We start from the raw sequence: 56865 nt of genomic DNA on the forward strand, positions 1-56865 counted from the left end.
CCCAGTCGATGAACTGCTTGGGTGCATCTGCGTCGTCGGAGTTCATCAGCAGTTCCTGCTGCGTCAACGCGTGCCGCATCTGCGTGATCGGCGCGTCACCGGCTCGCAGCGCACGGGTGGCCGCGTGCCGCTCGAGAACTCCGCGCAGATCCATCAGTTCGGCGATCTGGCGTCCGGACATCGCCGGCACGTGCGCGCCCCGCTTGGGCACCATCTCGACCAGCCCCTCGGACTGCAACATCAGCAACGCTTCACGAACCGGGGTACGGGATACTCCGATCTGCGTCGCGAGTTCCTGCTCGTTCAGAAAAGTGCCGGTGGCGGCCGGTGAGGACAACACCTGATCGCGCACGTACTGGTACGCCTTCTCCCTCCCCGACAGCGGCTGCATACGATATGTATACCTGTCTTCCTCCGACGAAACCAGGAGTCACACCGTGAGCTCGTCCATCCGCATCAGCCTCGCCCAGATCACCAGCGGCCAACAGCCCGCCGAGAATCTCGAACTCATCGCCACCCACACCCGCGCCGCAGCGCATGCGGGATCGGATCTCGTCGTGTTTCCGGAGGCGACGATGCGATGCTTCGGCGGACCCATCCGAAAGTTCGCGCAACCCCTGGACGGTGAATGGGCGAACGCGGTGCGCGCCATAGCGTCCGACGCTGGCATCACCGTCGTCGCCGGAATGTTCACCCCAGCCGCGGACGACAGGGTCACGAACACATTGCTCGTCACCGGACCCGGTATCGACGCGAGCTACGACAAGATCCACCTGTTCGATGCGTTCGGATTCGCCGAATCCGACACCGTCGCACCGGGTTCGGAGCCTCTCGTGGTGGACATCGCCGGCGTTCGGGTCGGCTTCGCCACCTGTTATGACATTCGATTCCCGGCACTGTTCCAGAAACTCGGTGATCTCGGCGCGGAAGTCGTCGTCGTCCCGGCGTCGTGGGGATCGGGCGACGGCAAAGTGGAGCAGTGGACCCTGCTCGCGCGGGCACGTGCCCTGGATTCGACCACGTTCATCGCGGCCTGCGACCAAGCCGAACCCGCTGCCGCCGAGGGCAATGCACCGTTGGGCGTGGGACACAGCATCGTCTGCTCCCCCACCGGCGAGATCCTCGGGCAACTCGACGCGACGCCCGGCATGCTGACGATCGACATCCACACCGAACTCGTCGACGCCGTGCGTGCAAACCTGCCGGTATTGAAAAATCGCGTCACCTTCGTGTGACCGATCCTGCTCGGTGCAGGTTCGGTCTTTCGTGAGACCTGGCGCGGGAACGCGGTTTCGAGTCACCTCCGCCGTGAAAACGTGGTGTGATGTCGCTTGTCGAATCGGAGAAGTGACGGGGCACTTCCATCGTTTCAGAAGGAGACGACGATGGTGCAGGTCAACCGACGGGATGCCTTACGACTCGGCTTGAGCGCAGCGATGCTGGGAGGGTTGACTTCCACGACGGCGTGCTCGAGCAACGAGGCCGAGAGCACCGTCGCCGGTACGAATGAATCGCCTGCACCCCGTCGCGTACTCGTTCTGGGTGCAGGCATGTCGGGTCTGACGGCCGCACTGGCCTTGCACCGGCGCGGTCACGAGGTGACGGTTCTCGAGGCTCAGGACCGAATCGGTGGTCGCCTCATCTCCGTCGAATACGAGAACGGCCAGTTCACCGAGGGCGGTGGAGGGCATTTCCGACTGAACATGCCGTTGGTCACCGGCTACGTGAGCACCCTGAAGCTCCCCATCGTCGCGATGAACGACGGCGCTCCCGAATATCTGATAGATGGCTTGCGCGGCAACAACACTCAGCTCGATCGTCGACCCTGGGATCTACTCGAGTCCGAACGTACCGTCGAACTGAGTTCCATGCTCACCAGCTACTTCGTGCCCCTCGGCGCAGATTTCACCACCGTCATCGACCCGGAGTGGCCCGATGCGGCCGCCGCCGACAAGTTCGACGGATTCACCGTTCGTGAATTGCTCGCCGACGCTGGTGCATCGGACGATTTCGCCAAACTCGTCGCAGCCCAGGCCGGCGGTTTCACACTGGAAGTCAGCGTTCTCGGTTTGCTTCCCGACTTCGCCTACCATTTCGGCGACCGCAACTTGTACCGCGTGCAGGGTGGAAACGAGCGGATACCGCGCGCCCTCGCCGAAAGGCTCCCCCAAGACCGCATCCACCTGGGCTCTCGGGTGGTGGTGATCGACCAGAGCGGTTCGGACGTCATGGTGACCACAGCGGACGGTCGCGAATGGACCGGGGACGAGGTCATTTCGACGATCCCCTTCACGGTCCTGAAGGATGTCGACATCCGACCGGCGTTGCCCGATCGAGCCCGTCAGGTGGTCGACGGCATGGTGTGGAGCGACATAGTCAAGGTGTATCTGCAGACCTCGAAACCGACGTGGCTCGATTCCGGTGTGCGAGGTTGGCCCGTGGCAGCTTCCGACCGGCCGTGGGAACGACTCATCGACATCACCGGCAACGAGCCGGGCGGGCGCGGGAACGCGTTCTTCTACCTTTCCGGTGCCAACGCAACTGCCTATCTCGCGCAGCCGAAAGAAACCCGGGCACGAGATCTCGTGAACACCTTCAACGCCGACATGTCCGGAATGATCGAGGACGTCGTGGAAATCGGCGAATTCTCCTGGCCCGATCAACCCTGGATCAAGGCCGCCTTCGGCGATACGCCTCTGGACGGCGGCTGGATGCTGGACGAGATGAAAAAGCCTGTGGACCGGCTGCACTGGGCCGGCGACTTCACCACGTTCAAGTCGGGCTGGGTCGAGGGTGCGATCGAGGCTGGCCTACGCGCCGCACGCCACATCGACCCCATGGCACCGGCCGAACACGAGGTCGTCTGAACGAGACACGAGCCCCCATCCGCGATGACATACCCACTCTTTCTCTCGAACAAGGACTTTCGACGATGAATCGACCACCACTTCCGGCGCGCCACGATGGATCCACGCCGAAGTACGCCGCCTGCGGCGAGAAGTCATGACCGGAAGCACGCTTCCCGATACCGGTCACAATTCCTGGAGGCGAGGCCGACCGACGTGGGCGGCGTTGGACGCAGAGCCGTTGATCTACGGCACCGTGATCATCATGACCGTCATGGTCGTCGGGGCGGACGATACGGACGTCGATTTCGGTGACGCGACAGGAATGGTCCTCGGGCCGATGGTCGCGACTGCCGTCGCGCACCTGTTCTCGTCGTGGTTGGGGTACGTGAACAGCCACCACCGCATGCCCGACGGTGCCGACAGACGTCATCTGCTCTGGCACTCAGCGCATTTCCTGCTGCTGACGGTGGTGCCGCTCATCATCATCGGGCTCGGACGTGTGAGCGGTCTGTGGTCGGCCTACGGCGCACTCGACACCATTTCCGATCTCGCATTCCTGTTCCTGCTCGTCCTCGGAGCCGCCAGCGGCTGGCATGCGAGCAAGAGAAGATGGCGTGGGGCAATCCTCGGAGGCCTGGTTGCCATCGTCGTCGGTTTGATCGTCACAGTTCTCAAGGTCGTACTCGAGCATTGACAACCGAAGAAGAGGATCCGATCATGGTTCTCCGCTCCGCCACTGCGCCCCGCCGCCGCTGGGCCACAATGGCTTTTGCAGTCGCATTCGTGCTGACGGCGTGTTCTTCACCTCAGGAAGGGTTCACCGAGATGGACCCAGGCTCGGGCACACTCGTGGCCTCGTCCGGCTTCGACGTCCGACGGGACGGCTTCTCCTTCCCCAACTGGGGACCGCCGACAGCGGAGCATGGCCTAGGGCTAACACCGGCCTCGATGCAATCACTGTTCGGGGATGCGGTGTGCACTCCGGGAACCGAGAGCGACCGATGCGTTCTCTCGCCGATGGGACGGGTGACCTCGGAGGTGTTCGAGAACGGAATGAACGGTGGTCACTGCTTCGGAATGGCCGCGGTCGCAGGGTTGGCCTACCGCAACTCGATCGACACCTCGTCCTTCGTCGCCCCGGGAGCAACACTGTTCGATGCACGTCCCTCCCCAGCGACCGATGCCGTGATCGCGCGCTACTTCAACACCCAGGAGGTCGAACCGACGGCCGACTCCGAGATGTCCGCACCTGTGGACGAGGTGATCGATCGACTCACGACCGCGTGGGCCGAAGGGCAGGACCATCTACTCGCGTTCTACACCGAGGACGGAACGTCCGGCCACGCCGTGACACCGATCGCGATACGCGATCTGGGCGACAGCACACGCGGAATTGTCATCTACGACAACAACTATCCCGGCGTCGAGAAGATGATCGTCACCGATACGGCCGCCGATACGTGGTACTACACCACCTCGGCAGACCCCGCCGACGACAGCTACCTGTTCTCCGGTACCCCGGACAATCAGCTGAAGTTGTTTCCGCTGGCCGAGATGACCGGCGTTCATCAGTGCCCCTCCTGCACGGAGGTCGGTGCGCAGGACCAGGACTACCTGGTGCTGGTCACCGACAACACCAACGATCCGGTCGATCTGACCGATGTCGAATGGAGCTTGTCGGTGTCCGACAGTGACCGGGTGCGACGGTCCGCGTTCATCAACAACGACAACACAGCGTTGCTGGAGGCCTCGATCGACACACCGATGCGGCTGACGCTCTCCGACGTCGCGGACAACGAGCGCGATGCCTCGATCGACATCTCCATCCTGTCCGACGGTTGGGTGGTTCGATCGACCTCCCTTCGCCTGCCTGCGGGCGCGTCGATCGTCGCCGAGATCAGCCCTACCGAGCGATCGATGACGCTCACGACCGACACCCCCACCACGAGTGATTACACCGCCGCCACCGAGGATGCTCGGGGATCGCGGTCTGCATTCGTCAGCACCATCGACCTACCCGTCGGCGGCGAGCTCGTGGTCGGCCCGACGGATACCGATACGTTGCGCCTCACCGACGGTGCAGGACAGGTGCTGCGGGAGGTAGCGATGACCTGACCACGAACTCGAAGTTGTGGAGTCCATGACGTCGAGTTCGCAGTTGTGCAGACGAAAACGGCCATTTCACCTACGTAACTGCGAACTCGGCGCAGACACAACAACGCCGCCGGCTCCCGAAGGGAGTCGGCGGCGTTGTCGTGCAGCGAGATCTAGCGGGAGCTGACGTCCTGGTAGTCGCGCTCGGTGTAGCCGGTGTAGATCTGGCGCGGGCGGCCGATCTTGCCGGTCGTGTCCTCGTTCTGCTCGCGCCAGTGCGCGATCCAGCCCGGGAGCCGGCCCATCGCGAACAGCACCGTGAACATGCGCGGCGGGAAGCCCATCGCGCGGTAGATCAAGCCGGTGTAGAAGTCCACGTTGGGGTACAGCTTGCGCTCGACGAAGTAGTCGTCGGTCAGCGCGGTCTCCTCGAGCTTGAGCGCAATTTCGAGCAGTTCGTCGCCGTTGCCGAGCTTGCCGAGGATCGTGTGCGCGGTCTCCTTGACCAGCGTCGCGCGCGGGTCGAAATTCTTGTACACACGGTGTCCGAAGCCCATGAGCTTGACGCCGTCTTCCTTGTTCTTGACGCGACGCAGGAAGTCCGTTGCGTCGCCGCCCTCGGCCTTGATCTTGTCCAGCATCTCGAGCACGGCCTGGTTGGCTCCGCCGTGCAGCGGGCCCCACAGCGCGTTGATGCCGCCGGAGATCGAGGTGAACAGGTTGGCCTGCGAGGATCCGACGAGACGCACCGTCGACGTCGAGCAGTTCTGCTCGTGGTCGGCATGCAGGATGAGCAGCATGTCCAGTGCCTTGACGATCTCGGGATCGACCTCGTACGGCTCGGCCGGGAAGCCGAACGTCAGGCGCAGGAAGTTCTCGACCAGGCTCTTGGAGTTGTCCGGGTACAGGAACGGCTGACCGACGGACTTCTTGTAGGCGTACGCCGCGATGGTCGGCAGCTTGGCCAGCAAGCGGATGGTCGAGAGCTCGACCTGCTCCGGGTCGTTCGGGTCGAGCGAATCCTGGTAGTACGCCGACAGCGCGTTGACGGCACTCGACAGCACCGGCATCGGGTGCGCGTTACGCGGGAAACCGTCGAAGAACCGCTTGAGGTCCTCGTGCAGCAGAGTGTGCCGACGGATCTTGTCGGTGAACTTCTCGAGCTGATCCTCGGACGGCAGCTCACCGTAGATCAGCAGGTAGCTGACCTCGATGAACGAAGACTTGCCCGCGAGCTGTTCGATCGGGTAACCGCGGTAGCGCAGGATGCCTGCGTCACCGTCGATGTAGGTGATGGCCGACTTGGTCGACGCGGTGTTGACGAACCCGCCGTCCAACGTCGTGTAGCCGGTGGTGGCCAGCAACTTCCCCAGCTCGATGCCGTTGTTGCCCTCGGAGGCCTCGGCAATCGACATGGAGTATTCGCCACCGGGATAGGTGAGGGTGGCTTTGGCATCATTCTCAGCGGGCACGAATGGTCCCTCTCGAACTCGTGTAACGGACACGTACTTGAAGCGGACAGTTCTAACGTCGATAGTGAAACTAGTCTCTCGACGCCTCGGACGCCCAGGGAGGGTCGGCACCGGGTCGAGAAACCGTGATCGCCGCTGCTTTCGCGGCGAACTCGAGCGCTTCTCGCCAATCTTCCTTGCTCATCTCTTTCACCGCGTTCGATGTGATAATGGTCTCCTTCTGCAGAAAGCTCAGCAGAGCTCCGTGCACGGTGTCACCAGCGCCGATCGTGTCCACGACGTCGACCGCGACACCAGGGACCGTGATTTCCTCGGATGCGGTGAAGACCGAGATGCCGTCGCCACCGCGGGTCATGACCACCGCGGTGACCCCTGCCGCGAGCCAGTCGTCGACGGTGGTCCCCTGCGTTCCGAGCCCCAACCAGAACGAGTCGTCCTCGGACACCTTGAGAATGTCGATGCTGGGCAGCCACGAACGGAAGCGGTCGCGAAACCCGTCGGCGGTGATGTCTCCGCTGGTGCTGTCGATGGCAGCGGGCCGGATGTTCGGATCGAGCATCGTGAGCTTGCCCGCCGCCCGGGCCCGGTGCAGCAGGCCCGCGTACATCGACGCGCCGGGCTCGTACAGCAGCGACAGTGTGCCGAACGAGAGCACGCTGATCTCGTCGGGCAGATCGCCGGGATCGGCGACGAGGCGGTCGGCTGTGCCGTCGGCGTAGAACGAGTACTCGGCACTGCCGTCCTCGGCGAGCGTGGTCATCGCCAACGTCGTCGGTTCGTCGCCGCGCTGCACCCACGTGGTGTCCACTCCCGCGTCGCGCAGGCTCGCCAGGATCTGCTCCCCGAACGGGTCGCGGGAGATCCGCGAGAGATACGCGACGGGCGAACCCAGTCGACCGATCGCGACGGCGACATTGAACGGCCCGCCGCCGAGTTTGGGCGAAAGCAGCGGGCCCTCGTGCACCGGAACCAGGTCGACCAACGCCTCGCCGCACACCAGAATGGTCACTTCTCGTACCTCATTCCCCAGGTGCCCGACCAGGATTGCCCCGGATCCAGCACGATCAGATCGATCTCGGAATTCAACGCATCGGGTGGGCAGGTCATCGGCTCGATCGCCAAGGCCCGCCCTCGATCGGGATAGGCCTGATCGTTGGCGGGATCGGCGGTGAACACCTGCACCCACCCGAAGCTGCTGTCGGTCCACAGCACCGTCGCGGTGCCGTCGGGACCACGAAGAACATGGCTCGCTCGGCCGTCGGCCTCGGGTAGCGACGCGCTGTACGGGGTGTCGAGCTGCACGCCCTGCAGCATCCGCGGCTGCCGGAAGTCGTACTCGGTATCGGCAGTCGGCACCGAATTGCCCACTGGCAGATTGCGCACCGAGTCGAGCGGCAGCCGCGTGCCGGCCGAGAGCTCGAGCGTGCACTCGTCGAGCGGCACGTCTCCCACCCTGACGAACGTGTGAAAACCCATCCCGTACGGCGCCGGTGAATCACCGGTGTTCTTCGCCGACGCGGTGACGGTGAGACCGTCCGCCGACAGCTCGTGCGCCACGGTCACCGTCACCGAGAACGGCCAGCCCTGATGTGTCCCGACGTCCACGCTCTGCTCGACGCGAGAGTCGCTGTGCTCGTTCAGGGTCCATTCCACCCGCCGGACGAAACCGTGACTGGCGTTGTTGCGCGCGGGCTCGGTGATCTCCATCCGATGCTCGACGCCTTCGAACGTGAACGTGCCGTCGGCCGTTCGATTGGGCCACGGGGCCAACACCAGTCCCGCCGACAGCGGCGGCTTCGAACCCGCCTCCCAGGTCTCGGTGAGCGGTGCGCCGTCGTATTCGAGCACCCGCAGACCCGCTCCGACGGCAGCGATGTCTGCCCGATACTTACCGCTCGTCAACGAGTAGGTCTGTGCGTCAGCCATGAGTGCCATTCTTTACCACCGCACCCACTCGGTACCGGATGAATGCCGGAAGAGCCAACGCGGCGATCGAGACACCGATGACGACCAGCACGCCGCCGCCCGCCGCGGCGGCCGCCGTCCCCACCGACGCCGCTGCGGCCCCGTGCAGGACGTCGCCGACGCGCGGACCTCCGGCAACCACGACGATGAAGACACCCTGTAGCCGGCCACGCATCTCGTCGGTGGCGACCTGCTGCAGCATCGTGCTGCGGAAGGCCGCCGAGATCATGTCGGCTCCGCCGCCGAGGGCCAGGAACGCCAACGCGAACCACAGGGCGACGGTGGTGGCCCCGTCGGTGGCCGCGCCGACGGCCAGACCGAAGCCGATCATCGCCACGCCCCACACGACGATGCAGATCAGCACCGCCAGGCCCTGCCTGCGCACTCGTGGCAGCCAGCCGGAGAACACTCCACCCACCACCGCGCCCGCGGACATCGCTGCGAACAGCATGCCCAGCACCGGACCGCCCGACGCCGGATCGCCGAAGCTCTCGTGTGCGATCTGCGGAAAGAGCGCACGGGGCATACCGAACACCATCGCGATGATGTCGACGACGAACGAGGCCAGCAGCACCTTCTGCGTCGCGAGGTAGGCGAAACCGTCGAACACCGAGCGCAATCCGGCGCGCTGACCCGACTTCGCCGGTGGAATTCCCGGCAGCCGGATCACTGCCCACAGTGTGGCGAACAGTGCGATGGTGTCGATCAGGTAGAGGGTCTCGAGCCCGATGTAGTAGATGAGGATGCCTGCGCTGAGCGGTCCGGCGATAGCGCCGAAGTTCATCACCGTCATGTTCAGTGAATTCGCGGCGGGCAGCTGCTCGGCGGGCAGGATTCGCGGGAGGATCGCGCTGCGCGTCGGTTGATTCACCGCGAAGAAGGCCTGCTGAACGGCCAACAGCACCAAGATGATCCACACGTTGTTCAGGTCGAGGAACGCCTGCAACCAGAACAGGGCGGAGGTACCGATCAGACCGCAGGTGGTGATCATCAACAGCGTGCGGCGGTCCATCACATCGGCCAGCGCCCCGCCCCACAGACCGAACACGATCAGCGGCACCAGCGCGAAGACACCGGTGAGACCCACGTACGCCGAACTCAGCGTGATCTGGAAAACCTGTTGTGGCACAGCGACGATGGACAGCTGCGCCCCGATGACGGTGACGATGTTCGCCAACCACAGCCGCTTGTAGGCGGGGGTCTTCAGCGGAGTCGTATCGGCAAGAATGCCGCGCAATCCGCTCACGGCTGCAGACGCTCGATCACACCGCTTGCCACCGTCAGGCGAATTCGGTTGTGCATGCGGCTCGTTCGGCCCTGCCAGAATTCGACCGTCTCAGGTTCGACGCGAAAACCGCCCCAGTTCGGCGGAACCGGCACCTCGATGCCGTCGAACGTCGCGGTGACCTCGGCCAGTCGCGCAGCCAGATCCTCCCGCGAGCCGATGGGCCGCGACTGCTCGGACGCCCATGCCCCCAGCTGGGAGCCGCGGGGCCGGGTGCGCCAATAGGTTTGCGTCGTCTCGGCGTCGACCCTGACCACCGGGCCTCGAACGGTGACCTGGCGGGCAATTCCGATCCACGGGAACGTGATCGACGCATACGGCGTCACGGTGAGCGCACGGCCCTTGTCGGAGTCGTAGTTGGTGTAGAACACCACCCCGTCCGCGTCGAAGTCCTTGCACAACACGGTGCGGGTGGCGGGTCTACCCGCCTCGTCGACCGTCCCCAACACGATGGCGTTGGGCTCGGGCAGATTCGCCGCTATCGCGTCGGACAACCACTGCTGCGCCAGCGCACACCACCCGTCCGCCAGAGCATCGACGTCGAGGTCCTCGGGCTCTCCGTAGTCCACCCGCATGTTCGCCAGGCGCTGTTCTTCTGCAGACACAAGCCCAGACGCTACTCCCGCGTAGATCCCGGCTATGGTTCTGACGAAGTACGCCCGGATGCGGCGCAGAGCCGGGTGCAGTTGCGACGAGGGAGTCCACAGGCCATGGCTGTTCAACGAGTTCCCGAGGATTTCGTCTCCGGCCTCGAAGGTGTCGTCGCGTTCACCTCCGACATCGCCGAGCCCGACAAGGACGGTGGCGCACTGCGGTATCGCGGCGTCGACATCGAGGAACTCGTCGCGCAGAACGTGACCTTCGGTGATGTCTGGGCACTGCTCGTCGACGGCGAGTTCGGTCGAGGACTTCCACCGGCCGAACCGTTCCCCCTGCCGATCCACACCGGCGACGTCCGCGTCGACGTCCAAGCCGGCCTGGCGATGCTCGCGCCCATCTGGGGCTACCAGCCGCTGCTCGACATCGACGACTCCACCGCCCGCGACAACCTCGCCCGCGCCTCGGTGATGGCTCTGTCCTACGTCGCTCAGTCCGCTCGCGGCATCTACCAGCCTGCTGTACCGCAGAGCCGCATCGATCAGGCCGCCACCGTGACCGAACGCTTCATGGTCCGCTGGAAGGGCGAACCGGATCCCGCCCACGTCGCCGCCATCGACGCGTACTGGGTCTCGGCCGCCGAACACGGCATGAACGCCTCGACGTTCACCGCACGTGTCATCGCCTCCACGGGAGCCGACGTCGCCGCCTGCCTCTCGGGTGCCATCGGTGCAATGTCCGGTCCCCTGCACGGCGGCGCGCCCGCTCGCGTCCTGCCGATGATCGAGGAGGTCGAGAGAACCGGTGACGCACGCGCTCTCATCACCGGCATCCTGGACCGCAAAGAGAAGCTCATGGGCTTCGGACACCGCGTCTACCGCGCCGAGGACCCCCGCGCCCGCGTGCTGCGCGCCACCGCCAAGAGGCTGAACGCACCCCGCTACGAAGTCGCCGCCGCGCTCGAGCAGGCGGCACTGACCGAACTGCGCGAGCGCCGCCCCGACCGCGCCATCGAAACCAACGTCGAGTTCTGGGCCGCGGTGATCCTCGACTTCGCCGAGGTGCCGGCGCACATGATGCCCGCCATGTTCACCTGTGGCCGTACCGCGGGCTGGTGCGCGCACATCCTGGAGCAGAAGCGCCTGGGCAAGCTCGTCCGACCGGCTGCCCTCTACACCGGCCCCGAACCCCGCAGGCCCGAGTCCGTCGACGGCTGGGACCTGATCCGGTAGTCGACGGTGCCATGACACCCGACTAGCCTGTGGATGCCATATTCCATCGACGCTAGGACGCGCTACTCCATGGCCGATTTGCCGATCATTCCCGCCGATCTCCTGCCCGCCGACGGACGCTTCGGTTGCGGCCCGTCCAAGGTTCGCCCCGAGCAGCTGCAGTCCCTGGTCGACGTCGGCGCTTCCGTGTTCGGCACCAGCCACCGTCAGAAGCCCGTCAAGGACGTCGTCGGACGCGTGCGCAGTGGCCTGAAGGATCTGTTCTCGCTGCCCGAGGGCTACGAGGTCGTCCTCGGCAACGGTGGCACCACCGCGTTCTGGGACGCTGCTGCCTTCGGCCTCATTCGCGAGAAGTCGCTGCACCTGACCAACGGCGAGTTCAGCTCGAAGTTCGCGTCGGTGGCCAAGAACAACCCGTTCATCGGTGATCCCATCGTCGTCAAGGCCGAGCCGGGCAGCGCGCCCGAGCCCACCTCCGACCCGTCCGTCGACCTCATCGGTTGGGCGCACAACGAGACCTCGACGGGCGTGGCCATCCCGGTCAGCCGTCCGGCCGGCTCCGAGAACGCCCTCATCGCGATCGACGCCACCTCCGGTGCCGGCGGTCTGCCGGTGAACGTCGCCGACTCGGACGTCTACTACTTCGCGCCGCAGAAGTGCTTCGCCGCCGACGGTGGCCTGTGGGTGGCGCTGATGAGCCCGGCCGCACTCGAGCGCGTCAGCGAGATCGCTGCCACGGATCGATGGGTCCCGGACTTCCTGTCGCTGCCGATCGCCGTCGACAACAGCAGCAAGAACCAGACGTACAACACCCCGGCCGTGGCGACACTGCTGATGTTCGCGGACCAGATCGAGTGGCTCAACGCGCAGGGTGGCCTCGATTGGGCCACCAAGCGCACCGCCGATTCGTCCTCACGTCTGTACGACTGGGCCGAGAAGAGCGAATTCGCGACGCCGTTCGTGACGAACCCGGATCACCGCAGCCAGGTCGTCGGCACCATCGACTTCGACGAGAACGTCGACGCAGCCCAGGTTGCGAAGATCCTGCGCGCAAACGGCGTCGTCGACACCGAGCCGTACCGCAAGCTCGGCCGCAACCAGCTGCGCGTCGGCATGTTCCCGGCCATCGAGCCGGACGACATCACCGCACTGACCAAGAGCATCGACTGGGTCGTGTCGACTCTGAGCTGATCAGCAGGGCAGGAGTGGAGCCTGCGGAACGACCATTCCCAGCAAGCTCACAGCTACGGCGCTCCCTTCGCGGCCTACACTTGCTATCAAGTAAGCAAGCGTAACGACCTCGGAGGGAGCGCTCGTATGTACCGGCTCCTGACATTCGCGCTGCGCATTCGCGTGACCCTGCTGTACATCGCTCTCGCGGTGGCGGGCACCGTCGCACTGGGCCGGATCGGCCCGCACGATCGCTGGCACGTGCTGCACGCGGCGAGCACCAATCTGCACAATCTGGGCGACGGCCACCTCGCCACCCTCGTCACGAGCGTCTTTCTCACCGAAGGACGGGTGAACTGGTTGTGGTTGGCCGCGGTTGCACTGCTGTTCGCCGTCGCCGAATGGATCTCCGGTTGGCGACGCTTCCTCGTCACCTTCAGCGCGGGACACATCGGTGCGACGGTACTGGTGGCCGTCGGCCTGCTCATCGGCATTCACATTGACTGGCTCGCGGACTCACTGGCGATGGCCGTCGACGTCGGTGTCAGTTACGCAGCAGCAGCGGTAGCGGGGTCGATGATCAGGTACCTGCCGATGCCGTGGTGTGCGGGCTGGGCCGCACTGTGGATCGGCGTCGTCACGATCAGTGGGGTATCGGACCCGACCTTCACTTCCGTCGGGCACGCGATTGCCCTGAGCATCGGCTTCGGCCTGGGCGCACTGTACCGCCGCGTCGATGCATCGACGTTGTCCCACAGGACAATTGACGCAACATCGACCGAATGGGTGCAACCGAGCCCACAGCTGTCTACCCTCTGATAGGGAAACGATGGTCGGCAGAAGCGATGCGTGTCGGACACCCGCCGAATACGGCAGGTGAACTAGGCTCGAATTCGACGGTATCGCGAGCCGGCGCGATGAGGAGGTCAAGGTGCGAGACTTACGTGTGGTGGGTCTCGAGGCCGACGGAAAGTTCGTCGTGTGCGCAGATCCCAAGACCGGCGACAGATTCCGGCTTCCAGCCGACGACAAGCTCCGCGCGGCCTCACGCGGCGACATCGCTCGACTAGGACAGATTGAGATCGAAATGGACAGCTTGCTTCGGCCCAAGGAAATTCAGGCCCGTATCCGCAGCGGAGCGACCATCGAACAGGTTGCCGCCGACTCCGGAATGGCCATCAGTCGCGTCGAGGTGTTCGCTCACCCGGTGTTGCTCGAACGCTCGCAGGCCGCGTCGATGGCTCAGGCCGGTCATCCGCTGCGCCACGACGGCCCGGCCGTGCAGACCCTGCTCGAGATCGTCACCCTCGCTTTCCGCGCTCGCGGCCACAATCTCGACGACGCGGCGTGGGACGCCTGGCGCGACGAGGACAACAAGTGGGTCGCGCAGCTCAAGTGGCAGGCGGGCCGCACCACCAACAAGGCTCACTGGCAGTTCCTTCCCGACGGCCACGGCGGCACCATCAGCCCGCTCGACGACACTGCTCACGAGCTGATCGATCCGGACTTCGGACGCCAACTGCGCGGTCTGGCACCGGTGCGCGCACTGACGTCCGCCGAGGACTCCGACGACGAGACCTCGCAGCAGAGCTTCGACGAGTACTACGGCACCACCGCCGACAGCGAGATCGACGCCGAGACCATCGAGGTCGAGGTCGAGGTGGACGATGCGCCCTCTCCCGAGCCCGAACAGCCGCGCGAGACCGTGACCAGGGAGCCCAGGCCCGCACCCAAGCCTGCAGCCGGTCACACCAGCGGCAAGGACAAGCGCGGCAAGCCGGCCATGCCGTCGTGGGAGGACGTCCTGCTCGGCGTTCGCAGCAGCGGTCACAACTGAGTTCTGCTGTGACCGATGTGCCGCGCGGTGACGAACCGCCGACGCTCACACCGTAGGCTTCCCAGGAAGTAACGGAGAGAGAGGTGCCGGTAGTGGGGGCCAAAGCATCAACCATCTGGTACGTGGACGCACCGGATCCCATTTCTGTACTCCGAGAGGCCACCACCTCGGATTGGAACGCTGCGACCGCACTCGTCGGACGTCTGTACCCCCACCTGACGGCAGTGCCCCTCGGACAGGGCCCGATATCGACCTCGGCAGGCGTGGACGACGATCACGTCTTCATCGGTTGCTACCCCGGCGTCACCGTGGTTTGCGGATCCAATCTCGCGGTGCTCACACCGTCGACACTTACCGAATCATTCACTCGCCCGCTGGCGTCCGAGCACACCTACCTCGTCGCCTCGGATCCCCAACACGCCTGGGGTGCGTTCGCGTACTGGGAACGCGGTGAATTCCGCCGATCCTTCAGTGCCACTCCGGTGTACATCTACGAGGACGCAGGCCTGCCATTGGTGTGGGAGCGATCGTTCTGGGCCGGTGAGCATCCGCTGATCTATCCGCCCGGAGTGATGCCGGATCCGCAGTCGCTGCCGTTCCACCCTCAGGAATTCGCCGAGGCAGCCAACGCCGAGTGGCTCGGGTTCCGCTACACCGGCGCACCACACGCGGACGAATTCGATCCGAACACCCTGCCGGTCTGCGGCTTCACGATGTACGTCCCGGGGCAGGAACCACCGCCACCGAACCAGCAGAACCGAAGCTCCAACGGCCGCGGCGCACAGGAACCGATGCCCGACGCCCCCGACGAGCAGGCACCGCGACCGAAGAAGCGTTGGTTCTCGCGCAAATAGTGGCCCGGGTGGGCACCGTTGCACGCAATCACCGCTGATCGACGGGATTCCGCCGATTGTCGCCGGTAGTGCGCAACTGTGCCCGCTGTCGGAGACCGACTGAGCAGACGACTGCTAGAACGCCAGCGCCGCCAGTGCCACGAAGCTCAGCATCGAACCGATACCGGCTCCGTACACGGCCCAGCGCCACACCGGTATCGCGAGCCATCGCATGACCGTCGGTGCCGCACCCGCGACGACGATGATGTTCAGACCGATCGCGAGGAGCGGATGAATTCTGGCCAGTTCCAGACCGAAGGTCGTCAGTGCCACCCCGACGAGCGCCGCCGAGATCACGGCAATCGGGATTCCGGTCCAGCGGACGTCCGGGTCGTGGTCGGTCACGTCAGGCGCACACGTTCGTAGAACCCCATCGCCGCGGCCGTCGCAACATTGAGTGAGTCGGTGCCGGGAGCCATCGGAATGCGCGCGCGAATGTCCGTGGCGCGCATGGCATGTTCGGTCAGACCCGGCCCCTCCGCGCCGAGCAACAACGCCACCTTCTCCCCCGTCATCGCCGCCGCCAGCGACACCGCAGTCGGATTGGGTGTGAGCGAAATCAGCTGAAAGCCATGCGCGCGAACGCGATCGAGGCCGCGCGGCCACTCGGGCACCTTGGCGAACGGCACCCGCAGCACATGCCCCATCGATACCCGCACCGACCGTCGATAGAGCGGATCCGCGCACGCGGCCCCGAACAACACGGCATCCACGCCGAGGCCCGCCGCGTTACGGAACATCGACCCGAGATTCTCGTGATCGTTGACGCCCTCGAGAATCGCCACCGTCTTCGCGTCGGCCAACACCTCGTCGAGATCGAGGGCAGGCGGCCTGTTCGCCGCCGCCAACACACCACGATTGAGATGGAATCCGACGACCTCGGCCATCACCTCCGCGGACGTCCGATAGAACGGGACGTCGGAATCCGCCAGATCGTCGCGCAACGCGTCGAGCCGTCGATCCACGCCCAGCAGGCTGATCATCGGGAAGCGCGAGGTCAGCAGTCGCTGCGCAACCAACACACCCTCCGCGATCACCAATCCTTTGCCCTCGGGCAGGTCGGGCCGCCGATCCGACGAGTTGAGATCGCGAAAATCGTCCAGCCGGGGGTCGGAGGGGTCGTCGACATCGATTACATGAACCACCCGCTCATCTTGTCACCCGGCATTTCTGACGGTCCGTCGGCGAAGGCCTCCCTCTGTATGGCAGTTTTTTCGGGTCGTTCCGCGGGCTCCACTCCTGTATGGAAAAGTAAAGAACGATGACTACCGACGAATCGATCACCATCCGCACCGCCACCGACGACGACTGGGATGCCGTCGCGCTGCTCGACGCACACGCATTCGGCGAGCACCAGAACGCCGAGGACCTGGCCGAGACGCAGATCCTGACCCAGTCCGAGCACGTGTACCTGGCGTGGGACGGCGAGACCCCGGTGGGTGTGGCCATGCACTTCCCGATGTCGGTCACCGTTCCCGGTGGTGCGCAGGTCGAGGCGTCCGGAGTCTCCTGGGTGTCGGTCGCGCCGACGCATCGTCGACGCGGCATCCTGCGATCGATGTTCACCCAGCAGCACCGCGCTCTGAACGACGCCGGGGCACCACTGTCGCTGCTCACCGCCAGCGAGGCGACGATCTACGGACGCTTCGGCTACGGGCCGATAACCGAGGAGATCAGCGTCTCGATCGACCGTCGATTCGCGCAGTTCCGCAAGGATGCTCCTCCGGCGACCGGTGTGCGGCTGATCGAATCGGCCGAGGCCACCGAACTGCTCCCCGACATCTACCACCGCTGGCAGCAGCAGACCGCAGGCGCGCAGCCCAAGCCGCCGATCCGCTGGGAGCGGTTCTTCGCCGACCGAGAGAACCGACGCGGCGGACTGACGGCTCTGTTCTTCATCGTCCATCCCGACGGTTACGTCGCCTACCGACGCGGACGCAACCCCAGCCGGGTGGTGGTACAGGAATTCATCGCGGTGACCGATGCCGCCTACGCCGCGCTGTGGCAGATCCTCGTCGGGGTCGACCTGGTCGACACCATCGAGGTGCAACAGTCACGAGACGAAGCCCTGCCGTTCCTGCTGACCAACAACCGACTGCCGAAGGTCACCGGACACCACGACGCACTGTGGGGCCGCATCATGCACGTCGAGTCAGCGCTCGAGGCACGCACCTACGCTCTCGACACCTCGTTGATCATCGCTGTGCGAGATCCCTTCCTCGATGCGGGCGGTACCTATTCGCTCACCGTGACCGACGGCCGAGCCACCTGCACCCGGGTGGAATCCGAACCGGACATCGAACTCGACATCGATGTGCTCGCGAGCATCTACTTCGGCACCCATCGCGCCCGCTTGTTCGCCGCGGCCAACCGCCTCACCGCACGCAACGACGCGTCACTGCACGCATTGGACCTGACGTTCGGAACCGCGCGCCCGGCCGTCATGGGTTGGGGTTTCTAGACCTACCTGTTCGGCGCATCGAGTGCGGTGGCCGAGCCGCCGTGCATCCAGAGCGCCGCGCCCAGGGTCACCGAAAGCAGCACCGTCACGTAGGCGATGAACTCGACACTGCCGCCACCGCTGGTGGCGTGATAGATCAGCGGTGCCGTACCTCCGAAGAGGGAGTTCGCCACGGCGTAACCGAAGCCGACGCCCAGCGCACGAATGTGCGCTGGGAACACTTCGGCCTTGGCGATGCCGTTCACCGACAGGTAGCACGTGAGGACGACAAACGCGCACACCAGGATGACGAAGACCGCCGGCGGGGACGTCACCCGGGTGGTGGCCAGCACCAGCGCTCCGGTCGCCGGTATCCCCAGTGCTCCGAATGCGACGAGCAGCGGCTTTCTTCCGATGCGGTCGCTCAGTGCACCGCCGACCGGCTGCAGCACCATCAACACCACGAAAGCAGCGAACACGAGACCGGTCGCAACGAGCTCTCCTCTGGCACCGTCCGCTGCGAAGAACGTCTCGCGAACGACTGAGGGGACCGTGACGGTGTAGGTGTAGAACGCGGCACTCCCGCCTGCGGTCAACAAGAACACCCAGACGAGCGGACGCCAGTGATCGCGACACAGCGCCTTCATCGTGGCGTCACGGTCCGCTCGTGGTGCTCCCGCTTCACGGGGCGCACGATCGAGTCCGCGAGCCCACCACAACGAGGCGACGCCTGCCGCGCCTCCCGCGGCGAAGGCGAGGCGAAAGCCCCATTCGGAGATTGCCGCGCGGTCCGTGCTCGCGAGGAGAACAAGCAGACATGCCTGCGCGAGCACGAGGCCGCCGACGATGGTCGCGGCCTGGAACGAGGCGAAGAATCCGCGATGCCCTCGCGTGCCCGATTCGGAGAGCAGCACCGTCGCCGCGGCATATTCGCCGCCGGTTGCGATGCCCTGGACGATGCTCACGACGGCGAGGATCACCGCGGCCCAGGCCCCGATCGCGTGGACGGTGGGAGTCAGTGCCAGAGCGACCGATCCGGCCGACATGAGCGTGACCGCAGCGACGAGCGCGAACTGTCGGCCTCGCACGTCCGCGAGCCTGCCGAACAGCCACGAACCGAGCGGGCGCACGACGAAGGTCAATGCGAAGAGTCCGTAGACGTACACGAGTGAATTGGTCGAAGCCGGATCGAAGAACTCGGTCCGAAAGTACGGCGCGAACGTCGCATAGAGGTACAGGTTGAACCACTGCACCAGGTTCGGTACCGAACCCGCCAGAATGACGCGTACCTGCGTACGACGGTCGGGGCTCACCGGCTCGGTGCGATTCACGTGCTGAAAATACCCGAACTCCCGGCATACCGGGCGCTGTCGAGAGCACATGACTTTTGTCATGGCCGGACCGTGACGGTGTCACTGCAGATGATGATGCGCTGCACTGTTTTCGGTGATCCCGGCCCAGCAGACTCGTAGTCATGAAGCAACCAGACGAAGGAAACCTGTTCACCGATCTGATGGAGCTCGGGCCGGCTCCGACGATGGCACGTGAGATCGTCGTCATCGTCATCAGCATCGCGATTGTCGCGGTGCTGTTCGCAATCGTCGGTACGTCGCTCCCGGCGTTCGTCGCTCTCGGCGTCATCGTCGCCTTCATGGGCGTGCGGTTCGTCATCGGACTCCGCCACTGGGAGAAGCAATCATGACCATCATCGAAGTCAGTGGCATGACTCGCCGCTACGGTTCGGGCAAGAACGCTTTCGAGGCCGTGAAGGCGCTCGATCTGAAGGTCGCAGAGGGCGAACTGTTCGGCCTACTGGGTACCAACGGTGCCGGCAAGACGTCCACTCTCGAAGTGATTCAGGGACTTTCACGGCCGAGCGAGGGCACTGTGCGGATTCTGGGAATGGATCCGGTGTCCGACCGCCGCAAGGTCCGACCGTCGCTGGGCATCATGCTGCAGAAGGGCGGCCTGCCCCAGGATCTGACCACCGCGGAGAGCCTGCGCATGTGGGCGGGCACGTGCAGCAATCCGCTGCCGACGGACGAGGTGCTGGGGCGCGTCGACCTGGCCGACCGCGCCGATACCCGGGTCAAGTTTCTCTCCGGCGGAGAGCAGCGCAGGCTGGATCTGGCGTGCGCCATCATCAGCCGCCCACGAGTGCTGTTCCTGGACGAACCGACCACCGGACTCGATCCCGAAAGTCGCCGCAACACATGGCATCTGATCCAGGAGCTGAAGAACTCCGGCGTGACGATCATGCTGACGACGCACTACCTGGACGAGGCCGAGTCGCTGTGCGACCGGCTGGCGATCATGCACCGCGGCGCAGTCGTTCGCAGCGGAACGGTCGACGAGGTGGTCGCCGACCATCCGGCGAAGATCGAACTGAAGGCCCCGGGCACGGCGTTGCCGTCACTGCCGGGTACCGACATGGACGTCTCGGGAGACACCGTCTCGATCCGGACGTCCTCGGTACAGGACACGCTCACCGACTTGTTGGTGTGGGCCCGCACCAACGGGGTGACCCTGCACGGACTCGACGCCCGGGCGGCATCGCTCGAGACCGTATTCCTCTCCATCGCAGACGAATTCGACAATCCCGAATCGACACACACGAAAGTGATGAGCGCATGAGCACGATGACCGCACTGTCACGAGCAGAGTTCACACTGCTCGGACGCAACCGAGTACTGCTGTTCAACGCGATCGTCATGCCGTTGATCTTCCCCATCGCCCTGCTGATCGTGGGTAGCCGCAGCGACGACGGATTGACCGACGCAGGCGTCGGAGCCGCACTGGAGATCTTCGCTCTGTTCCTGCTGGTGTTCATGGTCTACTACAACATGCTCTCGGTCTACGCCACGCGCCGAGACGAGTTGGTACTCAAACGACTTCGCACCGGAGAGAGTTCGGATGTGCAGATCCTGCTCGGACCGGCCATCCCCTCGCTGATACTCACCGTGGTCCTCGGACTGATCGTCGGAGCAGTGGTGCTGGCCTTCGGCGGACCCGTTCCCACCAACGCGCTACTGGTCGTGGCCGCCCTGTTCGGCGGTGCTGCGCTGTTCGCCGCCCTGGCCCTGATCACGTCGGCGTTCACCCGCAATGCAGAGGCGGCGCAGATCACCAGCTTGCCGGTGATCCTGGTCGCCATGGCCGGCTCCTCACTGCTTCGTGACGCCCTCCCGGACTCGTTCGGCAGGGTGATAGAGCTGACCCCGATGGCCGCAGTCTCGGACCTGTTGAACCTCGGCTGGTTCGGCACCACAAGCCCGGGCGACGCGTCGGCCGGGTTCGCCGCCACCTTCACCGAAGCCGGAATGCCGCTGCTGGTGATGCTCGCCTGGATCGTCGGCAGTCTCCTGATCGCCCGCACGCACTTCCGTTGGGAACCGCGGTCCTAGATCGCGTCATTCGTCGACCGTCTGCAAGGCTGGGGATCATGAAGCTGCACCAGTACCTCAATCCACTGCACGGCTGGAACGACAGCAGTGCAGTGGACAAGGTGCGCGTCTACACCCGCCAGTCGTTCCTGCTGATCTCCGTCGGTGTCGCCGTCGGTGCGATGCTGACATCTCTGCAGTACGACGACTATCGGTCGATGGCGGCAGCAGCCGTGTGTGCGGCCGCCACTTTCGTGGTTGTGCAGCGCACCCCCGCACTCGGCGGCGAGTCGACGGCCGACCCACGAATCCCGTTGGCAATCGCGGCGGTCGCCGCCGTGGTGCTGGTAGCCGGAGGGACCACGAGCAACGCAATCTGGGCCGCCGTACTCGTCACCACAGCGGTCGCGACCCTGATTCCGTTGCGTTGGTCCCTCGCGGCGGCTGTGGCCGCTGCTCTGCTCGCGGCGGCTCTGGGAACACCGGCGGTGGACACCGTGATCCTCGGCATCTTCATCGCCTTCATGGCCTTCACGGTGCAACTGTCGGCATGGCTGCTGCGCATCGTCACCGAACTCGATGCCACTCGCGACGCTGCTGCCGCGCTCTCGGTTGCCGAGGAACGTCTGCGCTTCTCTCGAGATCTGCACGACGTTGTCGGACGTGCGCTCTCCGCAATAGCGGTCAAGAGCGAACTCGCCGCAACGCTGGCTCGCCGGGGTGACGATCGAGCGGCGGGCCAGATGGACGAGGTTCGCATCCTGGCCCAGGAATCCATGGCCGACGCTCGAAAGCTGGTTCGCGGCTACCGATCGGTCGATGTGGCGTCGGAACTCGACGGGGCTCGATCCCTGCTGTCGGCCGCAGGTATTTCCACCGAACTGGTCGGTGAGACCTCGGTTCTGTCCGAGCGCGCGGCCGAGGCGGCCGCCTGGGTGGTCCGTGAGGGCGTGACGAACATTCTGCGCCACTCGTCCGCCACTTATTGTCGAATCGAGCTGACCGACAACAGCATTCGCCTGATCAACGATCGTCCCGGTGCATCGTCCGAGCGCGACGACGGCACCGGCCTGAGCGGGTTGCGCGAACGATTGGTCGCCGTCGGAGGAGCGCTGAACACGGAGAAGACGAGCGAGGAATTCACCCTCACTGCGACGTTACCGACATCGCCCCAGAAGCCGAGGACCACACCATGATTCGAGTACTACTGGCCGACGACGAGAATCTGATCCGAACCGCTCTGGCGACCATGCTCGATCTGGAGGACGACATCGAAATCGTCGGGCAGGCCGACTCCGGCGAGAAGGCGTTGACCGTCGCAGCCTCTCTCGCCCCCGATGTGGCCGTGCTCGACCTGCAGATGGGCGGGATCGACGGCATCGAGACGGCCCAGAAGATCGCCGAGACGCTGCCCGCCTGTGCGTCGATCATCGTCACCAGCCACGGTCGGCCGGGCTACCTGAAGAAGGCGCTCGAAGCGGGCGTACGCGGGTTCCTCCCCAAGACCACGTCGGCTGCCACGCTGGCCGAGGTGGTGCGCACCGTCCACGGCGGCGGTCGCTACGTCGACCCCACGCTGGCCGCGGAAGCCATCGGAGCCGGAGACTCTCCGCTCACACCACGCGAGGCCGATGTGCTCGAGTTCGCCGCGGACGGCGCGTCGATCGCGGAGATCGCACGGCGGGCTCATCTTTCGCCCGGCACCACCCGCAACTACCTGTCCGCTGCCGCTGCGAAACTGGGGGCAGCGAACCGGCACGAGGCCTGCGCTCTCGCTCGACGCCACGGCTGGATCTGAATCACCGTCACACTTTCGTGCTCACGGCGACAGTATCGAGGGTGGGGAGCCAATGACCGTCCGCGGGCCGTACCACGGTGATCCGCAAATTGTTGTGCCGCAGTAGATACACCGCCGCGAAGAGGCCGGTCGCCAGAGAGATGGCCCCGCCGAAGAGCAACGGTGCCCGCGGATCCAAGGCGTCGGCGAGCCAACCGAGAACCGGACTGCCCAGCGGAGTGCCGCCGAGGAAGCACAGCATGTAGATGCCCATCACGCGTCCGCGCATGTCGGACGGCACCGACATCTGCAGAATGTTCATCGCCGACGTCGTGAACGTCAAAGTCAGGGCGCCGGTGGGTATCAGCAGAAGCGCGACGAGCAAGTAGTTGGGCATCAACCCGACGATCAACTCGAAAGCTCCGAATGCGATGACGGCACCGATGAAAAGACGCAGCCGCGGTGCGCTCGCCCGCCGTGCAGCCAGAGTCGCTCCGGCCAACGTGCCGACCGCCAGCGTCGTCGAGAGCAGTCCGTAGGCGTCCGCTCCGCTACCGAACGTGTTGCGCGCCAACACCGACAGACTCAGCGGGAAGTTGAGGCCGAACGTCGAGACCATGAAGACCGTGGCCAGCAGTACTCGTAGGTCACCGCGCCCCCAGACGTAGCGAAATCCCTCCCGCACCTGCCCTTTGGCGCGTGGGGCAGGTTCGACGCGGAAGAGTTGACCGACGTTCATCGCCACGAGGGCACCGAACACCGCCGCGAACGACACGGCATTGATGAGGAACACCCAGCCGGTGCCGACGAGGGTGATGAGCACTCCGGACACGGCAGGCCCGACGATGCGCGCCATGTTGAACGTCATCGAGTTCAACGCGATCGCATTGGCGAGGGTCTCTTTGCCGACCATCTCGATGGTGAAGGATTGCCGCACCGGAGCGTCGATGGCGGACGAGCAGCCGAGGATGAACGCGATGACGTACACGTGCCACAGCTCGACCATCCCCCCGACGTCGAGCACACCGAGCACCAGACCGCAGACCGCGGCGAACACCTGGGTGATCATCAGGAGCTTGCGCTTGTCGTATCGGTCTGCCAGGACCCCACCCCAGACCGAGAGGAACAGTGTCGGCCCGAACTGCAGGGCCATGACGATGCCGACGGCGAAGCCGTTGCCGCCGGACAGCGTCAGAACGAGCCAGTCCTGGGCCACCCGCTGCATCCACGTGCCGACCAGCGAGACGATCTGCCCCGACGCCCACAATCGGTAGTTGTGAGTCTTCAGGGCGGCGAACATCGTCGAGCCGGAGGAACGGGAAACAGGGGCCACCGTTCAGATAATAAACCTAGGTAACTACTCGGAGTCGCTCACGAGGGCCCCGATGATCGTCACCGCGTCACGGAGTGTGTCGAGCTGCTCGGGTCCGAGGCCTGCGAGTTGCGCGGTCATCCACGCTTCGCGGGCGCTGGCCTCGTCGGCGATCAGCTCTCGCCCGGCCGGTGACAGCGAGACGATCACCTGCCGCCCGTCGGTGGGATGTGGGGTGCGCGCCACCAGACCGAGTTCGGCCAACGACGCGATCACCCGCGTCATCGACGGCGGCTGCACCTTCTCTCGCGCGGCCAATGCACCCGGCGTCATGTCACCCTCCCGACTCAGCGTGGCCAGAGCCGACAGCTGAGTGAGCGAGACTTGCGAGTCCACTCGCCTACCCCGAAGGTGGCGAGTCAGCCTCACCACCGCAAGCGACAGGTCGCTTGCCAATTCCCGATTGTCCTTCACAACATTTCCCGACGTCACAGCGCAGAGAATACGCCCTGGTACCGACCTCGCATCATGTAACCGCCTCGGTGATGGGTCCGACGGCGAAATATGCGACGAACAGCAACGCCACGATCCACAACAGGGGATGCACCGACTTCGCCCGACCGGAGCCGACCGCGAGTATCACCCAGGTGATGAAACCGACGCCGATCCCGTTGGCGATGGAGTAGGTGAAGGGCATCACCACGATGGTCAGGAAGGCGGGCAACGCGTAATCGAAGCGCCGGAAGTCGATGTCGAGGACCTGTCCGATCATCAGCGCACCCACAACGACCAGTGCCGGAGCGGCCGCTTCGATCGGAACGACGGCCGTGAGAGGGGTGAAGAACATGGCCAACAGAAAGAGCAATCCGGTGACGACGTTGGCCAGTCCGGTACGCGCGCCCTCGGCGATCCCGGAAGCCGATTCGACGAACACGGTGTTCGACGACGCCGACGCACCGCCACCGACGATGGCTCCGGCCCCCTCGACGACCAGGGCCTTGCCGATGTTCGGCAATTTCCCGTCCTTGTCCAGTTTCGCTTCCTTGCCCAAACCGGTCATCGTGCCCATCGCGTCGAAGAAGTTCGCGAGCACCAGCGTGAACACCAGCAGGCTGGCGGCGAGCACGCCGATGCGCGTGAACGCTCCGAACAGATCGACGTTGCCCACCAACGACAGATCGGGAGACTGAATCAACTCGGTGGGCAGCTGCGGAACCGACAGGTTCCAGCCCTTGGGGTCGACGCCGTTCGACGGACCCACGTCGGTGACGGCCTCGACGATCGCCGCCAGCACCGTCGTCACCACGATGCCGATCAGCAGACCGCCGCGCACCTTGCGCACCACCAGCACACCCATCAGCAACAACCCGAACACGAAGATCACCGTCGGCCACGACGCGATGGACCCGTCGATGCCGAGCCCGACGGGAACCGTCGTGCCCGCGGCGTCGGGGATGCGGCGCACGAAGCCGGAGTCGACCAGTCCGATGAAGGCGATGAACGCGCCGATGCCTGCGGCGATCGCTGCCTTGAGCTCGGCCGGGATCGCATTGAACACCGCGGTGCGGAATCCGGTGACGGCCAGGAGCACGATGATGATGCCGTCGATCACGACCAGCCCCATCGCCTCGGGCCACGTCACCTGCGGTGCGATCGTCACGGCGAGCAGTGTGTTGATACCCAGGCCTGCTGCGATGCCGAAGGGATAGTTGGCGATGATGCCGAACGCGATGCTCATGAATCCGGCCACCAGCGCTGTCACGGCGGCGACCTGGGCGACCGGCAGGATGTTGCCGAGCACGTCGGTCTTGGCGGCCGCGTCGTCGGCGGAGAAGCTGCCCAGGATCAGCGGATTGAGGACCACGATGTAGGCCATGGCCACGAAGGTGACCACTCCTCCTCGGACCTCGGATCCGACCGTCGAGCCTCGTTCGGTGATCTTGAAGTAGTTGTCGAGTAGCCGCGACGACAGTTGCATGAGCGAACGATAAAGCACACCGAAGCACTTGGGTAACCGCAACGGCGCAGCCGAGACACGCGGCAGTGGCGTAACTTGAATTTCGTGGCCGACCTCCCCCAGATTCCGCGCAGCCTCACCGATCCGGTACCTGTGTTGGCGATCGGCATCCTCGGCTGGATACTCGCGTTGGTGGTGTTCACCGCCATCGGAGGTGGGGGCGGCGACGCACTGGCCACGTGTTGGTGCGGCATCGCAGTCGGTGCCGTAGGGTTCGGAATCTTCCTGATGCAGAGAGCGGCGTCACGTCGCGGGAGCAAAACCGCCCAACGCGGCCTCGATTGAGATCAGAATCACGTTAGCCCGGTCACCACAGGCCTCTGACGTGGGCAAACTAACCCCTCGACCGGTTGAGTAACACAAAGTTAACGTGGACCATGGGTTATGTCAGAAAAAAACAACCTCTTGATCCACGAAAGCCAGGCCATGAAGCTCGTCTCTCAGTACCGCACTCGCCGCAACCACGTCCGCTCGCTCCGCGCCCTCTACGCACGCGCCAACGCTGTCTCCAGCCCGGCCATGCGCGACGAGCTGCTCGTCATCGCACAGCGCTCGGATTTCTCGCGCTGATCAGCCTGACGGCATAGATCCAACCCAGCCCCCACAGGGCACCGAACACCCAGCCTGCCAGCACGTCCGTGGTCCAGTGCGCACCCAAGTAGATCCGAGAGAATCCGATCAGCAGGGACGCGAGCACGGGAAACACGAGCAGTACCGGCCGATGCAGCCACGGAGTGGACGATCGCAGCATCACCGCGATCGCCACCGTGGCAAGCACCATCGACATCATCGCGTGGCCCGACGGAAACGAATGGCTCGCAATGTCGACCAGCCGCTCCGGAAGCGGTGGACGCTCCCGCGCGAACGCGAACTTCAGCGCATTCATCAGACCCCATCCGGTCAGCATCGCGCCTGCGATCACGACGGCATCCGATCTGCGTCCGACGCGAAGCAATGCAACGACGCCCACCGCGGACAGCAGAAACATCGACACCGTGTTGCCGAGCGTGGTGATGATCCAGAACATCGTCGTGACCCACCCGACCCGATGCCCGACCATCCAGTCCAGGATCACACCGTCAAACCCCACGAGGTCGCTCCCAACTCTCCGTGCAATGGACCGTTCCGTCGGCGGTCACCCACCACGGGAGTGTCCGCTCGCCGCTCACGTCACCGGACAGCCGCACCACGAGTTCGCGATGCACCACCACCCCGCCGGACGGCAGCGGCAATCCCATGACCGCACAGGCCGATACGGCTCCGGGTTCACGATCCCAGGAGCTGACCCGTCCCACTCCCAGCACTTCTCCGCTGATCGCCTCCGACGCCGACCTGATGTCGAGAACGTCGGCCAGTGCCGCAGCGGTAGCCATGTCCGAGAGCACGGCGACCTCCGGTGGTACCACGCTCGCCAGCCACGGGGCGTCGATCACCAGCGCATCCGACGCGTCCACGACTGCGCCGCCGAGCGTGCGGACACGATCCGGGGGATCGATGTCCGAGACCTCGATGCGCCGCTCCACCACAGCGGTGGCGATGAGCGTGTGGGTTCGCGCGATCACCGCAGGGGTCGGACTCCGCTGTGGATCCGACAGCGCTGCCAGCAGCACGCGAGCAGTATCGGCGCTGTCGCAGATCGACGCGCTGAGCACCGCCTTCAGTTCGTCGGCACGCGGATGATCCAGCGGATCGAGCAACCCGGCGAACGTCTCGTCCGACGGTGCCCGAAACGCAATCGGACGCGAACCATGCACTCGCGCATGGCGTCCGATCCACCACGCGGTGTAGCCGTCCCGATCGGCCAGTGCCGCACGGGTGCTCGGGTCGTCCAACAGTACGGTCAGAGCCTCGGACCAGCCGTCCGATCGAACGAGGTCGAGATCGCGAACCGCCAAGAGTGTTTCCGGCTCCTCGGACAGCCCCGACCACCATGCCGACTCGTCGTCGAGATCGTGATCCGGCCCGGTCGGCAGTTCGTCACGCACCACCGAGAACCCCCACCCGACGCCCACTGCTCGCAGCGCCCGCTCACCGAACCTGGCCACCACCGCAGGCGCGAGCACACCGAACGGCGAATCCCGTATCAGCAGATCCGCCAACGGCGCTCCGGGAAGCAACAATTCGTCGGCGCTGCGCAATTCACCCTCGTCGTCTTCGAGGGGCAGACCGCCGAGCCAACCGGGTAGTTCGCTCGCCTCTGCCGCCAGCGCGAGCACGGCCGAGACCAGACCGTCGACCTCCTCGCTCTCGTCCCAGTCGAGATCGTCCAGCGCAGCCTCGAGCGCCGGGTCGGTGAGCAGCTCGGTCGCAGTCGACTCGCGGGCACCCAGACGCGACAGCAGCGGACTCACCGCTTCCGGGTGCACCAACCTGACCCAGGTGACCGCAGCCGAGGCGTCGGAGCCGATCACCGTCGTCCGCGGACCGGTCACCGTGCGACCGTCCGCGAGCGGAACAGGCAGCGCTGCAAGCTCTTCCGCAGCCACACCGTCGACCACGAGTGGGGTCAACGCGTCGAACAGTCGCCGCCACCAACTCGGCTCGCGATCGGACCCACCGACCATCTCCGCCAGCCTCGCCAACCCGATCCGGTGCACACCCACTGCCGCGAGCGCCGACGCATGCCGTGCACCCGACAGTGATGCGTCGACCAGATCGGGTACGACACCTGTCAGTACCTCGGTGAGTTCCTCGGTGGCGTCGGCGACGACGTTCGCCCGCTCGGGCACCAGATCGCGTCCGTCGACACCGGGAAGCCATGGTGCGCAGGACAATCGACGAAACACGAGTTCACGCAGCGCACCGTCGACCTCGCTGCGAGCGAATCCGACCTCGGGCACGAACGACACCCTGGATGCGGCAGGCAGCGAGGCCACGAAGTCCACGTACCCGTGCGCTACCGCGTCGAACGAGACACCCGGCAACACGCGTCGCCGATCGGGTTGCATCGGTACATCGGCAATGACCAACGCGGGCAACGAGATCAGCTCGTCCGAGCGCGTCGGAGCGCGCAACACATCGGGCGGAGAGGGAACGGGCAGACCGTCGACGACCGGAGCGAGCCAGCGGGCGGCCGGGGTGGTGAACTGCCGCCAGGTTCGCGCGCCGATCGTGACCTCGGAGGAGTGGTCGTCCAATTCGATTCTGCTGCAGTCGATCACGACGCCGTCGATCTCGATGGAGTTCAACGCCTCCAGTTCGAGCAGCAGGTCGACGGACTCGTCCACAAATCCTGACGCAAAAGAATCCGCCGCCACATCGGCTCGCAATGTCAACACGATCTCGGTGTCGAAGCCGTCGGCCGGCGAATCTGCGACAGGCCATGCGAGCCGCAGCACCGGCACTCCGGTGTCAGGCAAGGGCATGCCTCGCCCGGCCAGCGCCTCGAGCGTGCGCCGTGCACTGAACGCCACGCCGCCGCCACGGGAACGCAGCTCGATCTCGTCGGACACCGAACGCACTGCGGTGAACCCGACCCCGAACTGCCCGACGCCCGGGTCCGTCGAGCCCTTGGCCGAGGCCCGCAGCGCCGTGAGGGCGTGCACGCCCGAGACATCGAGCGCTGCACCGGTATTGGCGACATGCAGAGCACCGAACTCATCGGTCCACACGGCCAGCCGACCCGGGACGCCGGCGCGCTGCGCGGCGTCCGCCGCGTTCTGCGCCAGCTCGGTCAACAGACGATCGCGGTAACCCCCGCGCACCAGATCGAACTCGGACGCCGAATCCTCCCGAAGCCTGGTGGGAGAAGAGCCCCACGCCGCGAGAATCGACTCCCGCAGCGACTCGGTGTCGAACGGATCGATCAGCTCGGAGATGCCGAAGCTTCTTCCTGCGCAGCACGATCGGTGGTAGTCAACGCATCGTCGGCGACGGGTTCGGCCTCGTCGACCGCAACGACCTCGTCAGCCGGCTCTTCGGAGGCAGCCTCTCGTGGAGGCACCGACGCTTCCGGGGCAGCCTCGTCCGTGTCGGCCTTCTCGATGCCGTCGGTCGTCTCGGCAACAGCAGCAGGCTCGACCGGGGCGACCGGCGAGGCGATGACGTCGAGTGCCGCGTCGTCGTACGGCTCGAATTGCGGCGATCCGGCTCCGGTGGGAAGTTCGGTGTCCGAATGCGCTCCGCAGCCGTACTCGGCGTGCACCACGTGTCCGTCGGCCGCGAATTCGTTGCCGCACACCCCGAATGCGGCGGACATGGACCCGGCGATGGGGAGGTAGAAGCCACACAGCCCGCAGGTCGACGGCGCAGCCTTGGCCATCTCGGTATCGGGCCCGAAGTCGCCGTCGTGCCAACGCTGGGCGGCGTCGAGGCGTCCTTCGAGGCTGATGACCTTGCTTCGGCCGAGGCCGATCTCGCCCGCCACCTCGTCGATGGCGGGGTCGCCGGATTCGACGTACCCGGGTACGAGCCGGGGATCGTCCTGGCGCGGAGACAGCAGATCGCCGGGTCCCAGGTCGCCGGGACGGATGCGCTCGTCCCAGGGCACCCAGGTCGGTGCCACGAGAGCGTCGGGGCCCGGGAGCAGAACCAGCTCACTGACCGTGGCGTGATCCGCGTCCTCCGGGGCGGCGACCACGACGGCCCACTGCCATCCGCGGTACCCCTCGAGATCGCTGGCGAACCGGTGCGTGGCCGCACTGGCGTCTTCGGCGGTGACTCCGAGGTACTCGCCGATACCGCCCTCTCCCAGGTCGAGCAGAGCCTGCCGCGCGAGGTCCACGGCATCGGCCAAGACGGGGCGGATGGAATCGAGCTCTGGAGAAGATACGAAACTCACACATTCAGTTTGCCGCATCGACTCGGTGACGCCCAGTTCGGGCTGCCATCATGGGTGCAATGACCGTCCGTGCTCGCACCTACGCTGCCCTCGTGGCCTCGCTGCTGGCCGTGTCCGCCTGTTCGTCGACGACGCAGCCGACCCCGGTGACGTCCGACTCGGTTCCGACACTGACCACCGAGATCCTGCGCGAATACGACCGCGGTGACGACGCCTTCACTCAGGGCTTCGAGATCGACGGCGACGTGCTCTACGAGGGCACCGGATTGGAAGGCTCGTCGTTCGTCAGGCGGACGTCGCTCGAGACCATGACCGAACTCGATCGCGTGGATCTGCCGTCCGACCTGTTCGGCGAAGGCATCACCGTCGACGGCGACACGCTGTGGCAGATCACCTGGCAGGACGGTGTCGCGATCGCCCGAGACCGGGACACTCTGACAGAACGACGCCGAGTGAACTACGAGGGCGAAGGCTGGGGGCTGTGCACGCAGACGCCGGACAACCGCCTCGTCATGAGCGACGGCTCGTCTACCCTCACCTTCCGCGACCCCACGTCGTTCGAGGCCGAGGGCACCGTGAACGTCACACTCGACGGCAATCCGGTGGAGCGCCTCAACGAACTCGAATGCGCCGACGACGGATCGGTGTACGCCAACGTGTGGCAGACGTTCGACATCATGCGCATCGACCCCGAGACCGGCGCGGTGACGGCCGTCATCGACGGCACCCCACTGTGGGATTCGATGTCGGCCTCCCAACGAGGGGGTGCCGACGTGTTCAACGGCATCGCACAGATCCCCGGCACCGACCGGTTTCTCGTGACCGGCAAATACTGGCCCACGATCTTCGAGGTGCAATTCACCGATACCGCGCCGGTAGGACAGAATTGACACCGTGAACGATCCACGTCTCCCCCACACCCCACCGGGTGCGGACGACCCCGAAAAGGTTCACCCCGCAGGCTCCGCTCCTGACTCGAACGGTCACTCCGCAGGCTCCGCTCCTGCCCCGCTCGAGCACCCCGGTCTGGCCAACTACCCGGCCGCAACTCCTGTGACCGCCCATGTTCCCAGCCGCCGCGAGCCGTTGCCGCCGTTGCACCCGCCGCGTACCGAACAGATCACCGCGGCACGCGGCAAGGCCGGCGCACGCAAGCCGCCGCCGATGCCCAAGAAGCTGACCGTCACCCGCGTCGCCGCCATGCGTGGACGCGAGCTGACCGGCAAGGGAATCGCATCGTTCCAGCGAGCCGCGAAGGCCGACGGTGCCGACAAATCCGGTCTGACGGCACTCACCTACGCGACCATGGCGAACTTCGCATCGGATGCCGCCTTGGCGATCGCCCTGGCCAACACACTCTTCTTCTCTGCCGCCACCGGTGAGGACAAGACCAAGGTCGCGCTGTATCTCGTCATCACCATCGCGCCGTTCGCGTTGATCGCCCCGCTCATCGGTCCGCTGCTGGACCGATTGCAGCAGGGCCGACGCATCGCACTCGCCATGTCCTTCGGGTTGCGCACCGTGTTGGCGGTGGTGCTGGTGTTCAACTTCGACAGCTGGGTGTTGTATCCGGCCGCGCTCGGCATGCTCGTCCTGAGCAAGTCGTTCGCGGTGCTCAAGAGCGCGGTGACGCCGCGGGTACTGCCGCCGGAGATCGACCTGGTCCGCGTCAACTCACGTCTGACGGTGTTCGGTCTGCTCGGCGGCACCATCGCGGCCGGGGCGGTCGCCGGCGGCATCGCGTTCGTCGCGGGTTCGCCGGGCGCCCTGTGGTTCGTCGCCGCGATCACCGTGCTCGGTGCCTACCTGAGCATGCGCATTCCGTCCTGGGTGGAGATCACCGAGGGTGAAGTGCCCGCAACCTTGAGTTACCACGCCGACCAGCACGGTGATCGCGATTACGCCGGAAGCGGGGCTCCCACCGAGAACATCCGCCGCACGCCCCCGTCGCCCCCGGCGTCGGGCACCACCAAGAACCGCAGACAACCCTTGGGCCGGGCGGTCATCGTCGGGCTCTGGGGCAACGGCACCATCCGGATTCTCACCGGCTTCCTGACGCTCTACATCGCGTTCGTCGCCAAATCCCGTACCGAACACGAGCCGCTTCAGCAGGCCGCGATGCTCGGACTCGTCGGAGCCGCCGCCGGTCTCGGCAACTTCTCCGGCAACGCGCTCGGAGCCAGGATCAAGCTCGGCCGGCCGTCCCTGGTGGTTCTTCGCTGCACCCTCGCAGTCACGGTCGTGGCCGTCGTCGCCGCGGTCACCGACAGCCTGCTCACCGCAGCGGTGGCAGCGCTCGTCGCGTCGAGCGCCAGTGCACTCGCCAAGGTCTCCCTCGACGCGTCCCTGCAGGCCGATCTGCCGCCGGAATCGATCGCGTCGGGATTCGGCCGATCGGAAACCGTCATGCAGCTGTGCTGGGTCCTGGGCGGCACGCTCGGCGTGCTGCTCCCCACCGAGTACTGGCTCGGTTTCACCGTGGTCTCGGTTTTGCTTACGATCGGGCTCGTGCAGACATTCCTCACCTACCGCGGCAGATCACTTCTGCCCGGCTTCGGCGGCAACCGCCCCGACCACGTCGAACAAGAAGTGTCCGACGGTTCCTTCGGCGAAAACGTGACCAAGTGAATCTCGCTCCCCGCACCAAGAAGATCGCGGCCCTGGTCGCCGCAGGTCTACTCGTCGTCGCCGTTGCCTTCGTCGCGGTACTCGCGCTGCTGATCGGGAACGCGCCGGAGAAGGAACCGACCGTCTCCGCCTACGCCAACGGCCGAGCCGTCGACGTGGAGCCGTACCTGTACTGCGCCGTCAGCGACCCACTGTGCACCAACGTCGGAGAAACCACCGAAATCCAGGTCGGCAAGGCTCCGACGGTGCAGCTCTCGCTTCCCGAGGCCGTCTACTCGGCTCCGTGGGTGCTCGCCCTGGTCTACGGCGACGACAGCGGAAACGTCGTGGAGGACAGCGCGTTCAACGAACCGGGAACCAGGCTCAGCGTCACGGTGCCCACCACGGACGACAGCGGCCGAACCCTGCTCGGGATCGAAGTGCGTCTGCCCACCGGCATCATCGACACCGACACCAATCAGGAGGGCTTCGTCAGCCACGCCATCTGGTCGATCGGCACGCTGCCGTAGGTCGTTCCCGAGATCAGCTGTCGAGCTCGCGGGCGACGGCCCGGACCACCTCGGAGATGCGTTGCGCGATCTTGCGGTCCGGGTACTTGCCCTTCCGGAGCTCGGGCTGCACCGTCGCTTCGAGCAGAGTGATCATGTCCTCGACCATCCCGTGCAGCTCGTCGGGAGTGTGCTTGCGCTCGACGGGTTCGCGGCGGGTGCTGCCGGTGTTCTGACGCACCGACGGTGCCGGCTCGAGCACCTTCAGGCTCAACGCCTGCGGTCCGCGACGGCCTGCGGCCATCCCGAACTCGACTCGCTGACCGGCTTTGAGGCCCTCGACGCCCTCGGGCAGCGCCGAGGAACGCACGTAGACGTCCTCGCCTTCCTCCTGCGAGAGGAATCCGAATCCCTTGTCGACGTCGTACCACTTCACCTTGCCGGTCGGCACTGAGCTCACCCGTTCATCTGTTTGCTGTGACAGTTGCGTTGTCCGTGGGACCGATGTTCGGCCCGCACAAGTTTCGCGCCCCACGAGGACGTAGGACGCGAATACACCAGTCTAGCGCGGTGAGCCCGGATAGAGCATTCGAGTTGTTCACCGCACGGCGCTCTTCACAGCGTCGCGATTCGCACTACCGTGGTCGATGTGGACACAACGACCCGTAAGAGCAGCACCGCTCTGCTGCGCATCGCGCTGGCCCTGTTCGCGATCGGCCTCGTCGCCATCGTCGCGATCCTGATGTTTCCGATCTTCTCCGACGCGAAGCCCCCACTCGGGCTCTATCTGACGGCCATGTTCTCCGCGCCGACCGGCTTCGTGCTGGCGCTGGGCTACGCGCTGGCATCCGGACGAAGGGCGCGCTGACCATGCGGTTGATACTGAACGTCATCTGGCTGGTCTTCGGCGGCCTGTGGCTGGCACTGGGCTACTTCCTCGCCGGACTGCTGCTGTGCATCCTGATCGTGACCATTCCGTTCGGCATCGCGTCGTTCCGCATCGGCGTCTACGCGCTGTGGCCGTTCGGATCGACGATCGTCGACAAGCCGGGGTCCGGATCCGGTGCGCTCGTCGGAAACGTGCTGTGGCTGATTCTGGCCGGTTGGTGGCTGGCCCTGACTCACGTGGTCACCGCCGTCGCGATGGCGATCACCATCATCGGCATCCCGTTGGCGATCGCGAACCTGAAGATGATCCCCGTATCCCTGATGCCCCTCGGCAAGGACATCGTTGCCGTTCGGTGACCTCCGGAACCGGTTGCCGTCGATGTGACTTCCATCACATCACGCTCCGGTAACGGACAGGCAACGGACAGGGGTTCAATGCCCGGCACGTCCACTAGCTGGGCCGACTCGAGCGACCCGAAAGAGGTACAAAATGTGCTCTCGGCGACGCTCCGAAATCGACAGTTACCAAATAGTGACGTAAGGCGGGAATTTCAGTACGGTCAGCAGCGGCCGGAAAGTTCGGCCGAATTCCGGCCCGCAGCGCCAAACCTCGTCCCGCGGGAACCGGAACACCCTCGACGATCACCCAGGGGACGAGGACGGGGGACCCACGTCCCTCCACGGACAACCGGGAAGTTGTAGCGACTCACGAAGTCGCGCCGACTTCCCTTGGGGTGAAGCCCAATTGCCCACTCGCAGGAGTGTGTGAGACGGCCGGGCTACCTCTCAGCCCGAACCCGACAGCTGACCTCGCAGGCGCGTGTGGAGAGGATTTCAACTCGTATGAGCGGACGTCATCGCAAGCCGAGCACCACTGGCAAGACCGTCGCAAAGGTCGCAGTCACCGGAGCCATCATGGGCACCGCAAGCATCGCCTTCACCGGCACCGCGAACGCGGCACCGGATTCCGACTGGGACCGCCTCGCACAGTGTGAAGCCGGCGGCAACTGGGGCATCAACACCGGCAACGGCTACCAGGGTGGGTTGCAGTTCTCCCCCAGCACCTGGAACGCGCACGGCGGCCAGCAGTACGCGGCCACGGCCAACCAGGCCAGCCGTGAAGAGCAGATCGCAGTCGCAGAGAAGGTCCTCGACTCGCAGGGCTGGGGCGCATGGCCGTCCTGCTCCTCGAGCCTCGGCCTGAACAGCGCGCCCACCGAGCGCAGTGTTCCGGTCACCCCCAAGGCACCGGAAGCTCCCGCGTTGCCCGATCTGACGTCCATCCCGGCAGTCGACAACTCGGCCGAGGTCGTCGAGGGCATCGTCACCGCCGTCCAGAACCTCACCAACGATCCGCAGATCGCCTCGTTCGTGCAGAACGCGGCTCAGGGCATCCAGCTCGATCCTCAGATCGTCAACTTCTACCAGGCCAACAAGGCATTCCTGCCCCAGTAAGCGCCCGGAGACGGTTCAGCTCGTACGAAAGAAGCCCCCGACGGATTGTCGGGGGCTTCTTTCGTGCTCGAGGGCCGCGGCTAGCGATTGACCACGGTCACCGGATGGGCGTACGGAAGGTCTTCGACGGGCAGCGGGAACTCGGTGTCCTCGCCGAAGGGTGACAAGCCACCCGAGCGAGCGGACGAGAGTTCGGTCACCGCGTGGTCACCGCGAGCGGTTTCCGGCCAGCCTGGATCGACATAGGGCTTCTTCGACTTGTTCACCATGCGCCTATTTTGACACCTGCCCTGCGGCAAGCACCAGCCCAGGTCTCTAATCTGATAGACGATGACCGACACGACTGCGCACCGACACACCGATACGCCCCCGGATCTGCCTCGATGGATCGCAGCTCGCAGCGACGCCGAGCTGATCAGGGCCATGTCGCTGCGTCCGGATCTGACCGCGCCGCCGCCCGCATCCCTTGCCGTACTGGCCGGACGGGCCGAGCAGCGCCGATCGATCCTGCACACCGCGGACACCCTCGACACCCTCGCTCTGACGGTCCTCGAGATCCTCGCCATCGAAGAGGCGTACGAGCGGCCCGTCACCCGCGCCGCGCTGCTGGCCGTGGTCGCCAAACGCGCACCGGCCAAGAGCGTGGACAAGGCACTGTCCCAGCTGCGCGAACGCCTGCTGGTGTGGGGCGATGCAGCAGGCTTCCGCATCAGCGCCGCAGCGGCGGACGCGGTGCCGTGGCGCATCGGTCGCGCACTCGACCCGGTGGACAACCTCACCGAGGCCCACATCACCGCGGCCCTGGCCGAACTCGGTGACGGCGAACGCGGCCTCCTCGATACCCTCGCCAGATCGTCCCCCACCGGCCGCACCCGCGACGCCGCACCGGGCACGCCGCCGGACCGACCCGTCCAGAAGCTGCTCGCCGCAGGTCTGCTGATCTGGTTGGACGAACAAACCGTCGAGCTGCCCGTCCAAGTGGGCCAGATCCTGCGCGGCGAACCGATGTCGGACCCGCGCTCGCTCGCCGAACCCAAACTCGACACCAGCTCGTATTCGCTCGCCGACGTCGACGCCGCTGCCGCAGGAGAGGCACTGGAGCTGGGTCGGCACTGCGTCGCGGTGATCGAGGCACTGTCCGCTTCGCCTGCACCCGCCCTCAAGGCGGGCGGACTGGGAGTGCGCGAGCTCCGCAAGATCACCAAGGCCACCGGCCTCGACGACGATCGAGTGAGCGTTCTCGTCGAGTTGCTGGCCGCCGCCCACCTCATCTCGAGCGGAACACCGGACCCGGTTCCTGCGTCCGACAACGGCGACGACTACTGGGCCCCGACACCGGCGGTCGAGGCCTGGCTCACCGCCGCCCCGGCAGCGCGCTGGCACACCCTGGCCTCGGCCTGGCTCGAAGTTCCGCGGGCACCCTGGGTCATCGGAATGCGTGACCCCAACGACAAACCCATCGCCGCCCTGTCCGAGGAAGTCCGCTCTCCGGCCGCACCGCGGGATCGACGCATGATCCTGGAATTGCTCGCAGAACTCGGCAGTGGACACGCAGCGCAGCCCGCCGACCTCGCGCGCACCCTGGCCTGGCGTCGACCCCGGTGGTCCGGGCGCTTCGGCGTCACACCCGTCGGACATGTTCTCGCCGAAGCGACCGCTCTCGGCATCGTCGCTCGCGGGGCGATCTCGACCCCGGGCCGCTCCCTGCTGCACGACGGCAATGCCGAGGCAGACATGCGTGCTGCCCTGCCCGAGCCCATCGACTACGTCCTGGTGCAAGCCGACCTCACGTTGGTGGCGCCCGGCCCGCTCGAGCCGGACCTGCAGGATCGAATCGAACTGGTCGCCGACGTGGAATCCGCGGGCGCAGCCACGATGTACCGGATCAGCGACACCAGCCTGCGCCGCGCTCTCGATGTGGGACTGACCGCCTCCGAGCTGCACGCGTTGTTCGCCACCCACTCGAGAACGCCGGTGCCGCAGGCTCTGACCTACCTGATCGACGACGTGGCTCGTCGGCACGGCCGCCTGCGCGCAGGCGTCGCCGCGTCGTTCGTCAGGTGCGAGGACCCGGCACTGCTGGCCGAGGTGATGGCATCCCCGGCAGCCGAATCGTTGGCCCTGCGAGCGCTGGCTCCGACCGTCGCGATCTCACAGGCCCCGCTCGCCGAAGTACTGACGGTCCTGAGCGGAGCAGGATTCGCGCCTGCGGGCGAGGACTCGTCCGGCACCATCGTCGATCTGCGTGCCCGCGGGTCGAGGGTGTCGGCGCGGCGGCCACGCCAGGCGTTCCGCACTCCGGCCGTCCCCACCGAGGAACAGCTGGGTTCGTTGGTGCGCGGGATGCGCGCTGCCGACAGAGCGGCAGGCAACGGCGGCGCCGTGGTGCGCGCCGACGGGTCTCGGGCCAGCAGCACCGCGACGATGACGCTCCTGCAGACCGCGGCGAAGGTCAAACGGAGCGTGAGCATCGGCTACGTCGACGCCCAGGGCGTGGCGACCCATCGCATCGTCGATCCGATCAGCATCGGCGGTGGCCAACTCGACGCGTTCGACCCCGCCACCGGTGGGGTTCGGCGCTTCACCCTGCACCGGATCACCTCGGTCGCATTGGTCGAGTAGACCGGGCTCACGTGCACGCACGCCCCTACCTGTGGACAATGGAGAAGTTGCGCTCTTTCGGGCGCAGCAGATGTCTCTAGGAGGAACCGTGACCGACGGCCCGCTGATCGTTCAGTCCGACAAAACGCTGTTGCTCGAGGTCGATCACGAACTCGCGGGTGCAGCGCGGGCGGCCATCGCACCGTTCGCGGAGCTCGAACGTGCCCCCGAGCACGTGCACACCTATCGCATCACCCCGCTGGCACTGTGGAACGCCCGTGCCGCCGGCCACGACGCCGAACAGGTGGTCGACGCGCTGGTGAATTTCTCGCGTTACGCAGTGCCGCAGCCGCTGCTGGTCGACATCGTCGACACGATGGCACGCTACGGCCGGTTGCAGTTGGTCAAGAGCCCGGTGCACGGCCTGGTGCTGATCAGCCTGGACCGCGCGGTGCTCACAGAGGTGATGCGCCACAAGAAGATTGCGCCCATGCTCGGCGCGATGGTCGACGAGGACACGGTGATCGTGCATCCGAGCGAACGCGGCCACGTGAAGCAGATGTTGCTCAAGATCGGCTGGCCCGCCGAGGACCTCGCCGGCTACGTCGACGGCGAAGCTCACCCCATCGAGCTCGACACCGAGGGCGGCAACTGGACGCTGCGCGACTACCAGGAGATGGCAGCAGATTCCTTCTGGGCCGGCGGCTCGGGAGTCGTCGTACTGCCCTGCGGCGCAGGCAAGACGATGGTCGGCGCGGCCGCTATGGCCAGAGCCAAGGCCACCACGCTGATTCTGGTCACCAACACCGTCGCCGGTCGGCAGTGGAAGCGCGAACTCATTGCACGCACCTCGCTCACCGAGGAGGAGATCGGCGAGTATTCGGGCGAGCGCAAGGAGATTCGCCCTGTGACAATCGCCACGTACCAGGTGATCACGCGTCGTACCAAGGGTGAATACAAGCACCTCGAACTCTTCGATTCCCGCGACTGGGGATTGGTGATCTACGACGAGGTGCATCTGCTCCCCGCGCCGGTGTTCCGCATGACAGCCGATCTGCAGTCGCGTCGACGCCTCGGCCTCACCGCGACGCTCGTCCGCGAGGACGGCCGCGAGGGCGACGTCTTCTCGCTGATCGGGCCCAAGCGCTACGACGCACCATGGAAGGACATCGAGGCACAGGGCTGGATCGCGCCGGCCGAGTGCATCGAGGTTCGCGTCACCCTCACCGATGCCGAGCGCATGTCGTACGCCGTGGCCGAGCCCGAGGAGCGCTACAAGCTGTGCTCGACGGCGCACACGAAGATCGCCGTCGTGAAATCGATCCTCGCCAAACACCAAGATGCTCCGACGCTGGTCATCGGCGCCTACCTCGACCAGTTGAACGAGCTCGGTGAAGCGCTGAACGCTCCGGTCATTCAGGGCTCGACCAAGAACAAGGAACGTGAAGTGCTGTTCGACGCGTTCCGCAAGGGCGAGATCCAGACGCTCGTGGTGAGCAAGGTGGCGAACTTCTCGATCGACCTTCCGGAAGCCTCTGTGGCAGTCCAGGTTTCGGGAACGTTCGGCTCCAGGCAGGAAGAGGCTCAGCGCCTGGGCCGACTGCTCCGGCCGAAGCACGACGGTGGTCAGGCGCACTTCTACTCGGTGGTCTCCCGCGACACCCTCGACGCCGAGTACGCAGCCCACCGTCAGCGCTTCCTCGCCGAACAGGGTTACGCGTACCGCATCACCGACGCGGACGATCTGCTCGGTCCGGCGATCTGAGACTTCGGGTCGGCTCGGTGCCGTGCTAGGAATACCTGTGTGCGCAAGTTCGAGTTCCCTGTAGACGTAGCCCACGCGAAGTCGGTCAACGAGACGTTCACCGAGCTTCGCCGGTTGCGGGCATCCGCAGCGCTCACCGCCGTGTTCCTCATCGCACTGGGAGCGTGGTTCATCTGGATCGCCGCCCCGTGGTCGTACATCCTCGGCGCGGTGTTCCTGATCGCGGCGGCCACCTCGCTCTGGGTGATGCTGTGGGCACCCCGAAAGATGGGTTCCATCGAATCACAATATGCCGCAGGCGATCTGGTGCCGGCGGTGGTGGCCGAGAAGTTGCCGGGTGGAGCGACGCTACTGGCCCTGGTCGACATCGCGAAGCCCGGGGTGGACGAGCCGCATTATGTGCTGATCACCCGCGTCGTGCGGGCCCTGCCCGGACACGCCGTCGAGCGGGGCGCACAGGTTCCCGCGGTGTCGGTTCTCGCGGACCGTGGCCGAAACACCGGCGGGCGAGCGTGGCAGTTGGCCTCGGTGATGCCCATCGCCTGGGGAACCACCGATCCGGCGGTCATCGCACGCGCCGCCCGGGAGATCACCGAGGGCGAGTGGGCGTTGTTGCACGCCAACATCGGCCTGTCGGAGAAGGTCCGCACGGCCAAGAACCAGCAGTTGCTCATCGACCCGGCGGATCTTCCCGACGACCTGCGCTAGAGCCTGCAGCGACCCACTAGGCCAGTGCAGCGATCACTTCCCGCTCGAAGAGTTCGATACCGGAGCGTTCGTAGGCCGCTTCGGGGAAATAGAAGATGCCGTACGTCATCCCTTGTTCCTGCAGTGCCGTCAGGTTCTCCACGATCTGCTCAGGAGTTCCCACTGCGGGCATGCCGCGGTACGCGGCGAGTGCGCTGTGGGCCTTCTCCGCACCCACGTACTCGGTCAGACGAGCCTCGAGGGCGCGCAGCTTGTCTTCCACCTCGGCCTCGGTCGCCGCGACGACGACGTTGTAGTTCGCCGAGCGGACGATGGCATCGAAGTCGGTACCCACTGCTGCGCAATGCTCGCGCAGCAGAGCGGATTTGGCGGCGAAACCGGCGGGGGTTCCGTCGAAGTTGGTGTAGTTCGCGTACTTCGCGGCGATCTTCAGAGTCACCTTCTCCCCGCCGCCCGCGATCCACAGCGGGATGCCTCCCTCCTGCAACGGCAGGGGCCGCACCACGGCACCGTCGATCTCGTAGTACTTTCCGTCGAGGAACACTTCTCCGGCCGTCCATGCCTGTTTGAAGATCTGCACGCCCTCGTCGAGCCTGCCCAATCGCTCTCCGGCAGAGGGGAACCCGTAGCCGTAGGCGCGGAACTCGTGCTCGTGCCAGCCGCCTCCGATGCCCATCTCGACGCGTCCTCCGGAGATGATGTCGACTGTGGCAGCAACTTTGGCGAGGTATGCCGGGTTACGGTACGACATCGCGGTGCACATCTGGCCGAGCCGGATTCGCGACGTGGTCGCGGCCAGAGCGGACATCAGCGACCAGGCCTCGTGCGTCGCCTCGTCGGTCGCGGTGGGAACGGTGTGGAAGTGGTCGTAGACCCACAGGGATTCCCACGGACCGGCCTCGGCAGCGAGCGCGTGATCGCGCATCGCACTCCAGTGCTGGGCAGGGTCGATGCCGACGAGATCGAGACGCCACCCCTGTGGCACGAACAATCCGAATCGCATGACAGGCACAGTACAGACGCAGGGCGAAGGACCGGTTGCCGTCTGTGAACTACGCTGCAGGAATGTCCGAGTTGTTCCCCTCGCGCACAGTGGCACGGTTGCGCCCGTTCGCGTCGACGATCTTCGCCGAGATGACCGCACTCGCCGTCGAGAAGAAGGCCGTCAACCTCGGGCAGGGCTTCCCCGACACCGACGGCCCACCAGCCATGCTCGAGACCGCGCGTGAGGCCATCGCGAGCGGCCTCAACCAGTACTCCCCCGGCCCCGGCATGCCGGTGCTGCGGGCGGCCATAGCCGACGACAGGGCGGCCCGATTCGGTCTGCGCTACGACCCCGATTCGCAGATACTCGTCACCGTCGGTGCCACCGAGGCGATCTCGGCGACACTTCTCGGCCTGATCGAGTCAGGTGACGACGTCCTGCTGATCGAACCGTTCTACGACTCCTACGCGGCCGCCATCGCACTCGCCGGTGCCACTCGAACCGCCGTGCCACTGGTGTCCGACGGCAACGGATGGACCGTCGACACCGACGCCCTCGAACGCGCCATCGGGCCCCGCACGCGCATGCTGATCGTCAATTCCCCGCACAACCCCACCGGCACGGTCTTCGACCGGGACACCATGATCCGCATCGCCGACATCGCGGTCACCCACGATCTGCTGGTCCTCACCGACGAGGTCTACGAGCACCTCACCTTCGACGGCACGGTGCACACGCCGATCGCGACACTGCCCGGGATGTTCGAGCGCACCGTCACGGTGTCGAGTGCCGCCAAAACCTTCAACGCCACCGGATGGAAGACGGGCTGGGCGCTGGGGCCTGCCGAATTGATCGACGCCGTCCGCGCGGCCAAACAGTTCATGACCTTCGTCGGCGGCACTCCCTTCCAACCGGCCGTCGCCTACGCGCTCGAGCACGAGCAGGCGTGGATAGCGCAGATGCGCGACGGCCTGCAACGCAAGCGAGACACACTCTCGGCCGCTCTGGCAGCGACAGGTGCCGATGTGAAGTACAGCGCAGGAACGTATTTCGTCTGTGCCGACATCGCACCGATCGGACGCGGTGACGCCTACGAGTTCTGCCGCTCCCTGCCGGATCTGGTGGGCGTCGCGGCGGTTCCGGTCACGGCGTTCGTCGACGAGCCGACTCCATGGAAGTCGTTGGTGCGCTTCGCTTTCTGCAAGCAGGACAAGGTTCTCGCCGACGCGGCCGAGAGGCTACGGAAGTTGTGACTGCGCAACCGACGATCCCGGCCTACTTCGTCAGGCAGGCCGTCGACCTCGCGACGAGGAGCGGGGTCGACCTGACCTACCCGCTGTCGATGGCCGGCATCGGATCCACCATCCTCGACAATCCGGCCGAGCGTCTGACCACCCGGCAGGTCACTGCATTCACCCAGGCGGTCTGGACGATGACCGGCGACGAACTGTTCGGTCTCGCTGCAGTACCGGTGCGGCGCGGCAGCTTTCGCGTGGTGTGCCAGACCCTCATACACACCGAGAACCTGCAGGCCGCACTGATTCGAATGTCCGAGACCATGCGGGTACTGATACCGGTACGCCCCATGACGATCGATCGAACCGAAGAATCCACGGTCCTGACGGTGCACGTCACACCCACCACCCACCTGAGCCCGGAAGGCAACGAACTCGCCGAGCGACTGCTGACCGACTTCCTGTTGATTCTGCTGCACCGATTCGCGGCGTGGCTCATCGGCAACCGGGTCAAGCTTCTGTCGGTGCAACTGCCCTACGCGCTGCCGGGCCCCGAGGCGGGAAAGATGTACGACGCCATCTTCGGAACCCACGTGGAGTTCGGAACCGAGCTCGCCACACTGGAATTCGACAGCGCGGTGATGCGGGCACCGATCGTGCAGACCGAGGCGACTCTGGCGGAGTATCTCGCGGAGTCGCCCAATCTGCTGTTCTCGTCCCGAGATTACGACAGCACTGCGTCGAGCCAGGTTCGCCGCGCCCTGGAAACCGGATTCAAAGGTGGCGCACCGGGAACCGACGAAATCGCGGCGATGTTGAACATCAGCCCGCCACACCTGCGCCGAATTCTTCGACAGGAGGGCACCTCCATCAACCAACTGCGCGAAGAAGTGCTGCGCGATGCAGCGATTTCCGGTTTGAGCCGCGGAGACAGCGTCGACGACATCTCGACCAGGTTGGGGTTCTCCGAGCCCAGCGCCTTCCGCCGAGCCTTCAAGCGATGGACCGGCCAGACCCCCGGCTCGTACCGTCTCAGCTGACGCAGAACTCGTTGCCCTCGGGATCGGTCATCGTGATCCAGACACTGGGTCCCTGACGTCCTCGATGCAGTACCGACGCGCCCCGTGCTTCCAGTTGCGTGACCACCGATTCACGCTCGTCGCCGACGCGAATGTCGAGGTGCAACCGATTCTTCACCGATTTCGGCTCGGCCACCGATTGGAACAGCACCCGCGGGCTGTCGGGCGACTCGGGATCGGTGATTCCCGCGCCCGCCTGCCACACGAGAACGCCCTCGAACGTGGTCGTGTCCTCCTCGCGCGCATGCCCCGCGGCGATCATCTCGCGAATGAAGTCCTCGTTGCTGGGTTCGGACTGCCAACCCAGCGTCTGCGCCCACCACTTCGCCAGTGCATGCGGGTTCGCACTGTCGACAACGACCTGAAATCGATATCCCATGACGGCACGGTACCGCCGCGCACTGGAAATGGGAACACACGTTCGATACAGTGACGGTCATGTCGCTCGCCATGCAGGGCTCGTTGTTCGGTGACGCCGACGGTGGCGTCGGGTCGCTCGAGTCCGTCACCCGTCGCGAACTGACACTCGGGGCGTGGGTGGACGTTCGACCGGGCTGGTTGTCCGATACCCACCTGTTCGATTCACTGGTGGACTCCGTCGATTGGCGGGCCGAGCGCAGGCAGATGTACGACCGCGTGGTCGATGTCCCGCGCCTGGTTCGGTTCTACGCCGAGCGCGAGCGGTGGCCCGACGCCGCACTCTACGACGCACGCGATGCCCTCGACGAGCACTACCGCGCCGAACTCGGAGAATCGTTCACCACCGCCGGACTGTGCTACTACCGCGACGGATCCGACAGCGTCGCCTGGCACGGGGACAACATCGGTCGCAGCGCTACCGAGGACACCATGGTTGCGATCGTATCCCTCGGTGCCTCACGGCAACTCATGCTCCGACCGCGCGGCGGTGGAACGTCGTTGAAGTTCACGCTCGGTCACGGCGACCTGGTGGTGATGGGTGGCTCGTGTCAACGAACCTGGGAACATGCCGTCCCCAAGTCCACCCGCGCGACCGGCCCACGCATCAGCGTGCAGTTCCGACCGCGCGGGGTCCGCTAGCGCGAGGCCCGGCGCTTCTCCACCGCGGCCGCAAGTGTGTCCAATTGCGTTGCCGTGGTGGCCCAGTCGAGGCACGCGTCGGTGATCGACTGCCCGTACAGCAGATCGTCACGGTGGCCCAGCTCGAGATCCTGACGCCCCGCGACCAGGAAGCTCTCGAGCATCAGACCGACGATGCCGTGTTCGCCTGCCGCGACCCGTGCTGCCACGTCGGTGACCACGTCGACCTGCTTGTTGTGGTCCTTGCGGCTGTTGCCGTGGCTGGCGTCGATGACGACTCGCTCCGGTAGACCCGACTTACGCAGGCGTGCAACGGTATCGGCGACCGATTCGGCATCGTAGTTCGGCCCGTCGACGCCGCCGCGCAGAATGACGTGACAGTCCGGGTTTCCTACGGTGCGGATCAGAGCCGCCTGGCCGTCGAGGTCGGTGCCGGGGAAGACGTGGCTCGCGGCGGCAGCACGGGTGCCGTCGACCGCGACCTGGATGTCGCCCTCGGTGGAGTTCTTGATCCCCACCGGCATCGACAACGCACTGCACAGCTGGCGATGCACCTGACTGGCCGCAGTCCGCGCACCGATGGCGCCGTAGCTGACCAGGTCTGCGATGTACTGCGGGGTGATCGGGTCGAGGAACTCGCACCCGACCGGCAGACCGAGCGCGGAAATATCGAGCAGCAGTTGACGTCCCACGCGCAGGCCGGCATTGATGTCGAAGCTGCCGTCGAGGTGCGGATCGTTGATCAATCCCTTCCACCCGAGCGTCGTCCTCGGCTTCTCGAAGTAGACCCGCATGACGATGTGCAGTCGATCGCCCAGTTCGGACGCCTTGGCCGCGAGGCGTCGGGCGTAGTCGAGGGCAGCATCGGTGTCGTGCACCGAGCACGGGCCGACGACGACGATCAGTCGATCGTCACGGCCGTCCAGCACGTCGACCACGCCGGCGCGGCCGCTTCTGACGGTGGCAGAGATGGCGTCGTCCACTGCATGGTCGCGGCGAAGCACCGACGGAGCAACCAGCGGACTGATGCTGATGGTCCGCTGATCATCGAGAGGTGGGGTGTCGAGAGAGAGTGTCATGACGGGTCGTTCCTGTTCCCAGGCCGGCTCCTCATGCTCCACACGCACTTCGAGCCGGTCTGTATCCGGCTCGTGGGGTGGAGGGTCAGCGCATGGCGTCGCTGGCTGACCCACCCGGGGCCGGCCTGCTAAACCAGAAATACGTGCGCTGCATGAAAAGCACCGTAGCAGATTCGCCGTCGATGCATCTATGCTCGTCCCTGCAGTCGGTTCGCCAGGTGTCCATGAGGAGCCCCGAAGTTCACCACGGCGTCGAAGCGATGCGCGGCAGTTCCGGCGCATCGTGAGAGGGAACCCGGTGAGAATCCGGGACTGTCCCGCAGCGGTATGCAGGAACGACCGCCGTCACCACAAGCACTGAAGAAGCCTCTTCGGGAAGCGACGGCCAGTAGGAGTGGGCTTCTCGTCCACGCGCCCGCGAGTCCGAATACCTGCCGTCTGTGCTGCGCACGCCGTGCGCAGCGGTTCACCGCCTCGTGGAATGGGCGCGTAACCCTGGTTCGGCTGCTCGTGGGGCTCTCCGGGATGTGCGCGTCCGAGAAGGCGGTGCACCGTCGATGCAGCAGTCACCTGGAGACCAACCGTGAGTATCGAATTCACTGCCACCGTGCTCGGCTCGGCCCGTATCGGACCGAACCGAGAACTGAAGAAAGCCGTCGAAAACTACTGGGCCGGAGGGCTCGACGCCGTCGGACTCGAAGCCGTCGCGCGGACATTGCGCGAGAACACCTGGCGAGAACTCGCTGCCGCCGGAGTCGATTCCGTTCCGGTGAACACCTTTTCGTACTACGACCACATGCTCGACACAGCTGTGCTTCTCGGAGCGCTGCCACCGCGAGTGACGGGACTGGGCACCGAGCTGGACCGGTACTTCGCGGCAGCCCGCGGCACCGACACCGTCGCACCGCTCGAGATGACCAAGTGGTTCGACACCAACTACCACTATCTCGTCCCGGAGATCTCCCCCGACACCACCTTCTCCCTGCACTCGGAGAAGGTAGTGGACGATGTGAAGGAGGCTGTGGCACTCGGCATTTCGGCCCGACCGGTGATCATCGGACCGATCACGTTCCTGCTCCTGTCCAAGGCAGTCGGCGGCAGCGCCCCTCTGCTGGACCGCCTCGACGAGATCCTGCCGCTGTATGCGGAGCTGCTGACGACACTCGCCGATGCCGGAGCCGAGTGGGTCCAGATCGACGAACCTGCGCTCGTGGCCGATCGCACCCAGAGCGAGATCGAGTCCGCGAAGAAGGCCTACGACTTTCTGAGCGCAGTGTCGACCAGGCCTGCCATAGTGCTGGCGTCGTACTTCGGTGACCTCGGCGCTGCGCTGCCCGTGCTCGCATCGACCGGAGTCGAGGGATTCTCGATCGATCTGACGGTGCCGGGCACCGTCGAGCAGATTGCCGTGGTACCTGCGCTGGCGGGCAAGCACATAGTCGCGGGCATCGTGGACGGGCGCAACATCTGGCGGACGGATCTCGACAAGGCACTGGCAACGTTGGCGAGCCTGTTGGGTAGTGCAGGCACGCTTGCGGTGTCGAGTTCGTGCTCGCTGCTGCATGTTCCGTACACCCTCGACGCAGAGACCGACATCGTCGATCCGCTCCGATCCTGGTTGGCGTTCGGTGCCGAGAAAGTCGCCGAGGTGACACTCCTCGCCCGAGCGCTGCGAGACGGGACCGAATCGGTGTCGTCCGAGCTCGAGCAGGCCCGCAATGCGCTCGAGACCCGTCGTACCGACCCGCGCCTGCACGACTCGGAAATCCGAGCACGCATGGAGGCGGGTGTCTCCGTCGACCGCACCCCGGCCGAGGAACGTCGTCGAGCACAGGCCGAGCGGCTGGACCTGCCGTCGTTGCCGACGACCACCATCGGCTCGTATCCACAGACGACGCAGATACGACGTGCTCGGGCAGCGCTGCGAACGGGCGCGATCGACGATGCCGAGTACGCATCCCGGATGCGGTCCGAGATCGCCGATGTCGTTGCACTGCAGGAGAAGATCGGACTCGACGTGCTGGTGCACGGCGAGCCGGAGCGAAACGACATGGTGCAGTATTTCGCCGAACGACTCAGCGGCTTCGCAGCGACGTCGAACGGCTGGGTCCAGTCGTACGGAACTCGATGCGTTCGGCCGCCGATTCTGTACGGCGACGTCTCGCGTCCCGAGCCCATGACCGTGCAGTGGTCGGAGTTTGCCCAGTCCCTCACCGACAAGCCGGTCAAGGGAATGCTGACCGGCCCGGTGACAATTCTGGCGTGGTCGTTCGTCCGAGACGACCGACCGTTGGAAGAGTCCGCAGCCCAGATCGCACTGGCGATTCGGGACGAGACGATCGACCTGGAGGCAGCGGGCATACACATCGTCCAGGTGGACGAACCTGCCCTTCGCGAACTGCTACCGCTGCGTGCGAAAGATACAGCGGCGTACCTGGAATGGGCAGTGCGGTCGTTCAAGATCTCGACTTCCGGCGTCGCCGACGACACGCAGATTCACACGCATCTGTGCTACTCGGAGTTCGGTGAGATCATCGACGCGATCGTCGCCCTGGACGCGGACGTGACGTCGATCGAGGCGGCCCGCTCACACATGGAGGTACTCGACGATCTGAACTCCGTCGGCTTCGACCTCGGCGTCGGCCCCGGCGTGTACGACATCCACTCACCGCGGGTGCCCAGTTGCGACGAGATCACCGAGTCACTGCAGGCGGCACTGAAAGCGGTTCCCGCCGAACGACTCTGGGTCAATCCCGACTGCGGGCTCAAGACCCGCGGGCCGGCCGAGGTGGAACGGTCACTGACGAACATGGTGCGGGCGGCGGCCGCGCTGCGCTGACACCGGGTGAGCGGAACCTCGACCCCTGCTACGAAGTTCCGCTCACCTGCGTCGCCGGATACAGGCTAGGCTTACCTGCCTACGTCCGACTGTGAAAGAGAACGAAGTGAAACGTCTACTCCTGGCCACCACGATCGTCGCGGTCACCGCACTGACCACCGTTGCCTGCGGCGGCACCGCCGAGCAGACGGCCACTCCCTCCACCAGCGCTGCGTCCGGAACCGACAACGCCACCTCGGACGCTCCCGGCCCCACCGGCATCCCCGACGGCATGGGTTCGGGTGCCGCGGACGGAGTGTTCCCCCGCACGGTCGGCCACTTCGGCGGCTCCACCGAGATTCCCGCCGAACCGAAGAAGATCGTCGTCATCGCCACCGGTCAGCTCGACGCAGCCCTCACTCTGGGCGTCGTACCCACCGGAGTCGCCTACGGAGACGGTGCCGCTCTGGTCCCGGACTACATCAGCTTCTCGTTTCCGCAGTACGCGGACCGGATGGACCGGTTCGTCGACGTCGGCAACCGGCAGGAGGTCGACATCGAGGCCATCGCCGCCATCGAACCGGATCTCATCCTGGCGAACGAGGCCGGGTCCGAGGACATCTACTCGACGCTGTCGACCATCGCGCCGACCGTACTCACCGAGGGCACCGGAGTGAACTGGAAACAGGACTTCCTGCTTCTCGCCGACGCGTTGGGCCGCACCGAGCAGGCACAGAGCTTCGTCGACACCTTCGCTTCCGATGCTGCGGCACTGGGTGATTCGTTCGCGAGCGGTGACGCACCCACGGTCTCGTTCGTCCGCTTCACCGCCGACCGGGCACGCGTGTTCGGCATCCCGTCGTTCGCGGGCTACATCGCCTGGGACGCCGGACTGGCCCGACCGGAAAGCCAGCAGTTCGACAAGACCTCGCAGGACTTCAGCGAGGAAGAAATTCAACTGGCGAACGCGGACTGGGTGTTCGTCTCCAGCCAGGACGCCGAAGCCGATTCGAGCACCGCGTCGTACACCACCAACCCGCTGTGGACCGGAATGAGCGCGGCCACCGAGAACCACATCGTCCGAGTAGACGACGACCCGTGGTACCTCAACGCAGGCCCGACGGCGGCAACCATCGTGCTCGACGGCCTGAAGAACGCTCTGCAGAACTGACCCCGACGTGCGCGGAAACTCGTAGCAGGCTACGAGGTTCCGCTCACATCGGACAGGTAGGTTGCGCACAACTCAACCGTGCACTACCGTTTTTGAAGTGACCAACGAACTCGCACTCGACCGTCAGGTGTGCTTCGCGTTGTATTCCGCTTCGCGGGCTACCACCGCGGTGTACCGCCCGATGCTCGACGAACTCGGAGTCACGTACCCGCAGTACCTCGTACTGCTGGTGCTGTGGGAGAAGGACGGGCGCGGCGTCAAGGACATCTGCGCCGAACTCGATCTCGACACCGGCACTCTGTCCCCGATGCTCAAGCGGCTCGAAGGTCTCGGATTCATCGAGCGCCGACGCCTGAGCACCGACGAACGTCGCGTCGAGATCCACCTGACCGAGGCTGGAAGTGCCATGCGCACCAAGGCACTCGACATTCCACGCAAGCTCGCCGAGAAGACCGGCATGAACGTCGACGATCTCGTCAAGCTCAAGGAGTCGCTCGACGCATTGACGAGCGCTCTGCATCACACCGATTCCGGCAAGACAGAAGGAGCATCATGAAGACCATCTACACCGCCGAGGCACTGGCCACCGGTGAAGGCCGCAACGGCCACGCCCGCACGTCCGACGGACGCCTCGATCTCGATCTCGCCATCCCAGAGGCCATGGGCGGCAGCGGCAACGGCACCAACCCCGAGCAGCTCTTCGCCGCCGGCTACGCCGCATGCTTCCACTCCGCACTGCAGATGGTGGCACGTCAGGACAAGGCCGACGTCACCGATTCGGCCGTCGGCGCTCGTGTCGACATCGGCCCCAACGACGCAGGCGGCTTCCAGCTCGCCGTCACCCTCGAAGTGACGCTGCCGAACCTGAGCCGCGAGAACGCACAGGCATTGGCCGACAAGGCCCACCAGGTGTGCCCGTACTCCAACGCCACCCGCGGCAACATCGACGTCACCGTCACGGTCACCGAAGACGAGTAGGGAGACACCATGAAGGCACACGAAATTCACCTCGCGTCCCGCCCACAAGGCTGGCCGACGGAGGACAACTTTCGCGCGGAGGTCGTCGATCTCCCGGAGCTCGCCGACGGGCAGATCCTCGTCCGCAACATCGTGATGTCGGTCGATCCGTACATGCGCGGCAGGATGAACGACGTCAAGTCGTACGTCCCACCGTTCCAGCTCGACGCTCCGCTCGACGGCGGCGCAGTCGGCGAGGTCGTCGAGTCCAAGGCCGAGGGCTTCGCTGTCGGCGACGCCGTTCTGCACGGCAAGGGGTGGCGCGATCTCGCCGTCGTCCCGGCGAAGGGCGCAAGCAAGGTCGACCTCGACGCCGCGAAGGCCTCGGCATACCTCAGCGCACTCGGAATGACCGGCACGACGGCGTATGCAGGCCTGACCGACGTCGCGTCGTTCGAGCAAGGCGACGTCGTGTTCGTGTCCGGTGCAGCCGGTGCCGTCGGATCGCTCGTCGGCCAGATCGCCAAGGCGCTCGGTGCATCTCGGGTCATCGGCAGTGCGGGCTCCCCCGCCAAGGTGGCTCGCTTGCTCGAGCTCGGTTTCGACGCGGCATTCGATTACCACGACGGCCCGGTTGCCGAGCAGCTCCGTAAGGCGGCACCCGACGGCATCGATGTGTACTTCGACAACGTCGGCGGCGAGCATCTCGAAGCTGCCATCGGTTCGATGAACAAGTACGGCCGAATTGCCATGTGCGGAGCCATCGCTCAGTACAACTCCACCGAGCCGACGCCCGCGCCGCGCAATCTCGCGCTGGCCATCGGCAAGGAACTGACGCTCAAGGGTTTCATCGTCGGCTCCTACGCGCACCTCACCGAGGAATTCCGCACGAAGATGACCCAGTGGTTGGACAGTGGCGCAATCGAATTCGACGAGACAGTCGTCGACGGTCTGGAGAACGCTCCTTCGGCGTTCATCGGACTGATGAAGGGTGAGAACACCGGCAAGATGGTCGTCACCATCTGAGTCGGACCCGAAAGGTTCTACCGCAGTCCACACCCCGGTCGGAATTTCCGACCGGGGTGTTTCCATGCTCGAGCAGGTTAGAGTCGGTGCATGCCCGCCGCTCCCCTGCCGTTGCGCGACGGTCTGGACCCCACCCGGGTGCGAATGCCGGACAAGGCAACCGGGGTGACCGTGCTCGAGCATCTGCGCGCCCGGTTCCCCCAGGACGCAGCCAGGCTGACCGAGAAGGTCGCCGGCGGCGAGATCGTCGACGCGGCAGGCGTACCCATCGATTCGACGACGGTCGCGAAACCGCGATCGGACATCTATCTCTACCGCGATCCGCCGGTGGAGCCGACAGTGCCGTTCTCCCTCGACGTTGTCCATCAGGACGAAAACCTGCTCGTCGTCGACAAGCCGCACTTCCTGGCCACCACCCCACGCGGTGCCTACGTCGCGCGATCTGCCCTCGTCCTGCTCCGACGCCGGTTCGACCTGCCCGAACTGAGTCCGGCGCATCGCCTGGACCGACTCACCGCCGGCGTTCTGGTGTTCACCGTCAGGCAGCAGGCTCGGCGGCCGTACCAGGAGTTGTTCGCTCAACGCGCGATCACCAAGCAGTACGACGCCATCGCCCCACTCGCCCAGGACCTCGACTTTCCGCTGACCGTACGCAGCCGAATCATCAAGGAACGCGGCGTCCTTCAGGCTCGTGAGGTACCCGGCGAGCCCAACGCGGACACTTTCGTAGAACTCGTCGACACGCTCGGAACCCACGGCCTGTACCGATTGCATCCTCGAACCGGAAAGACCCACCAACTTCGAGTTCACATGTGCTCGTTGGGAATTCCGATCGTCGGCGACAATTTCTACCCGGCGTTCCGCGATGTCGCCGACGACGATTACTCCGACCCCCTCCGCCTGTTGGCCCGTTCGATCGAGTTCGTCGATCCGCTCAGCGGCCTGGTTCGACGGTTCGAGAGCGATCGGAGTCTCGAACCATCTGCGATGCAGCAGATTCGGCCGTGACGTCGGCGATCTCGGCGGTACGCACCGTGATGCGATGCGAAATGACTGCGAGCGCGAACAATCCGATCGCAACGTTGACCAGCGCGGCAAATCCTTCCTGAGCGAAGTCCACGAGGGCGTTGAGCAGAGTGAATATCAACGCGGACACTCGGAGGATGCGCAGAGGCCAGAGCGGGCCTTCCGGGCGCAACCGCAGCATCGCCGGCAGCGCCGTGGCGAAGGTGAGGCAGGCACTGACGAACAGGATCCCGCTGGCAATTCCCATGCCGTCGATGTCGATCGACAGATCGCGCCGATCGATGTCCAGGTCCCCGATCACGAGTTCGACGATTCCGAACACCACTCCGGCCCCGGAGAGCAGAACCAGTCCCCAGCCGACGACGGGAATCCACCGGGGGCTGGTGAAGAAGGCGGGGATCAGCCGGGGAACGAAGTTCCACAGCGAGTGAGTCCGCGACGTCGACGAACGACAGCGACCGAGCAACAGTCTGATCCCGGCCACGGTGTCCGCGTCGGCCCCCTCTGCCTCGGCGCGCGCGAGCATCCGTAACGCCCAGTCGCGCCGATGCTCGGGCAGTCCGTGCGCGACGCCGTCGGCGGCGATCGCAGCCGCATTGGCCAGAGATTCGTCGACCGAGGGCCGGCGGAACTCCCGGACGATCCTGCTGAACACCAACAGCAGGACCACCAGGACGTACATGATCTCCGACGAGGGTCCGTAGAAATAGTCGTTGTCCTTGGTGACGAATTTGCCGACTTCGTCGAGGAACAACCCGAATCCGATCCCACCGAGCAGCACCGTGAACACCCGAACGCCGAACCCGATGAACATCCACCCGATCAGCAGCGCGAGCATCATCGCCGCTCCGCCGTACAGGGCATGAGCGATGTGCAGCGACTTTCCCCCTACCTGGGGATAGTGGGTCAGCTCCAGGTATGCCCTGGTGATCAGAATGGTCGCGATGGCCACGACCATGAATGCCTCGGATGCGGGGCTGCCGTAGGCATCGCGAATCATGCCACTGCGGTATGTGGTCCCCGAACGACCCGTCATCGATCGATTATGTGCCGCCCGCCGCGCCCACGGGCGGTTTTCGGTCGCCTCTGTTTCCCGAGTTGACAAATTCGGTTGCCGAAACTGCAATGGAGTCATGGACGACACGAACAAGGGTCTGGACGAGGTCATCGCGGGCCTCGGTCCCCGCCTCAAGCGCATCAGGATGGAGAAGAACACCACCCTGGCATCACTGTCGGACACCACGGGAATTTCGATCAGCACACTGTCACGGCTCGAGTCCGGTGACCGCAAGCCCAGCCTCGAGTTGCTCTGGCCCATCGCTCGCGCCCATCAGATGAAACTCGACGACCTGGTGACTGCGCCGCCCGTGGCGGACCCTCGGGTGCGCACCACGGCCACCGTTCGCGAGCACGTGACGATCCTTCCCCTGACGCTGCGTCCTGGCGGCCTGCAGGCATACAAACTTTTGGTCCGACCCGAGGACTCCGAGCCTCGCCCAAGAACGCACGAGGGGTACGAGTGGCTCTACGTGCTGGACGGCACCCTTCGCCTCATTCTCGGCGAGCACGATCTGACGATGAAGGCCGGTGAGGCAGCAGAATTCGACACTCGTGTGCCGCACTGGTTCGGCGCCGTCGGAAACCGGCCGGTCGAGCTTCTGAGCCTGTTCGGACCCCAGGGCGAGCGGATGCACGTGCGGGCGAAACCGACGGTATGAAATGTCATGTCCGTGTGAGACAGTGAAGCCCGCTCGACCCCAGGAACCGCTTCGGTCATCCGCACCGACCACACCATCTCGAGGAAAAAGATGACCGACAGACTGCCCGAATCGCCTGCATCTCGCACTCACGTGGACATCGCAACCGGCGTGCTCATCGGGATCCACGGCGGCTCCGTCGCCGACGCCATCGACGAGCTGTTCACGACCGCGAGGAATCACCGGGTCAGTCTGTTCGAGCTCTCTCGCACACTCATCACCGTCGCGGAGGGCCGCGACATCGAGCGATCCTCCGCAACCGATGCGGTGTACGAGGTGTGGGGCTCGGCACTCGGCCGTCGAGGCGCGGAGACGACCTTCGGTATCGTCACCGATTCCGCAGCTGTCTGATCAAACCCGGGAGTCAGCCGCGAACGGATGGATCGCTGCGCAGCTCGGGAAAGCGCGCCGTCATCGCATCGATGTGTCGGTACATCTCGTACAGCTCGGTCCTGAGTGCCGACGCCTCGGACTCGAATGCTCGAGCCTTGGATTCGGCGCGATCCGCGCGAGCTCGAAATGCCCTGGACTGCGCCAGTTCGATGGAGGCCGAACACGTCTCGATGTGTTCGGCCAGTCCTCTCGCGAACACCTTTGCCTGCTCGAGGTTGACGGCATAGTTGTCGTCTCGCGGAGCCGGTGACGCCGCGCCGTTCGCTGTGCCCATGGAACTCGTCACCCTCGATCGTCGGCCGGAAATTCTTTCGCGACTCTACGCTCGGCGTCGAATGCTTCGTTCGTGAACCGGGTCACCCGAAGACGAGCGCCAGGACCACGGACGCCGAGGTGGCGGCGATAGCGATCACGATGGTCGCCGCTATGGCTCGCTGTCGCACCGTGCGGTAGCTCGCCCCCGTACGAGCACCGGCGAAGTCGTCATCGCCGGCACCGAGATCGGAGTCGTAGAAGTCGTCCGAGTTCAGCCCGTCCTCGTCGAAATAGACGACGTCTCGCGGCGGCACCCACTGTTGCCCGTTGGCTTCGATCGCGGCCCCGAGCCGTTCGAGCCGAATCCGCGCACGGGTGGGGTACCAATC

At 65.4% G+C, this 56865-nt stretch carries 60 protein-coding genes and 2 riboswitches (2 of these 62 cut by a window edge); of the genes, 37 read left to right on the top strand and 23 right to left on the bottom strand.

What is annotated here, in order from left to right:
- On the bottom strand, positions 1 to 391 hold the 5' portion of the coding sequence (locus CH291_RS03595) for a GntR family transcriptional regulator (RefSeq protein ID WP_068047784.1). 251 nt of this gene lie to the left of the window's left edge; only the first 391 of its 642 coding nucleotides appear in the window; its start codon is at positions 389 to 391; its stop codon lies beyond the left edge, outside the window.
- A gap of 58 nt (positions 392 to 449) precedes the next feature.
- Here CH291_RS03595 and CH291_RS03600 point away from each other — a divergent pair, with 58 nt between their 5' ends.
- The 4 genes from CH291_RS03600 (at position 450) to CH291_RS03615 (ending at position 4964) form a co-directional block, all read left to right on the top strand.
- Positions 450 to 1235, top strand: coding sequence for a carbon-nitrogen hydrolase family protein (locus tag CH291_RS03600; RefSeq protein WP_197477947.1), 786 nt, complete (start codon positions 450 to 452; stop codon positions 1233 to 1235).
- A gap of 150 nt (positions 1236 to 1385) precedes the next feature.
- Positions 1386 to 2867, top strand: a complete 1482-nt coding sequence (locus tag CH291_RS03605) for a flavin monoamine oxidase family protein (RefSeq protein WP_218829009.1) — start codon at positions 1386 to 1388, stop codon at positions 2865 to 2867.
- Between the two features lie 136 nt (positions 2868 to 3003).
- Complete coding sequence (locus tag CH291_RS03610) at positions 3004 to 3543, top strand: hypothetical protein (protein WP_068047790.1); 540 nt, start codon at positions 3004 to 3006, stop codon at positions 3541 to 3543.
- 23 nt (positions 3544 to 3566) lie between these two features.
- Positions 3567 to 4964, top strand: a complete 1398-nt coding sequence (locus CH291_RS03615; RefSeq protein ID WP_141216252.1) for a hypothetical protein — start codon at positions 3567 to 3569, stop codon at positions 4962 to 4964.
- 152 nt (positions 4965 to 5116) lie between these two features.
- Here the strand turns inward: CH291_RS03615 and CH291_RS03620 are convergent, their stop codons facing one another.
- The 5 genes from CH291_RS03620 to pdxH all read right to left on the bottom strand — a co-directional run bounded on the left by CH291_RS03620 (position 5117) and on the right by pdxH (position 10240).
- The gene (locus CH291_RS03620; protein WP_094633051.1) at positions 5117 to 6415 is read right to left on the bottom strand and encodes a citrate synthase; all 1299 of its coding nucleotides are present in this window, start codon (positions 6413 to 6415) and stop codon (positions 5117 to 5119) included.
- A 70-nt stretch (positions 6416 to 6485) separates the two neighbouring features.
- Positions 6486 to 7424, bottom strand: coding sequence for a carbohydrate kinase family protein (locus tag CH291_RS03625; RefSeq protein WP_068047796.1), 939 nt, complete (start codon positions 7422 to 7424; stop codon positions 6486 to 6488).
- Positions 7421 to 8350, bottom strand: a complete 930-nt coding sequence (locus CH291_RS03630) for an aldose 1-epimerase family protein (RefSeq protein ID WP_094686738.1) — start codon at positions 8348 to 8350, stop codon at positions 7421 to 7423. The genes CH291_RS03625 and CH291_RS03630 overlap by 4 nt, the downstream gene beginning before the upstream one ends.
- Entirely contained in the window at positions 8334 to 9626 is a 1293-nt protein-coding gene (locus CH291_RS03635; protein WP_082898834.1) for an MFS transporter, read from the bottom strand. Before CH291_RS03635 ends, CH291_RS03630 begins: the two co-directional genes overlap by 17 nt.
- The gene (gene pdxH, locus CH291_RS03640; protein WP_256980720.1) at positions 9623 to 10240 is read right to left on the bottom strand and encodes a pyridoxamine 5'-phosphate oxidase; all 618 of its coding nucleotides are present in this window, start codon (positions 10238 to 10240) and stop codon (positions 9623 to 9625) included. The genes CH291_RS03635 and pdxH overlap by 4 nt, the downstream gene beginning before the upstream one ends.
- A gap of 135 nt (positions 10241 to 10375) precedes the next feature.
- On the opposite strand from pdxH, the gene CH291_RS03645 reads away from it, so the two are divergent.
- From CH291_RS03645 to CH291_RS03665, 5 genes are all read left to right on the top strand, one after another.
- Positions 10376 to 11494 carry a citrate synthase 2 gene (locus CH291_RS03645; protein WP_068047805.1) on the top strand — a complete coding sequence of 373 codons (1119 nt, stop codon included), beginning with the start codon at positions 10376 to 10378 and terminating at the stop codon, positions 11492 to 11494.
- Positions 11495 to 11563: 69 nt separating this feature from the next.
- Entirely contained in the window at positions 11564 to 12685 is a 1122-nt protein-coding gene (serC, locus tag CH291_RS03650) for a phosphoserine transaminase (RefSeq protein ID WP_068047808.1), read from the top strand.
- A 126-nt stretch (positions 12686 to 12811) separates the two neighbouring features.
- Positions 12812 to 13483 (top strand): rhomboid-like protein, encoded by a 672-nt coding sequence (locus CH291_RS03655; RefSeq protein ID WP_068047811.1) that lies wholly within the window; start codon positions 12812 to 12814, stop codon positions 13481 to 13483.
- A gap of 112 nt (positions 13484 to 13595) precedes the next feature.
- A complete protein-coding gene (gene sepH, locus CH291_RS03660) occupies positions 13596 to 14501 on the top strand; it encodes a septation protein SepH (RefSeq protein ID WP_094686740.1) in 906 nt (301 codons plus the stop codon).
- Positions 14502 to 14584: 83 nt separating this feature from the next.
- On the top strand, positions 14585 to 15355 hold the full coding sequence (locus CH291_RS03665; RefSeq protein WP_441347261.1) for a DUF6928 family protein: 771 nt from the start codon (positions 14585 to 14587) through the stop codon (positions 15353 to 15355).
- A gap of 114 nt (positions 15356 to 15469) precedes the next feature.
- On the opposite strand, the gene CH291_RS03670 is transcribed toward CH291_RS03665, so the two are convergent.
- Positions 15470 to 15739, bottom strand: coding sequence for a DUF2537 domain-containing protein (locus CH291_RS03670; protein WP_068047820.1), 270 nt, complete (start codon positions 15737 to 15739; stop codon positions 15470 to 15472).
- Entirely contained in the window at positions 15736 to 16539 is an 804-nt protein-coding gene (locus CH291_RS03675; RefSeq protein WP_094639386.1) for a TrmH family RNA methyltransferase, read from the bottom strand. The genes CH291_RS03670 and CH291_RS03675 overlap by 4 nt, the downstream gene beginning before the upstream one ends.
- 116 nt (positions 16540 to 16655) lie before the next feature.
- On the opposite strand from CH291_RS03675, the gene CH291_RS03680 reads away from it, so the two are divergent.
- Positions 16656 to 17855: a GNAT family N-acetyltransferase gene (locus tag CH291_RS03680; protein WP_068047825.1), complete on the top strand. Its 1200-nt coding sequence runs from the start codon at positions 16656 to 16658 to the stop codon at positions 17853 to 17855.
- 2 nt (positions 17856 to 17857) lie between these two features.
- Here CH291_RS03680 and CH291_RS03685 read toward each other — a convergent pair whose 3' ends face one another.
- Entirely contained in the window at positions 17858 to 19165 is a 1308-nt protein-coding gene (locus CH291_RS03685) for an MFS transporter (RefSeq protein WP_179276434.1), read from the bottom strand.
- Between the two features lie 143 nt (positions 19166 to 19308).
- Here CH291_RS03685 and CH291_RS03690 point away from each other — a divergent pair, with 143 nt between their 5' ends.
- Genes CH291_RS03690 through CH291_RS03710 form a run of 5 tightly spaced genes read left to right on the top strand, consistent with a single transcriptional unit; the run spans position 19309 to position 23015 of the window.
- Positions 19309 to 19536 (top strand): hypothetical protein, encoded by a 228-nt coding sequence (locus CH291_RS03690; RefSeq protein WP_176460371.1) that lies wholly within the window; start codon positions 19309 to 19311, stop codon positions 19534 to 19536.
- Positions 19533 to 20468 (top strand): ABC transporter ATP-binding protein, encoded by a 936-nt coding sequence (locus tag CH291_RS03695; RefSeq protein WP_094639383.1) that lies wholly within the window; start codon positions 19533 to 19535, stop codon positions 20466 to 20468. Before CH291_RS03690 ends, CH291_RS03695 begins: the two co-directional genes overlap by 4 nt.
- Positions 20465 to 21238, top strand: a complete 774-nt coding sequence (locus tag CH291_RS03700; RefSeq protein ID WP_068047845.1) for an ABC transporter permease — start codon at positions 20465 to 20467, stop codon at positions 21236 to 21238. The genes CH291_RS03695 and CH291_RS03700 overlap by 4 nt, the downstream gene beginning before the upstream one ends.
- A gap of 38 nt (positions 21239 to 21276) precedes the next feature.
- The gene (locus CH291_RS03705) at positions 21277 to 22413 is read left to right on the top strand and encodes a sensor histidine kinase (protein ID WP_094639382.1); all 1137 of its coding nucleotides are present in this window, start codon (positions 21277 to 21279) and stop codon (positions 22411 to 22413) included.
- Positions 22410 to 23015, top strand: coding sequence for a response regulator transcription factor (locus CH291_RS03710; RefSeq protein WP_094639381.1), 606 nt, complete (start codon positions 22410 to 22412; stop codon positions 23013 to 23015). Before CH291_RS03705 ends, CH291_RS03710 begins: the two co-directional genes overlap by 4 nt.
- A gap of 7 nt (positions 23016 to 23022) precedes the next feature.
- Here CH291_RS03710 and CH291_RS03715 read toward each other — a convergent pair whose 3' ends face one another.
- The 3 genes from CH291_RS03715 to CH291_RS03725 are packed head-to-tail and all read right to left on the bottom strand — an operon-like array spanning position 23023 to position 26284.
- Positions 23023 to 24294, bottom strand: coding sequence for an MFS transporter (locus CH291_RS03715; RefSeq protein ID WP_094686743.1), 1272 nt, complete (start codon positions 24292 to 24294; stop codon positions 23023 to 23025).
- A gap of 57 nt (positions 24295 to 24351) precedes the next feature.
- On the bottom strand, positions 24352 to 24780 hold the full coding sequence (locus CH291_RS03720) for a MarR family winged helix-turn-helix transcriptional regulator (RefSeq protein WP_037188786.1): 429 nt from the start codon (positions 24778 to 24780) through the stop codon (positions 24352 to 24354).
- A gap of 52 nt (positions 24781 to 24832) precedes the next feature.
- Positions 24833 to 26284 (bottom strand): NCS2 family permease, encoded by a 1452-nt coding sequence (locus CH291_RS03725; protein WP_068047858.1) that lies wholly within the window; start codon positions 26282 to 26284, stop codon positions 24833 to 24835.
- 84 nt (positions 26285 to 26368) lie between these two features.
- Between CH291_RS03725 and CH291_RS03730 the strand changes: the two genes are divergently transcribed.
- Positions 26369 to 26608, top strand: a complete 240-nt coding sequence (locus tag CH291_RS03730) for a DUF2530 domain-containing protein (RefSeq protein WP_094639379.1) — start codon at positions 26369 to 26371, stop codon at positions 26606 to 26608.
- 141 nt (positions 26609 to 26749) lie between these two features.
- Entirely contained in the window at positions 26750 to 26893 is a 144-nt protein-coding gene (locus CH291_RS26665) for a hypothetical protein (RefSeq protein WP_156516107.1), read from the top strand.
- Here the strand turns inward: CH291_RS26665 and CH291_RS03735 are convergent.
- The 3 genes from CH291_RS03735 to CH291_RS03745 all read right to left on the bottom strand — a co-directional run bounded on the left by CH291_RS03735 (position 26862) and on the right by CH291_RS03745 (position 31121).
- Positions 26862 to 27413, bottom strand: a complete 552-nt coding sequence (locus tag CH291_RS03735; RefSeq protein ID WP_179272258.1) for a phosphatase PAP2 family protein — start codon at positions 27411 to 27413, stop codon at positions 26862 to 26864. The genes CH291_RS26665 and CH291_RS03735 overlap by 32 nt on opposite strands.
- On the bottom strand, positions 27403 to 30027 hold the full coding sequence (locus CH291_RS03740) for a sacsin N-terminal ATP-binding-like domain-containing protein (protein WP_373455103.1): 2625 nt from the start codon (positions 30025 to 30027) through the stop codon (positions 27403 to 27405). The genes CH291_RS03735 and CH291_RS03740 overlap by 11 nt, the downstream gene beginning before the upstream one ends.
- A 101-nt stretch (positions 30028 to 30128) precedes the next feature.
- The gene (locus CH291_RS03745) at positions 30129 to 31121 is read right to left on the bottom strand and encodes a DUF3027 domain-containing protein (protein ID WP_094639377.1); all 993 of its coding nucleotides are present in this window, start codon (positions 31119 to 31121) and stop codon (positions 30129 to 30131) included.
- Positions 31122 to 31162: 41 nt separating this feature from the next.
- Between CH291_RS03745 and CH291_RS03750 the strand changes: the two genes are divergently transcribed.
- The 3 genes from CH291_RS03750 to CH291_RS03760 are packed head-to-tail and all read left to right on the top strand — an operon-like array spanning position 31163 to position 34240.
- Positions 31163 to 31993 (top strand): glutaminyl-peptide cyclotransferase, encoded by an 831-nt coding sequence (locus CH291_RS03750; RefSeq protein ID WP_373455104.1) that lies wholly within the window; start codon positions 31163 to 31165, stop codon positions 31991 to 31993.
- A 4-nt stretch (positions 31994 to 31997) separates the two neighbouring features.
- Positions 31998 to 33731, top strand: coding sequence for an MFS transporter (locus CH291_RS03755; RefSeq protein WP_179276435.1), 1734 nt, complete (start codon positions 31998 to 32000; stop codon positions 33729 to 33731).
- A complete protein-coding gene (locus CH291_RS03760; protein WP_068047880.1) occupies positions 33728 to 34240 on the top strand; it encodes a DUF2771 domain-containing protein in 513 nt (170 codons plus the stop codon). Before CH291_RS03755 ends, CH291_RS03760 begins: the two co-directional genes overlap by 4 nt.
- 13 nt (positions 34241 to 34253) lie before the next feature.
- Here CH291_RS03760 and CH291_RS03765 read toward each other — a convergent pair whose 3' ends face one another.
- The gene (locus CH291_RS03765) at positions 34254 to 34670 is read right to left on the bottom strand and encodes a cold-shock protein (RefSeq protein WP_008719325.1); all 417 of its coding nucleotides are present in this window, start codon (positions 34668 to 34670) and stop codon (positions 34254 to 34256) included.
- Positions 34671 to 34868: 198 nt separating this feature from the next.
- Here CH291_RS03765 and CH291_RS03770 point away from each other — a divergent pair, with 198 nt between their 5' ends.
- The 3 genes from CH291_RS03770 to CH291_RS03780 all read left to right on the top strand — a co-directional run bounded on the left by CH291_RS03770 (position 34869) and on the right by CH291_RS03780 (position 36562).
- Positions 34869 to 35087 (top strand): hypothetical protein, encoded by a 219-nt coding sequence (locus CH291_RS03770; RefSeq protein ID WP_082898830.1) that lies wholly within the window; start codon positions 34869 to 34871, stop codon positions 35085 to 35087.
- A gap of 2 nt (positions 35088 to 35089) precedes the next feature.
- Positions 35090 to 35464, top strand: a complete 375-nt coding sequence (locus tag CH291_RS03775) for a YccF domain-containing protein (protein ID WP_037187421.1) — start codon at positions 35090 to 35092, stop codon at positions 35462 to 35464.
- Positions 35465 to 35740: 276 nt separating this feature from the next.
- Positions 35741 to 35942: riboswitch (cyclic di-AMP (ydaO/yuaA leader) on the top strand.
- Between the two features lie 8 nt (positions 35943 to 35950).
- Positions 35951 to 36562 carry a resuscitation-promoting factor Rpf1 domain-containing protein gene (locus tag CH291_RS03780; RefSeq protein ID WP_068047889.1) on the top strand — a complete coding sequence of 204 codons (612 nt, stop codon included), beginning with the start codon at positions 35951 to 35953 and terminating at the stop codon, positions 36560 to 36562.
- 80 nt (positions 36563 to 36642) lie between these two features.
- Here the strand turns inward: CH291_RS03780 and CH291_RS03785 are convergent, their stop codons facing one another.
- On the bottom strand, positions 36643 to 36831 hold the full coding sequence (locus CH291_RS03785) for a hypothetical protein (RefSeq protein WP_008719333.1): 189 nt from the start codon (positions 36829 to 36831) through the stop codon (positions 36643 to 36645).
- Positions 36832 to 36892: 61 nt separating this feature from the next.
- On the opposite strand from CH291_RS03785, the gene CH291_RS03790 reads away from it, so the two are divergent.
- The 3 genes from CH291_RS03790 to CH291_RS03800 all read left to right on the top strand — a co-directional run bounded on the left by CH291_RS03790 (position 36893) and on the right by CH291_RS03800 (position 41636).
- A complete protein-coding gene (locus tag CH291_RS03790) occupies positions 36893 to 39184 on the top strand; it encodes a helicase-associated domain-containing protein (protein WP_068283349.1) in 2292 nt (763 codons plus the stop codon).
- An 88-nt stretch (positions 39185 to 39272) separates the two neighbouring features.
- The gene (locus CH291_RS03795; RefSeq protein WP_094639782.1) at positions 39273 to 40928 is read left to right on the top strand and encodes a DNA repair helicase XPB; all 1656 of its coding nucleotides are present in this window, start codon (positions 39273 to 39275) and stop codon (positions 40926 to 40928) included.
- Between the two features lie 39 nt (positions 40929 to 40967).
- Complete coding sequence (locus CH291_RS03800) at positions 40968 to 41636, top strand: DUF3239 domain-containing protein (RefSeq protein WP_094686746.1); 669 nt, start codon at positions 40968 to 40970, stop codon at positions 41634 to 41636.
- A gap of 16 nt (positions 41637 to 41652) precedes the next feature.
- On the opposite strand, the gene CH291_RS03805 is transcribed toward CH291_RS03800, so the two are convergent.
- Positions 41653 to 42639, bottom strand: coding sequence for an LLM class F420-dependent oxidoreductase (locus CH291_RS03805; protein ID WP_094686747.1), 987 nt, complete (start codon positions 42637 to 42639; stop codon positions 41653 to 41655).
- A gap of 62 nt (positions 42640 to 42701) precedes the next feature.
- On the opposite strand from CH291_RS03805, the gene CH291_RS03810 reads away from it, so the two are divergent.
- Together CH291_RS03810 and CH291_RS03815 are read left to right on the top strand one after the other, a co-directional pair.
- Entirely contained in the window at positions 42702 to 43874 is a 1173-nt protein-coding gene (locus CH291_RS03810) for a pyridoxal phosphate-dependent aminotransferase (RefSeq protein ID WP_094639781.1), read from the top strand.
- The gene (locus CH291_RS03815) at positions 43871 to 44896 is read left to right on the top strand and encodes an AraC family transcriptional regulator (protein ID WP_094639371.1); all 1026 of its coding nucleotides are present in this window, start codon (positions 43871 to 43873) and stop codon (positions 44894 to 44896) included. The genes CH291_RS03810 and CH291_RS03815 overlap by 4 nt, the downstream gene beginning before the upstream one ends.
- Here CH291_RS03815 and CH291_RS03820 read toward each other — a convergent pair.
- A complete protein-coding gene (locus CH291_RS03820; protein WP_094639370.1) occupies positions 44889 to 45314 on the bottom strand; it encodes a VOC family protein in 426 nt (141 codons plus the stop codon). The genes CH291_RS03815 and CH291_RS03820 overlap by 8 nt on opposite strands.
- 59 nt (positions 45315 to 45373) lie before the next feature.
- On the opposite strand from CH291_RS03820, the gene CH291_RS03825 reads away from it, so the two are divergent.
- Positions 45374 to 45994 (top strand): alpha-ketoglutarate-dependent dioxygenase AlkB, encoded by a 621-nt coding sequence (locus tag CH291_RS03825; protein ID WP_068047907.1) that lies wholly within the window; start codon positions 45374 to 45376, stop codon positions 45992 to 45994.
- Here the strand turns inward: CH291_RS03825 and CH291_RS03830 are convergent.
- A complete protein-coding gene (locus tag CH291_RS03830) occupies positions 45991 to 47073 on the bottom strand; it encodes a 3-deoxy-7-phosphoheptulonate synthase (RefSeq protein ID WP_068047946.1) in 1083 nt (360 codons plus the stop codon). The two genes, CH291_RS03825 and CH291_RS03830, sit on opposite strands and share 4 nt — an antisense overlap.
- Positions 47074 to 47312: 239 nt before the next feature.
- A riboswitch (cobalamin riboswitch) is annotated at positions 47313 to 47526 on the top strand.
- Between the two features lie 130 nt (positions 47527 to 47656).
- On the opposite strand from CH291_RS03830, the gene metE reads away from it, so the two are divergent.
- The 6 genes from metE to CH291_RS03860 all read left to right on the top strand — a co-directional run bounded on the left by metE (position 47657) and on the right by CH291_RS03860 (position 54053).
- Entirely contained in the window at positions 47657 to 49912 is a 2256-nt protein-coding gene (gene metE / locus CH291_RS03835; RefSeq protein WP_094686748.1) for a 5-methyltetrahydropteroyltriglutamate--homocysteine S-methyltransferase, read from the top strand.
- A 106-nt stretch (positions 49913 to 50018) separates the two neighbouring features.
- On the top strand, positions 50019 to 51062 hold the full coding sequence (locus tag CH291_RS03840; protein ID WP_094686783.1) for an ABC transporter substrate-binding protein: 1044 nt from the start codon (positions 50019 to 50021) through the stop codon (positions 51060 to 51062).
- A 97-nt stretch (positions 51063 to 51159) separates the two neighbouring features.
- Positions 51160 to 51618 (top strand): MarR family winged helix-turn-helix transcriptional regulator, encoded by a 459-nt coding sequence (locus tag CH291_RS03845; RefSeq protein ID WP_068047913.1) that lies wholly within the window; start codon positions 51160 to 51162, stop codon positions 51616 to 51618.
- Positions 51615 to 52040 carry an organic hydroperoxide resistance protein gene (locus tag CH291_RS03850; protein ID WP_027495882.1) on the top strand — a complete coding sequence of 142 codons (426 nt, stop codon included), beginning with the start codon at positions 51615 to 51617 and terminating at the stop codon, positions 52038 to 52040. Before CH291_RS03845 ends, CH291_RS03850 begins: the two co-directional genes overlap by 4 nt.
- Positions 52041 to 52049: 9 nt before the next feature.
- Entirely contained in the window at positions 52050 to 53045 is a 996-nt protein-coding gene (locus CH291_RS03855) for an NADP-dependent oxidoreductase (RefSeq protein ID WP_094686749.1), read from the top strand.
- A 90-nt stretch (positions 53046 to 53135) separates the two neighbouring features.
- On the top strand, positions 53136 to 54053 hold the full coding sequence (locus tag CH291_RS03860; protein WP_094686750.1) for a pseudouridine synthase: 918 nt from the start codon (positions 53136 to 53138) through the stop codon (positions 54051 to 54053).
- On the opposite strand, the gene CH291_RS03865 is transcribed toward CH291_RS03860, so the two are convergent.
- Positions 53980 to 55107 (bottom strand): hypothetical protein, encoded by a 1128-nt coding sequence (locus CH291_RS03865; RefSeq protein WP_256980714.1) that lies wholly within the window; start codon positions 55105 to 55107, stop codon positions 53980 to 53982. The two genes, CH291_RS03860 and CH291_RS03865, sit on opposite strands and share 74 nt — an antisense overlap.
- 97 nt (positions 55108 to 55204) lie before the next feature.
- Between CH291_RS03865 and CH291_RS03870 the strand changes: the two genes are divergently transcribed.
- Both CH291_RS03870 and CH291_RS03875 read left to right on the top strand, forming a co-directional pair.
- On the top strand, positions 55205 to 55789 hold the full coding sequence (locus CH291_RS03870) for a helix-turn-helix domain-containing protein (protein ID WP_094686751.1): 585 nt from the start codon (positions 55205 to 55207) through the stop codon (positions 55787 to 55789).
- Positions 55790 to 55879: 90 nt separating this feature from the next.
- Complete coding sequence (locus CH291_RS03875; RefSeq protein WP_094639366.1) at positions 55880 to 56179, top strand: ANTAR domain-containing protein; 300 nt, start codon at positions 55880 to 55882, stop codon at positions 56177 to 56179.
- A 13-nt stretch (positions 56180 to 56192) separates the two neighbouring features.
- On the opposite strand, the gene CH291_RS03880 is transcribed toward CH291_RS03875, so the two are convergent.
- Both CH291_RS03880 and CH291_RS03885 read right to left on the bottom strand, forming a co-directional pair.
- Positions 56193 to 56495 carry a hypothetical protein gene (locus CH291_RS03880; protein ID WP_068047928.1) on the bottom strand — a complete coding sequence of 101 codons (303 nt, stop codon included), beginning with the start codon at positions 56493 to 56495 and terminating at the stop codon, positions 56193 to 56195.
- Positions 56496 to 56577: 82 nt separating this feature from the next.
- Positions 56578 to 56865: the final stretch of a DUF6584 family protein gene (locus tag CH291_RS03885; RefSeq protein ID WP_094686752.1), read on the bottom strand. 288 nt of this gene lie beyond the right edge of the window; 288 of the gene's 576 nt are visible here — the last part of the coding sequence; its start codon lies beyond the right edge, outside the window — the gene reads right to left on this strand; the stop codon is at positions 56578 to 56580.

Origin of the sequence: Rhodococcus sp. 14-1411-2a (genome assembly GCF_002259485.1) — a bacterium.
Lineage (GTDB): Bacteria > Actinomycetota > Actinomycetes > Mycobacteriales > Mycobacteriaceae > Rhodococcoides.

Coding starts and splice junctions, on each gene's coding strand:
- CH291_RS03605 (WP_218829009.1), top strand. CDS start 1,386: ATGGTGCAGGTCAACCGACGGGATGCCTTACGACTCGGCTTGAGCGCA.
- CH291_RS03610 (WP_068047790.1), top strand. CDS start 3,004: ATGACCGGAAGCACGCTTCCCGATACCGGTCACAATTCCTGGAGGCGA.
- CH291_RS03615 (WP_141216252.1), top strand. CDS start 3,567: ATGGTTCTCCGCTCCGCCACTGCGCCCCGCCGCCGCTGGGCCACAATG.
- CH291_RS03630 (WP_094686738.1), bottom strand. CDS start 8,350: ATGGCACTCATGGCTGACGCACAGACCTACTCGTTGACGAGCGGTAAG.
- pdxH (WP_256980720.1), bottom strand. CDS start 10,240: ATGCGGGTGGACTACGGAGAGCCCGAGGACCTCGACGTCGATGCTCTG.
- CH291_RS03645 (WP_068047805.1), top strand. CDS start 10,376: ATGGCTGTTCAACGAGTTCCCGAGGATTTCGTCTCCGGCCTCGAAGGT.
- serC (WP_068047808.1), top strand. CDS start 11,564: ATGGCCGATTTGCCGATCATTCCCGCCGATCTCCTGCCCGCCGACGGA.
- CH291_RS03655 (WP_068047811.1), top strand. CDS start 12,812: ATGTACCGGCTCCTGACATTCGCGCTGCGCATTCGCGTGACCCTGCTG.
- CH291_RS03680 (WP_068047825.1), top strand. CDS start 16,656: ATGACTACCGACGAATCGATCACCATCCGCACCGCCACCGACGACGAC.
- CH291_RS03690 (WP_176460371.1), top strand. CDS start 19,309: ATGAAGCAACCAGACGAAGGAAACCTGTTCACCGATCTGATGGAGCTC.
- CH291_RS03695 (WP_094639383.1), top strand. CDS start 19,533: ATGACCATCATCGAAGTCAGTGGCATGACTCGCCGCTACGGTTCGGGC.
- CH291_RS03700 (WP_068047845.1), top strand. CDS start 20,465: ATGAGCACGATGACCGCACTGTCACGAGCAGAGTTCACACTGCTCGGA.
- CH291_RS03705 (WP_094639382.1), top strand. CDS start 21,277: ATGAAGCTGCACCAGTACCTCAATCCACTGCACGGCTGGAACGACAGC.
- CH291_RS03710 (WP_094639381.1), top strand. CDS start 22,410: ATGATTCGAGTACTACTGGCCGACGACGAGAATCTGATCCGAACCGCT.
- CH291_RS03715 (WP_094686743.1), bottom strand. CDS start 24,294: ATGTTCGCCGCCCTGAAGACTCACAACTACCGATTGTGGGCGTCGGGG.
- CH291_RS03725 (WP_068047858.1), bottom strand. CDS start 26,284: ATGCAACTGTCGTCGCGGCTACTCGACAACTACTTCAAGATCACCGAA.
- CH291_RS26665 (WP_156516107.1), top strand. CDS start 26,750: ATGAAGCTCGTCTCTCAGTACCGCACTCGCCGCAACCACGTCCGCTCG.
- CH291_RS03745 (WP_094639377.1), bottom strand. CDS start 31,121: ATGCGGCAAACTGAATGTGTGAGTTTCGTATCTTCTCCAGAGCTCGAT.
- CH291_RS03750 (WP_373455104.1), top strand. CDS start 31,163: ATGACCGTCCGTGCTCGCACCTACGCTGCCCTCGTGGCCTCGCTGCTG.
- CH291_RS03775 (WP_037187421.1), top strand. CDS start 35,090: ATGCGGTTGATACTGAACGTCATCTGGCTGGTCTTCGGCGGCCTGTGG.
- CH291_RS03780 (WP_068047889.1), top strand. CDS start 35,951: ATGAGCGGACGTCATCGCAAGCCGAGCACCACTGGCAAGACCGTCGCA.
- CH291_RS03785 (WP_008719333.1), bottom strand. CDS start 36,831: ATGGTGAACAAGTCGAAGAAGCCCTATGTCGATCCAGGCTGGCCGGAA.
- CH291_RS03790 (WP_068283349.1), top strand. CDS start 36,893: ATGACCGACACGACTGCGCACCGACACACCGATACGCCCCCGGATCTG.
- CH291_RS03805 (WP_094686747.1), bottom strand. CDS start 42,639: ATGCGATTCGGATTGTTCGTGCCACAGGGGTGGCGTCTCGATCTCGTC.
- CH291_RS03810 (WP_094639781.1), top strand. CDS start 42,702: ATGTCCGAGTTGTTCCCCTCGCGCACAGTGGCACGGTTGCGCCCGTTC.
- CH291_RS03820 (WP_094639370.1), bottom strand. CDS start 45,314: ATGGGATATCGATTTCAGGTCGTTGTCGACAGTGCGAACCCGCATGCA.
- CH291_RS03825 (WP_068047907.1), top strand. CDS start 45,374: ATGTCGCTCGCCATGCAGGGCTCGTTGTTCGGTGACGCCGACGGTGGC.
- CH291_RS03830 (WP_068047946.1), bottom strand. CDS start 47,073: ATGACACTCTCTCTCGACACCCCACCTCTCGATGATCAGCGGACCATC.
- CH291_RS03850 (WP_027495882.1), top strand. CDS start 51,615: ATGAAGACCATCTACACCGCCGAGGCACTGGCCACCGGTGAAGGCCGC.
- CH291_RS03855 (WP_094686749.1), top strand. CDS start 52,050: ATGAAGGCACACGAAATTCACCTCGCGTCCCGCCCACAAGGCTGGCCG.
- CH291_RS03860 (WP_094686750.1), top strand. CDS start 53,136: ATGCCCGCCGCTCCCCTGCCGTTGCGCGACGGTCTGGACCCCACCCGG.
- CH291_RS03865 (WP_256980714.1), bottom strand. CDS start 55,107: ATGACGGGTCGTTCGGGGACCACATACCGCAGTGGCATGATTCGCGAT.
- CH291_RS03870 (WP_094686751.1), top strand. CDS start 55,205: ATGGACGACACGAACAAGGGTCTGGACGAGGTCATCGCGGGCCTCGGT.
- CH291_RS03875 (WP_094639366.1), top strand. CDS start 55,880: ATGACCGACAGACTGCCCGAATCGCCTGCATCTCGCACTCACGTGGAC.
- CH291_RS03880 (WP_068047928.1), bottom strand. CDS start 56,495: ATGGGCACAGCGAACGGCGCGGCGTCACCGGCTCCGCGAGACGACAAC.